Here is a 50369-nt window from a genome sequence, read left to right on the forward strand (position 1 = left end):
CCATGTCAGAGCAGATGGCTTCTGCAATCAGCAAATTACACCAACAAGCCTGTCGCCAAAATAAAAAAATTGCCGTCAGTTTTGCTGATCCAGCGGTGGTCAGCGTTGCTAAAGCAGGGCTAACGCATATGATTGGTAACGGTGTGGATGTGATTTTTTGTAACCTTGAAGAAGCCCAATTGTTTACCAAACAGCAATCAGTTGATGCTTGTGTTCAAGAATTACTGCACCATTGTCATCTTGCCGTGGTTACCCAAGGCGGTGATGGCAGTGTCATTGGGAAAAAAGATGCTGATGATAAGACCCATCTGACACACATCAACACACCAGTCGTGGATAAAGTACAAGACACCAATGGCGCAGGGGATAATTTTGCAGGGGCATTTTTATACGCCTTATCTCAAGGGCACACGCTTGCCCAGTGTGGCAAATTTGCCAGCCATGTTGCCAATCAAGTGGTACAACAGTTTGGCGCTCGGTTAGAGCCATTACAATATCAAGCAATTGCCAAGCAAGTGTTGTCTTAACAACCCACTAAAATCAATAAAAAATCATAAACATCAATAAAAAACCGACTGGCAAATAAGATTTACCAGTCGGTGTGGAGAGACGCAAATAAGTGGTTAGTGATTCATGTGGTTCAGTGGTTAGTAAGTGAAATTCACGCCAACACGGAAATCACGACCTGCCCCAGGTAGGGTATCTATGGAAGCACGCTGAGTGTGTGGGCGATAGTTTTTATTAAAGACGTTGTTCACTGAGAAATTCACATTCACCTTATCATTGCCATAAGGCTTCCAGTTGGCATAGATGTCGCTGACATTATAGCCTTTACGGTTAAGAATAGCACCATCTCTTGATTTATCAACTTCACCATTAAGGATAGAGGTCTCTTTGTCTTTTAACCCTTCAACCAACGTGTGTCTCACACCAAGCTCCACGCTTGGATTTGGCAAACGGTAGGCGACATCTGCTGTCCAAGTGCGACCTGTACGCACGGCATATTCAGGGTTGGCTTTAAATTTGACATTGTGCATGGTTGGTTTGCTGTGAGCAACGCCAGCACGCGCACGCCACGCCCCATCAGCATAACCTACGCCCAGCTCATAACCGTGGTTGGTCTGATGACCTTGGTTGCCAAGATAGGTAATCTGAGCTGTATCATCTTTGGGGTGTTGTATAGGATCAGCAGCAGCTCTGGCATCATTAACACGCTGCCAAAAATAGCTGCCAAAGGCGGTATATGGTCCATCATTATAGTTAAAACCGATCTCGGTATTGCGTGCTTTTTCTGCTTTTGCGTTATCAGTAATACTTACAACACCATCACGGAAGCCACGGCTTAAAATGGCATCAGCAAAGCGTGGGCTGCGAGTGGCATAGGTCAGGCTACCGCTGACGCTAAGGTTGGGATTGACATCATAAATCACCCCAAAACTTGGGTTGATGTCGGTTTTTCCAACCTTTTTACCGTCCATGGCTTTAAAGTCAAAACGGTCAACACGCACGCCTGTATTGATGGTAAAGTCATTGATTTGGTTAACCGCTTCCAGATAAATGCCAGTATCGGTTTTTTCTTGGTGTTGAAAACCAGGTCTAATACTTCTGGGCGGTACGGCTTCTTGATGGCGATAGTTGATACCATATTTTAATAAAGTATGGTCAACACCAAAGCCTTTTAAGAGACTGTGGTTAAACTCGGTGTCAAAGTTTAGATTTGCCCCTTTGGCACTAACATGCATATTTGATGGGCTATCACCGTTATCATTGATGGCGTCAGGTACTTTACGAAGAATATAGCTGTTACCTTTATCGCTGGAAGAGTTGCGTCCATGTTCTAACTTATAGACATTGGCAGTAACTTCATTTGCAAAGCCAAGATTTTTACCTGTCCATTCAAGGTTGGTTAACTTCTGGTAGGTTTCACGCTGAGTTGGGTTGTTCCCAACTAAATTATCCACCAACTTACCATTGGTATCAACCACATTATACTTTTTACCATCTGGTGTTTTACTGCCAAGTTGGTAACCTTTGTCTGCATAATTTTTATCCAACTCTGCCTGAAGCTCTGCTTCGGTACGTTTTTTCTTATTTTTATCTTCTATGTCTATTGTCAAGGCACGATTGGCGAAGTCAAACTCTTCACGCACACCACGAATGCCTTTATGCGCTTCATTTAAATGGCTGACCACAAATCGATGATCGCCAGCGGTTAGCCCTGCTTTGACAAGGTAACTGGATTTATCTAGGGCACTTCTTGTAACCACATCATTGCCCAACAGATTGGTGTACCCTTTACCGCCTTTATAATCACCGTCATTTACTTGATTATAAGAGACAAGGGCATCTACCTGACCAAATCCTGTCTGTGCTTTACCAAAGGCACTGCCATGATAAGAATGACCTTTGTTGGTTGACAAGCCTGCACCAACTTTAAAGCCATAATCTTTGTCGCTGTTTCTTAAAAGCTCATCAGCATCTAAGGTTTTGGTAACAATCGCACCATTGGTTGCCCCAATGCCTGCACTGGCAAAGCCTGCCCCTTTTTGTACCGAAACGACTTTGACCATCTGGGGGTCTAGCATAAAGCGACCTTGGTGATAGTGTAATTGACCATCTTGGTAAGCGTTGTCAATTTTTAGGTCAATGGCATTATGACCCATGCCACGAATGCTGACGAATTGAGAAGTACCATTACCACCACCAAAACCGATGGCGGGTTCATCTTGCAACAGACCACGCAAATCTGTGGCGGTGCTTTCGTCTTTTTCTCGCAAGGTAACAACGTCAGTGCTGTTCTTAGCCCCCATGCGATCTGCTTTAAATGTTAACGCTTCAAGCTGGGTGGTTGGCTGTTGTGGTGCAGCAACACTCATTTGAGTTGTCAAAGCCATTGCAACTGCTAAGCTTAATGTGGTTTTAGAAACATTAACCATAAGCATTTACTCCTATTGAATGTCAGTCATGTATCAGAATGGTTAGCAATGTTTGTGATTATAAACTTTAATAATAACAATGTAAATAATAATAATTACTATTTCTAAATTTTTACAAAAAACACTCACTTAACTGCTGTTAGGTGAGTGTTGATTGCTGGGTTAATTTTGATGGGTCAATATTTTTGGTGGGGCAATGTGCTGATTTGCCAAACAGCCACTGATAACAAACAGCTACTGATAATAGGCATTTTCACGATGGGTGTGGTCGGTCTCGTCCACCACTTGTGTCAGCTCTGGAATTTGTTGTTTAAGTTGCACTTCCACCCCTTGACGTAAGGTAACGTCCACAGCGGCACAGCCTTGGCAACCACCACCAAACTTCAGCACCGCAGTCAATCCCACGCCTTCTTCTTCTATCAGTTCTAATAGCTCTACCATGCCCCCATGAGCTGCCAGTCCTGGGTTAATCTCTGATTGCAACACATAATTGATGCGTTCTTCAACACTGGCATCTTCACCCACTTTCGGAACTTTAGAGTTAGGGGCTCGAAAGGTGAGCTGACCACCAAAGCGGTCTTTGTTGTAGTCAATCACCGCATCTTGTAGATAAGGAATGGAATGGGCATCAATAAATGCTGAAAAGGTTGGATAATCCAAGCGCAAATCTGTGTCATCATGTTCATCAGGCTGACGATATGCCATGCAACATTCTGCCCGTGGTGTGCCGGGATACTCCACAAAAATACGCACACCGATGCCATCGGTTTCCTGCTTGGCAAGCAGCTCGGTCAGATAACCTTGGGCAGATTCGGTGATTTGGATATTACTGCTTAGGGGGGTGTCTGTGGTGTTGGTGTTGGTGTCGGTGTCGGTGTCGGTCATGATGGGTTTCCTAGATTGATAGGATTTAGGGTTGATAAGATTTAGGGTGGCAGGATTAAAAAGCGTTGTTTTTTGTCAACGTTGTTTTTTGTCTCTGATTAGCCATTAATAGATTGCTGATTAATAATGGTGCCATTATAACATTTATCAAGCAAATCATCTAAGTCATTATCTAAGCAAAACCATCTAAGCAAAACTGCTTTTATTGCTGATTAATTTTTGTTAAGGTGAGTTGGTTGGGTTTGATGACTGGTTTAATAACTGGCTTGATAACTGGTTTGACAAAACCCACTGAATAAAACTGGCTTGATAAAACGTCAATAAAAAGGCTTGCACTGATGACCAATCGTTACCAAAAACATACCAACTTCCCCACACTTATAACGTCTGTCCCTTACGCCCCACAATTACTTGATAAATTACAACAATACGACCACATTGCCCTGCTGTTACAAGGTGGTGGGGCGTTGGGGGCTTATCAGGCTGGTATCTACGAAGGGTTATATAACCAAGGCATTTCGATTAACAGCATCTCTGGCATTTCCATTGGGGCATTAAATACCGCCATCATCGCTGGCAATCACCCAGAAGATTGTGTGGACGCACTAAAAAGCTTTTGGAATACCATCACACAAAGTAATTATTTTGGTTTGGGATTTAATCCATTTGATATGTCATTAAAATGGCTCAACACTGTTGGTCAGTTTGACATGATGGCACAATCGATGCCATGGTTGGTTGATAATGGTCTGCTAAAACATCAGCTAAGAATGCTTGAGTCCAGTGCTGAAGCGTTTGAAACTGCCCTTTACGGTCAACAGGGATTTTTTCGCCCACGCCATCAGCTTTCGTTTGCAACCACGCCCAATCATTTAAGCTACTATACCATTGATAAGCTAAAAGACACGCTGGCATCACATTGTTGCTTGGATTTAATCAATCGCCCTGAACGTTTGCAAGTAACGGTTTCTGCGGTCAATGTCCGTACAGGTAACTTTGAAATTTTTTGCAACGCTGACCAACCACTACGTTTTGAGCATTTTATGGCATCAGGGGCATTGCCTCCTGGGTTTCCTGCGGTGGAGATACAGGGTGAATATTATTGGGACGGGGGCATGGTCTCCAACACCCCATTAAATGAAATCCTAAATCATGAAGAGCATCTTAACCAGTTAATTTTTCAAGTGGATTTGTGGGACGCTAAAGGCATTGTGCCAGAGAACATGTTGGAGATTGATGAACGTATCAAAGACATTCAATATTCCAGTAAAACTCGCATGATTACCGATTTAATGAAACAAAAGCTTGAATACAATCGCATGATAAACCAACTGGTTGATGTCATTCAAAACACGCCTGATTGCATCAAAACCCCAGCTCATAAAGAGCTGCTTAAACATGCTTGCCAATTCACCCAGGTGGGGGTAAAAAACGTCATTCAGCTGATTTATCACAGCAAATCTTACCAAAAAGGCTATAAAGACTACGAATTTAGCCGAAAAACCATGCTCGACCATTGGCAAAGTGGGCTAGAAGATATCCAGTCTACCTTTGCTTATCCACAATGGTTTGACATGCCAGAAGATGATGAAATTTTTATCACTCACGACATTCACCGAAAACGCCGTGAGTTATCACAAGCAGGACGCTAGCGTTAACTCATCGCCTTTTTTAGCCAGTTACCTATTTTTAGCCAGTTATTTTGTTGACAGCAAATCCCAATGCCTGTAAATCTTGTGCTTTATCATAAGGAGCTAGGCTGGCTTTGGTATGTGGTTGGTTTTTAAGATAGGTTTTCGCCACTCGGCGTAAATCATCTAAAGTTACCGCTAAAATTTTAGCTCGCATGGCGTTTTGCCAAGCTTCGCCACGCTCATGTAAATCTGCAAAGCAAGATTTGACGGCTTCCCCTGCAGGTGAGCCTGGTTTGTCCATGCCTGCCACCACGCCTAAAATGGCTTCTTCTAGCTGTTCTGGCTTTTGCTCAGTGGTTAACAGCCAGTCAATGCTGTTGGTAAAGTGTTCAAATGTTGCTTGACATTGTGGATCACGATAACTAAAGAATTTAAAAGCACAGGCATCGGCATCATAGCTTGCTCCGCCACCATATGCCCCACCTTGCTCACGAATGGCACTGTGTAGATAACCATGACGCAAATAGGGAGCAAGCACCATCAAGGCAGGGGTATCAGCATGATTGGCAGGGGGTACAGGATAACTGCTGGCATTGTGATAGACGTTGGTGGCAACCAACCAAGCCAAATCTTCCACCACCCTTTGTTTTTCATTGACTTGCTTCTCACTGACTTCTCCAACCAGTTGCCCATTTGCCAGCTCTGGTATTGTCTGCACAAAAGCAGGTGGCAAGTTACTTATGGCATCGCTGTTCAATGGCTTTTCAGCTTGACATGCGTCTGTCTGATGCGTGTCTGACCAAGCATTGATTAAGTGTTCGGTCAGCATTGGCAAATCATCAGCTTCTGCCACTAAGATGGCTTGCATGGGTAAGTTGATGATGCTTTGATGCAATGCCATTAAACCATTTGATAATTGATTAAACGCCACATCAAAGGCAGTCTTATCGGTGCTGGCTTGAGTCAAAAAGGCTTTAAGGGCATTTAACGCAGGCAAGCCACCACGCACATATTCTATCTGGGCTTGTCGGCTCATGCCACGACTGGCGGTCTGCATGGCATAGGCATGACCTGACCGAGAAAGGCTTGACTGCCAAGCATTCTGCTTTTGTTTTAGCAACTCCTTGATGCGGTCATGTTCGCTAAACACCCCCTCTAACATCACCTCTTTTAACAAATTGATGGCTTGTGGTTTGCTTACCAAGGCTCTGGTTGCCATGACAAAATAACTTTGTAACCGCCAAGGGTCATTGATGCTGGTGCGTTGACTGATGCGAGCAGTTATCCCAGAAGATAATGATGCTTGCTTGGCTTGCATCTGTCTTGCAGATAAGCTGTCTGTCCCCAGTTCTGTCAATAAGGCAAGGTAGATGGGCAACAGCGAATGATTGATGATGTCATCACGCCCTGCCAATGGCACAATGATTTGATGATAATATAAGCCATTCGTGCCTGTTTCATATTGATACAAGGTGGTGTCTTGCCCTGCCAAACGAATGGACTTAGTACTGCCCTTTGCCAAGCTGATGGACTTTGGCACGTCTTCTAAGCCCACTTTGGGTAATAAACTTAAGTCATCTGGCGTGGTTTGTCGCTTAGCCAATGCTACCGCTTGCTCACGCAGATGGGCTTTATCCGCTTCACTCAAAGTCTTATCGATGGCATCTAGACGCTGTTGTTCTTCTTTTGCCAAGCGTTCGGCTTGTTTGTCATCAGGCACAAGACTGACACGCACTCGATGGGGATTATCCACCAGATGCTTTTGTAACAGACTGGGCAACCATGTGGGGTCTTTGACTTGCTCACGTAGCCATGCTAAATGCTCATCAATCTGCCACACATCAATGGGATTGCCATCATGAATGGCGGTGCTAAATGCCTCTAGCATCAAATTTAACCCATAAGGCATGCTGTCGCCACCGATATGACGCTGATTAAGCTCAATTTGGTGCAAAATGGTTTCTATTTCTTCATCATCAATGGGTTTGGCAGCCATGTCTGTCAATAACTGCATGATGCCTTGTTCTATCGCTTTGGCATGCTGTGGTTCAGAACCTCGCACCCCTGCATAAAACACCATCTGATAATGACTGTCATCTAACCCCAATAACGGACTGGGGGCAGTTGCCAACGAATGGCTTTCTAAATAAGCTCGCAAAGGCGACCCTGAATGCTCTGTCAGCACCCCTTCAAGCAACCGCAATGCCAAACGCTCTTTGGGATTAACAATGGGCGGTAACAACCACGCCAACACATGATGCGTCTGCTCTTTAGTCAACTCATTCACACCATAATGCTCTGTTGCCACCACAGGAGCGGTGAATGATTGCTCCAGTACTGAGCGGTGTTTTTGCCCTTTATCAAACCTAACCAACGCATCATGATGCAATTTGTCTTGAATGTCTGCAACCGCAATATTACCAAAACTCATGATGACCGCATTGGTCGGCTGGTAATGGCTTTGATGAAAATGAACAAGCTCTTCGTGGGTCAAGTCTGGAATTTTGGCAGGATCACCACCTGAATTGTAATGATACGTGGTTGTAGGGAACAGATGGTGAGCAATGGCATGATACAACTGGTCAATCTCACCACTCATCGCCCCTTTCATCTCGTTAAACACAATGCCCTTAAATTGGGGCTTGTCTGCCTCGTCCAGTTCAATGCGAATGCCTTCTTGAGCAAAATCCAATGGGTCAATATTGGGGAAAAATGTCGCATCTAAATACACCGACAGCAAGTTAAAATAATCCTTACGGTTCTGTGTGGCAAAGGGGTATACTGTCCAATCAGCCGCTGTCATGGCATTCATAAACGTATTGAGTGACCGTTTAATCATCGAAAAAAACGGATCACGCACAGGATATTTGGCTGAGCCACACAAAGCGGTATGCTCAAGAATATGAGCCTCGCCTTTTGAGTCCATGGGCTGAGTACGAAAACCAATCAAAAACGCATTCTCATCACTGGGGTGAGCAAGGTGATAATGTATCGCCCCTGTCTGCTTGTGCTGGCAAACCAACACGTCCAATGATAAAGCGTCAATGCTATGGTGTGAGAGTAACTCAAAGGCTGGGTGGATACTAAACTTGTTTTTTTGATTGGTATTCATGTCATGGCGTACCTAAAAGTATGTGGTTTGTTATCTATGGTTTGTTATCTATAGATTGGCAAATGAATATGGGGGAAATTGCCACAATTTCAAGACAATAAAAAATTGATAAAAACCATTTAAGCCCTATCACTGCCAAAAGCAATCACCTCATCAATGTGGTTTGAGTTTGTCAGCACCATTAATAACCTATCCACCCCTAAAGCAATGCCACTACAGGCAGGCATCTGCTCCACCGCTTGCAACAAGGCATTATCTATTGGCATCACTGGCAATCCTTGGGCTTGACGCATTTGATTATCCAACTCAAAGCGTTGTTGCAATGCCTTAGCATCTGCCAACTCATCATAAGCATTGGCAATCTCGATGCCATTGATATACAACTCAAAACGTTTAGCCACTTCATGACCATCTTTGTCTTTTTCTATCCGAGCCAACGCTGCCGTTGCTTTAGGATAATCAACGATTAACGTTGGCAACTCACGCCCCAAATTTGGCTCAACCAAATGACTAAACAACAAATCCAGCCACATCTGATGCTCGTCCACGCCCGATTCAGGCAGGTGATGGGTAATTCCTTTGTCTTCTGCCACCGCCTTTAATACGGTGGTACTACTGGTTAACGGATGCACGCCAACATGATCCATAAACGCATCGACATAACGATAGTGGCTAAGTATTTGCTGTTGCCCTGACACCAACTCTAACAGCTGCGTCAGCTCTTGTGCCAACTGACTTAAGTCAAAATTAGGGCGATACCATTCTAGCATGGTAAACTCAAGATTATGGCGACTGCCTCGCTCATTGTCTCTAAACACAGGACAAATCTGATATATCGGCACTTGCCAACTGGCAAGCAAACGTTTCATCGCAAATTCAGGAGATGTGTGCAAATAAAAACGGGTTAATCTGTCTAAATAAGTGGCATCAGCAGGGATAGACTGTAGATACACATCGGTATTGCCTGCTTGCGACAGCAAAGGGGTTTGAACCTCCAGCACGTTACGCTGGGCAAAAAATTGACGCATCTTAGCGAGTAAATTCGCTCGTTTTTTTGCCATACCAAGAGTCATCATAGGGGCAAAATTGATGGAGATGGTGGAATCAAAAGTATCCGTCGCTAAGCCATAAAACTTATCATGACCATGATGATTAAGCATACAAACATGTCCCCTATTAATAATGAATAAAAGTTAACAATGAATAAAAGTTAATAATGAATGAAAGTACAGTGAATGAAAGTTAACAATGAAAAGTAACCATTTAAAAGTAACCATTCATTATGATAGCAAAACCACAAAAAACAAATCCTTAAAACGCCATTTTGCCAAATATGGGCATTTTTAGCCCATAAAAACATTTTTAACCCATAAAAAACTGTCATGCCGAATTTGTACCAAATGAGTAACACACCCCAATATTAGCAAATAATTACAAGAATTACATAAAACAGACACAAATAGCAAATACAATGTAGATGCGATATGTACTGGGATTAAGATTGACTTAAACCTGAACCTAAACTGAATTAACTTGGAGCATTACCATGAAAACTTTGAACAAATCCGCTTTATTGGCAGCTTCTGCGGTACTATTATCCACCACCGTGGCACATGCCAACCCTTTCACGGCAAAAAATACCCAAGCCACAGAGTGTAAAAAAGATGACAGAGCCTGTCTACAGGCTAAGGCAAAAGCTGCCAAAGTCAAAGCTAAAAACACTGAAGCAAAATGTGGTGAAGCCAAATGTGGTGCAAGCACCAAAACCAGTAAAGCCCCAAGTAAAAATACCGAAGCCAAGTGCGGCGAAGCAAAATGTGGTGCAAGCCATTAACCCATAGAATAGAATAATAGAACAGCCATTAACCCATAGAACAGGATTATTATGAAACTTTCTTCCAAAAAAACCCTTGCCAAAACCCTTGCCACCGCATCACTGGCAACACTTGGTGTTACTGCCTGTACTCAAAATCCCTTTGGCAGTACTCAAACAGCCAATACCCCACAAAGCACACAAGATGTACAAACGCAACAAAACATAGGCACATCAACCAAAACTGCTGAAGCTGCTTGCAGTGAAGGCGTGTGTGGTGAGGCAAAATGTGGTGCAAGCACCAACAAAGTTGCTGAAGCTGCCTGTAGTGAAGGCATGTGCGGTGAAGCCAAATGTGGTGCAAGCCACTAACATTCATCGTTAACATTAACCACAGTGTTAATAATCATCATTATTGTTAACAACCATAAAACACTGAAAGCCTGTATTTATCCATACAGGTTTTTAAAAATCCCAACACACCACAAAAAAATACGACCAGATTTAAAATACGACAAGGTTTTTTGTCATGCACAAAGTTAACCAACACAAAGTTACTCAGCACAAAGTTAACCAACACAAAGTTACTCAGCACAAACGACACACCGCCACCAACCATCAAAGCACAACAAGCAACAAAAGTAAAAAACGCAATGAAAAACAAAAACTTGGTGGCACAGGGCTTGGCTTTCGTCGTAGCCTTGTGGGGCAATTACGCACACACGACCTATCTGTATTGGATTTTTTTGAGCTATCGCCTGAGAACTGGCTAACCAAAGATGGTCAGATGGGTGGTGCTTATGACAGCATATTACGTGAATTTACCGAACGTTTTCCTTTTGTCTGCCATGGCTTATCGTTATCTATTGGTAGTAGCCGTCAATTAGACAGCAACTTATTAAAAAACATCAAAGCATTTATGACAACCCATGACATCAAGCTCTACACTGAACATCTGTCTTGGTGTAGCGATGATTCTGGGCATCTGTATGATTTATTACCCATTCCTTGCACCCAAGAGGCGGTTAAACTGGTATCAACCCGAATCAAACAAGCACAAGACATCATGGGACAACAGATTGGTTTTGAAAACGCATCTTATTATTTTCGCCCAACAATGAGCGACATGAGCGATGGCGAATTCATCACCGCCATATGTGAAGAAGCCAACTGCTTGCTACACTTAGATGTGAATAACATCTATGTCAATAGTCATAATTTTGGCTTTGATGCTCATCAGTATTTACATGAATTACCACTTGAACGCACGTGTTATCTGCATGTGGCAGGACATTATGTTGAGCCTGATGGGTTCTTAATTGACACACATGGCAATAAAGTCATTGACCCTGTTTGGAGCTTATTAGATGATGCTTATGGCTTGATTGAAGCCACAGGTAAAAAAGCAAAAGATATCCCAACTTGCCTTGAGCGTGATTTTAACTTTCCGCCTTTAGCAGAATTGTTAGACGAAGCTTCAATGATTAAAGCGTATCAAACAAAAACTTACTCTCGCCAAGCGGTCTGAAATTATGCCTATGTCCACCATCACCCACAATCAACCTAAACAATCTGATTTGGCAGATTTTCAACAAACATTTGGGGCATATATACGCCGTGGCACACACACCACAAAAGATGAAGCACTTGTGCCAAAACGTGTTGGTACTTTATATCAAGAACTGGTCAAAAACAGCATATTAAGTTTTCCCAAACAATGTTTTCCCTTATGCCAACAAGTGGTTGGTGAGCAAACTTTTGACAAACTGTGTCAAAAGTTTGTCGCTCATCATCTGATGGATAGCCCTTATTTCACTGATATTAATGATGAATTTACTCAATTCATTGCTCAAATCACCACAGATTCCCAACACATGACTGATGACTTACCAGCATTTGACTTGCCAGCATTTTTGCCAGAGCTTGCTCATTTTGAATGGGCAGAACTGCAAACTGACATTGCTCCAAACCGCATGTTTGCACCGATAATGCCTTACTGGCCAGACACATCAATCAAAAATTCAACAGCCCACCCATCAAAACAGCCACAACTCAGACTAAATGGCAGTCTGCTGCTTTTGCAATATCAATACCCTGTACAACAATTTAATCAACCAGCTTTTTTTCAATCAGCATCTTCAAGCAATGAATGGCAGAACATGATGCCAGAGCCAACTTTTTTAGCCATGTATCGACATCAAGATGGCGATGGTATTAAAACACGCATTAAAACACGCATTGAAACACTCAACTTAACCCCTGTTACCTTTGTGTTATTAGATTTTGTACAAGAAAAATTGCAAAAGCAACCATCACAAAAGCAAACTCAAATACCACAGATAACATCAAGACCCATTTTTTCCAATGACAGTGAGTTATTAAAAGAATTTCTGCCTTTACTTGGTGGTGAGTTTAATGATGATATGCTGATATTTTTTAAAGAATTGGTGGCAGATTTAGTCGCAAAACAGCTACTTTATGTTCAATAAATCTCACCATAATAAATCATATGAATGAATTGTGTGAATGAATCATGTCAAAAACTTCAGTTAACATACCAACCTGCAAACAAGACAACTGTCTTATCCGAAAAACTTCGATAACATATAATCGTGTCATACAACAACTGACATTACTTGATTTTATCCCTTTGTTATTGGCACGGATTTATCTTGCTCCTATTTTTATCATCGCAGGTTTAAACAAATGGCAGAATTTTGCCAGCACCGCTGAGTGGTATGGCAATGCCGATTGGGGATTAGGATTACCCATGCCTGCTGTGCTGGTAGGCTTAACTGTTTTGGCAGAGTTTGTGGGGGGATTTGCTTTATTATTTGGGGTCATGACTCGTGTGTTTAGCCTGATGTTGGCAATCACCATGGTGGTGGCAGCATGGACGGTACATCTTAAGAATGGTTGGTTTGCAATCGCTCCATCTGATGCTTCAACCAGTACCGCACGATTTTTTGATTGGTTTGGGTTATCATCGGCACAAGTCAGCATCACTGCCAGTGAGCAGGTAAATGAACGGCTTACCATGGCACGCCATATCTTACAAGAACATGGTAATTATGAATGGCTAACTGAAATGGGCAACTTCATCATTTTGCAAAATGGCATTGAATTTGCTTCAACATATTTTTTAATTCTACTATTTTTGCTGATGTATGGTGGTGGTCGTTTTTTGAGTGTTGATTATTGGATAAAATATCGACAAAAACGATAAAAACAAAGATAAAACCCCTTATCTAAATCTCTCATCAAATAAAACCCTCCTTTGCCATCTTAACAAAGGAGGGTTTTATAATTTCTATTGAGTTAGTTAACTACTTTCAAGTTCACCATGACATTAACACATTAACACATTAACACATTAACGGCAATTTTTCTGTTGATATATTTTGGTTAAGGTATTTTGACGGTCTTTGGCAGCATTGATGGCTTCTTCTGTATTACTGTAAGTACCAAGTAAAGCTGGCCAAAATAAAACAGCGGCAGCAACATTCTTACCTGTTACTTTACGCTCATCACGTGCTCTTTTCTCAAACATTTTAGCTTCCTCAATTTCTGCTTTTAGTTGAGTACACGATAAGTTTGCATCACTAAGCTTATTGACTTCCACAACATGTGGGGTGGCACATGCTTGTAGCAATAAAGTGGTTACAATGACCGCAACAGTTGAAAGTTTTGAGACAGTTTTCATAAAATTCTCCAAGCAATTAAGACATCAATACTAAAAACGCAAACAATTAAAATACAAAAAATTAAAACACAGACAAAGAGTACACAAAAAATAACGATAAGGCAATAACTTATGGCAAAAAATTTATCCCCATATTCACAATATGAATGGTTTTTTCATATCTCAGATATGGTTGAACACCACTCACGGCGTAGTGGGTAATTTTTTCTTAAAGCATCAAAGTCTGCTCCGATGACATGGTTAATATGTTTTGTTATTTTGGCGTGTAAGGCTTGATTATCTGCCATGATGTCATAGTATGCTGGTAATTGGTTTGGGTGCTGTTTTAGGTGTTGCCAGTGGTATGGATTATTGGGTAATAAATTTACCATGTCTTGACGGCGGTTTAATCCAAAATGCTCAACCAAACCATCATAAATCATCTGCGTACCACGCAATTTGCCCTCCAGTGTGTAGCCTGCGATGTGTGGTGTGGCAATGTGTAACCGTTTTAGCAAATCAACACTCACCACAGGTTCATGTTCGAACACATCTAGCACCACTTGGCGTTTGGTCTTTATCATGTCTGCTAACAAGTCCGCTTCATTCACCACTTGCCCACGAGCCGTATTTATCAGCAAGGTATCAACAGGGGTGATGGCCAAAGCATTGGCATCTATCAGACAACGGGTGGGGTATGGGCTTTGACTGTCATTGGTCAATGGCACATGCAAGCTGATGGCATCACAACTTGTCAGCAACTTTGGCAAATCCACTTGTTTTATCCTTGCCATTTTTATCCGCGCTGCCTGTTTATCAACAACAGAAACAAAAGGGTCGTACGCCAAAACTTGCCAACCCAAATCAGTGGCATACTGTGCTAACGTCCAGCCAATGTTACCCATGCCAATGATGCCAAGGGTCATGGGCTGATGCCAATGCTGTGGGCGTAAAGTCAAAATGGCGGTCAACACATATTGAGCCACCGAATGCTTGCTACAACCTATGGCATTAACAAAACCAATGCCACGCTCTGCCAAATATCTGGTTGCCACATGGTCAGTGCCAATGGTTGCTGACCCAACAAACTGTACGCTGTCATTGTTTGCCAACAACTTGGCATCCACCTTGGTTACTGAGCGAATGAGTAACGCATCGGGCTGATGTTTGGCAAGCACATCAGCGGTTATCTCTCGCCCTGCCATGCCAGTTATTTTAACAGGCACACCTAATATTGGTAAATTAAAATAGTCTTGTAAATAAGCAATGTTCTGGTCAGCCACAATGTGAAGAGTATTGAGGTGAGGGGTATTGAGGCGAGGGGTATTGAGCGTATTTTTCATAAAAACCACCTTAACTGTGGTCAAAGGCAAGCACTGATAAGTGTGTGATTTGTTCACTTATGATGCTACTTTGGTGTTGGTCTTGTACTCTAACGTTGGTCTTGCTCATTGGCTTTGCTAAACAGCTCATTTTTGTGTTGACTTATCCACTCACGCCATACAGCAAGCCCAATCGCCAGCACCACAGGACCAATAAACAACCCCACAAAACCAAATGCCGTCAAACCACCAAGCACACCAATAAAAATAATGATAAATGGAATGCGTGTTGCCCCACTGATGACAATCGGACGAATGAGATTATCCACCCAGCTGATGGCAAATATCCCCCACAACGCCAAACCAATCCCTTCAGTGGTGTGTCCCTGACTCATCAACCACAACGCCACCCCACCCCACGCAAACGGCGTACCAAAAGGTATCAATGCCACCACAAACGTCAATAACGTCAATAAAATGGGGCTGGGTGCTCCTGCCAGTGCATATCCCATTCCTGCCAACAATGCTTGAGCCAATGCTGTCAAACCAATGCCATACACCACCGCTTGCGTGGTTACCCCCACCGAATCAATATAGCCATCAATCCGATTGCCAATGATGTTGCGTAACGCCTGACGAATTTGCTTAATTAGGCTTGTGCCATCTCGATAAAAGAAAAACAGCGTCATCAACGCCATGCCTAATTTAGCAAGGCTACTAAACAGCACATCTAACGCCACTTTGCCATAATACAGGTGCGACTGTATCCACTGCTTTAAAGCAAGCATGGAACTTTCAGGATTTTTGTTAATTTCCCATAAGGTATCTTTAATTTGTTGCCCAACCACAGGCAAATCCTTGATGGCATCTGGCAAATCCACATAACCTGCTTTAAGACGGCGGATAAGTGTGCCATACAGACTTAACGCTTCTTGTTGTAGCACAAACAGCCCAATCACCAAAGGAATGCCAATTAACAAAGAAATGCTAATCGTCATAATGCCTGAGCTCATGCCCGAGCTTAATTTTACCTTTTGATGAAAAAAGTTATACAAAGGGTAAGTAACATAAGCAATGATTGCCGCCCAAAGAGCAGGCACAATAAAAAATTGCACCACCATAAAACATAATATAATCAACACCACCAACAGGCTGATGGCAAGTAGTCGTTGAATAATCAGCTCTTTAGAAAAGTTTTCAATCATGGTATGAGCTTATTTGTCATCTTCTTTTGGCAACCACTTCTCCAACGCTTCTGCCTTATGGGCATCATCTGCCAAAGGAAAGCCCAATTTGGCACGAGCTTGCACATAGCTGATTGCCACTTTGCGGGCCAGTGTGCGTACACGCAAGATAAAGCGTTGGCGTTCGGTAACGCTAATCGCCCCACGAGCGTCAAGCAGGTTAAAGGCATGACTGGCTTTTAACACCATCTCATAAGCAGGCAACGGTAAATTGACCGCAACCAACTTATCTGCTTGCTCTTCATAAAAATCAAATAATTCAAACAATTTAGCCACATCGGCATGTTCAAAATTATAGGTAGATTGCTCCACTTCGTTTTGGTGAAACACATCACCATAGGTTACACGCCCAAACTCACCGTCCGTCCACACAAGGTCATACACACTGTCCACGCCTTGGATATACATGGCAAGACGCTCAAGCCCATAGGTAATCTCACCTGTCACAGGAAAACACTCAATGCCGCCAACCTGCTGAAAATAGGTAAACTGGGTAACCTCCATGCCATTTAGCCATACTTCCCAACCCAAACCCCAAGCCCCAAGCGTTGGACTCTCCCAATTGTCTTCAACAAAGCGAACATCATGGGTCAGCGTATCAATGCCAATGGCTTTTAAAGAGCCTAAATACAGCTCTTGAATGTTGGCAGGATTGGGCTTTAACACCACTTGAAATTGGTAATAGTGTTGTAAGCGATTGGGATTATCACCATAACGCCCATCGGTTGGACGGCGAGATGGCTGAACATAAGCTGCATTCCATTTTTCAGGCGTTAAAGCACGCAAAAAAGTGGCGGTGTGAAATGTCCCAGCCCCCACTTCCATATCATAAGGCTGCAGCACCACACAGCCACGAGATGCCCAATAATTTTGCAGGGTTAAAATCAGTGCTTGAAAAGTCAAGATGCCTGCCGTGTCGTTGATACGGTCAGTTAAATTGTCGGATTGGTTGGTCATATTAAAATCACTTATCAGTTTGTTTAAAGTCGGTTTCAATCAGTTTAAATAAAAAAATGGCTGTCAATTTAGAAAAGTCATCAATTTTTTATTTTACCCTATAATTAAGGGTGTGTCCTGATTCAGCACAATCTTATTTAGCTTGCAACCGCTCAAGCAGTTTTAACAAAAACGCATCGCACTGCTCTAGCTGAGCCAGCTCAACATATTCATTGGGCTTATGTGCTTGTTCAATACTGCCCGGACCACAAATCACCGTGGGTATGCCTGCTTGGGTGAACTGCCCGCCTTCGGTGGCGTAAGCAACCTTTTGTTTTTTGTGTGGCATCTTGGTTTTAGGATTGGTTTGAATGGCATCAGTATCATCAAGCAAGTCATCATCAAGCAATCCATTTACCAATTGTTGCAATGCGTCACTGTCAGCATCGGTCATGGCAGGAACGTCTTCTTGTTGGATTAGCTCAATGTGAGCATGATGGTCAATTTGTTGCATCTGCCAAGTCAGTTCGGCAATTTTGGCTTTGATGGGGGTTAAGATGGCAGTGTTGTCCATCATTGGTAAATTGCGGTAGTCAAAGGTAAATTCACACAGATTTGGCACAATGTTGCTGGCAGTACCACCTGTGATGACATTAACAGATAAAGTAGAAAATGGCACATCAAACAAAGAATCACTGGTAAAACGTTTATCAACGTCAGGGGTTTGCATCTGATTTGCCAGCTCATCGATGTGAGTTATCAAACGACTGGCATAGCTGATGGCATTCACCCCTTTGGGAGTGAGCGATGAATGCACTGACTTACCATGCACACGGCAACAAAACACATGGATACCTTTGTGTGCCACCACCAACTGCATGTTGCTTGGTTCACCCACAACACACCCATCTGGTTGTATACCACGTTCTGCCAAGTCTGCTAACATGACAGGCACTCCCAAACAGCCAACTTCTTCATCATAAGACAATGCCACATGCAATGGCTTGGCTAACTTGCCTGCTTGCGATTGAGTGACTGCCTTTGGCAATAGATGTAACACACAGGCGATAAAACCTTTCATATCACACGCCCCACGCCCATACAATCTGCCATCTTCAATACGGGCGGTGAATGGGTCGCTGTGCCACGCCTGCCCATCAACAGGCACCACATCAGTATGTCCAGACAGCACCATGCCACCGTTGATAATCTCTTGTTGTGTGCCAGCAGGAACGGTAACAAACAAATTGGCTTTGGTTTTGCTGTCATTAAAGGTTAATACAGGCAACAAACCCAAACTGTCACAAAACATCTTCACATCATCAATCAATGCCAAATTAGAACTTCGAGACGTGGTATTAAAGCCAATCAATCGCTCAAGCCATGCCACACTGTCTGTTGGATACAAATGGTCTGTTGGATAAACACTGTTTGCATCAGTGGTCTTATGCTGAGAGAACAAAACCTTAGGCAGAATATGGTGCATGGTATTTCCTTAATGGCAATGTGGCGAATGTGGCGATGACAATCACAATCACGGTAACGATAACAACGGCAAAGACATTCATGAACATGTGATGCCATTCCCTGTTATTAACGTTTAATGACAGGCATTAACGTCTGATGACAAACTTATGATAACGAGCTTATGACGGACGTTTATTCATGGCATCAATCACAGGGGGCATGATGTGATTTACCTTATCATCAGTATTGTCATCAATATTGTTATGAACATGCTCATCAAGATGATTTTTTTGTGCTTGTTGCTCTTTAACGGTCATTGCCCCAAGTGGCAAGCCTGCAATGATTGGCAGCGATAACAACGGCTTACGGCGACGAGTGGCTAAACTAACTGGCACCATACGGGCAAATTCATACAGATGCAGATACGACTCTTCGCCCCCTTCAAATTCATCATCAGGCTCAATACGGATACCACCGATTTTTGCCAAATCGCTCAAAGTTTCTGTCTCTTTATCACTTAGGCTCATGTCCGCCACGCCAATGCCTGTTAAATAGCCATTTGCCCAATCTTTGAGTGCTTGCACACGCTCATACAGGTCATGCTCATCATCAGGAACAAGTGGGGCGTATTGATAGGCATCTTCTTTATCTTTCAGCTGAAAAACGAGATCTTCGGCTTCTTCGGTAAGCAGTTCAAGGGCATCATCATCAAGCTGACTAAAGCTCAGCTCTTCAAGCATCTTAGCCCAAGCATCAGCAGTTGGAGCATCACAAACGGTCATCAAACCTGTCATCAAACCATGCAATTCACTGATGCTGATGTCTGTCCAATCGGTAAACGCCTCTTGCCAATCTGTCCAACCTGATAGATGGTCATTCATAGTCATTCCTTAAAAAAAATGTGGGTGTATATGGGTGTAGATATTATGTGGGCAAATGTGGCATTATTAAAGCCACAATGTTAATGGCGTTAATGGCATCATGTTAACGCCATCATGTTAACACCATATTTTTTCCTTGTTTGTCTATGACAACCACATTCATCAGAGCAACCGACATGACCATGATTGAGCAACTTAAACACCTTGAAACCATCATTCTTGAAGTGCGTAAGCAGTACCATATCACTGCCACCGAACTTGTGAATCTAAAAAACAAAACCAAAAGCGACATACAATCCGCCACCCATGCACTTCAAGCCCAGCTAGACAACGCCAAACATGAAAATAATCAGCTAAAACATCAGTTACAAAATAAAAGTAATGTCTATGAGAAGCTGGAGCAAGCCTTATCTGAACTCAAGCAAGAACACATCAGCATGAGTGAAAGATTTGCCGAATTAAAAGAGCAAGTCAAATATCTGCAAACTCACAATCAAGAGCTTCAGCAAAAAAACCTCATCGCAACCGAACATAGCAAAAATATCTTGGCACAGCTGCAACAGATTGAACAAAGCAACTGATTGGGCAATATCTGCATGACCAAAGAACATGCCCATCAAATCAAGTCAAATCAACCAAAGCCAAGGTCAACAAACAACACATTCATGCCCAATTATTTGTTTACTGAGTTAATCAATTAATCACTTAATGAATGACTTAACCAAAAAATTTAGCCCAAAACTTCTGGGATATCCTATGAGTCAACAAAAAACCAACATCACCAATGCTGCCATCAAAACTTTCTCTAGCCTATTTAGCAGTCTTGGCAATACAGTCAACAATAAGGCACAAAGCCCCATCAACCATCAGCCCAATGACACTGATACTGACATTGCCAATAAAACACAGCAAATGAACCAACATTCACCCAAACCACAGACAAAGGGGTCGCTCACCATGCAAAACTTATCCACACAAAAACCAACCAACAGCAAGCAAACCCAACACATCACAAAAAAATCCGAAACCAAACTGGTAGATGTGGTCATATCAGGGGTTACCTACCCCATTCAATGCCCTGCCAACGAAGTACACGCATTACAAAAGGCCAGCGATTTTATCAACCAGTTTATTGGCGACATTCGCAAACAAGCACCCACTTTAAGCCACGAAAATTTGTTGGTATTGTGCTGTCTTAATTTATACGAGCAAATCGACAGCCAAAAATCGCAACACAAGCATCATCAATTAGAAAATGAACGAATGCAGGTATTAATCAAGAAAATCAGTCAAGATGCCCAATCCATTTTGCCAGACTGATTGCCAACTGGGGCTTAAGGCATCATTGATAATCTTAATGTTGACCATCTTAATGATGTTCTTAATGATGTTGATGCCGTTGATGAAATTGTGCTTGATGCTCATAATTACAAAAGAACCATTGTTGTTCCCATTGAGAAATTAAGGCATCAAGCTCAATCACATCTTTATCCTTACCTTTTTTAACAGCCATCTGTCGCTGTTGACGTAAATTTTTGGCATTGGCAGTATCGGCTGTCAGTTTTTGTGCTGATGGTTGTTCAATTATCGGCTCAATCACCCCACGATATTGGGCCAAGGGGTAACCACATTCATCACACAACCGTGGACTTATCACATCGCCCTCTTGTGGATATGAGTATTTTGGGGGTTTGGGGTACATGAATTTAAAAAATCCCCACATGATGATGCTGGTGATGAACAAAATGGTGATGAATGCAAACACAATGACTCCTAATATTAGGACGTGATGTTTAAGGGGTGTCCCTAATTTGGCACAACAGCTTTTAATCAGCCACACATGCCAAAATCAGCAGAACTGCGTTAAATGACAATGACAATGACAATGACAATGACAATCAATAATAACTCATCAGTTTAAAATTGCCATCAATTATCGTGTTAGGATAGCACGTTTGCCAAATCATCATGTTTAGCCATGCTTAAATGGCTTAAGTGGCTTAAATGATTTATAAAGCCAATCATAAAGCCGTTATGCCTGATGCGTTGCGTCTTAATGGTTATGTCTTATGGTTGGCAAAATGCTATAATAAAAAATAAATACGCTCAATACGCAACCCTTAAAATATTTGTTTTTATTCCATGTGAAATAAACCAACGCCATACCAAGGCTAACAATAAGTTGAAGTTGATTACAACACATAAAAGGATTACCCATATGTCAAAACAACCCAATACCAATGCAACTGTTCATCAACATCACCATTTGACTTTTGCTGTGGCTCAAAGTAGTTTTTTGGTGGGTGATATCGAACATAACATCAAAAAAATGCGACAACAAGCCCTAAAAGCCAAAGCTCAAGAATGTGATGTCATCATCTTTCCCGAGCTTGCGGTGTTGGGCTATCCACCAGAAGATTTGCTGTTGCGTCCAAGCCTTGCCAATCGAGTTAAGGCAGGTTTAAGCAAACTGGCTGATATTGAAGGCATTGTGATGATTGTTGGCTACCCACATGTTGATCATTATGGCACGTTCAACTCGGCTGCAATACTGCATAACGGTCAACAAAAAGGCTTTTATCATAAACAAATCTTGCCAAACTATGGCGTATTTGATGAGCGTCGTTATTTTGATAAAGGACGTAACCAAGTGCTGTTTGACTATAAAGGTGTGAGCATTGGTTTATTGATATGTGAAGATTTATGGCAACCAGCCCCCATCAACACCTTGAAAGAGCAAGGTGCTGATGTGCTGGTGGTCATCAATGCATCACCCTTTGAGATGGGCAAACAAACCGAGCGAATTGCTTGTGTGCAGACACGTGCCAAAGACAATGAGTTGCCCATTATTTATGTTAACTGTGTGGGTGGACAAGACGACTTGGTGTTTGACGGTGGTTCGATGGCAGTACAAGCCAATGGTGAGATTGCCCATGAAGCCAGTCGTTTTTTAGAACAGATGCTCAAAATCACTTATGACCAACAACAAAAGCAATTTGATAAACAAAGTAAAGCTCCTTTAAAACTTAGCCAAGAGTCAGAGATGTATCAAGCCTTAGTGGTGGGTTTGCGTGACTATGTCAATTATTCTGGTTTTAAAGGTGTGATTGTGGGCTTATCAGGTGGCATCGACTCGGCATTAACTCTGTGCATTGCTGTCGATGCGTTGGGAGCGGATAAAGTCTATGCGGTCATGATGCCTTATGAATATACCTCACAGACTAGCCTTGAAGATGCTCAAGCTCAAGCTCGCCGTCTCAACGTGTCTTATACCGTCTGCCCCATTCATGATGCGGTTGAAGGCATTCGTCATACGTTAGCTCCCTTATTTAGTAAATCTCGTGCTGATACCACCGAAGAAAACATTCAAGCACGCGCCCGTGGCATGGTCTTGATGGCATTGTCTAATAAGTTTGGCCATTTGGTGTTAAGCACGGGCAATAAGTCTGAGCTGGCGATTGGCTTTACAACTTTATATGGTGATATGGTTGGTGGTTTTGACGTACTAAAAGACATTTATAAAACCCAAGTATATGAATTGGCAAACTACCGTAACCGCTTAGAAGACGTGCTTGTGATTCCTGAGCGTGTCATTACAAAAGCCCCATCAGCAGAGCTACGCCCTGAGCAAAAAGATGAAGATAATTTGCCTGACTATCCGACACTTGACAGCATTTTGTCTTTGTATGTTGATAAAGATACCAGCTTTGAAGAGATTGTGGCAAAAGGATTTGATGCAGATATGGTAGCAACCATCATTCGCATGGTAGATAACAGCGAATATAAACGCCGTCAAGCCACCATCGGCACAAAAGTGAGCAAAAAAGCCTTTGGGCGTGAACGTCGTTATCCATTGGTTAATAGCTGGTCAATAGAAGACCCATCACTGTCCTAGTAACAGGTCCTGACAACATGTCTGGCAATATTTGCCCATGACCAAAACACCCTTTGCCTTTGCCAGCACATGCCTTTGCCAGCACATTTGTGGGTCATCTTTGTGAATCATCTTCCCAAGCACCCACTTCAGATGCCTTGTTATGGCATGTCATCATCACCGACTATTTTTTGGTTCGGAAATTGATTGGGGTCAAAAGGCTTCGGCTTAGGGACATTGACATTGCCTGCCACATTGGCAGATTTGCCTTGATTTGCCTTAGGATTATCCACATTGGCATGATTCTTTGTTGCCCTGTTAACTGGGCTAAGATCATCAGCAACCATTCTTGTTTCGTTAATGGACAAGGTATCCGATTTATCATCAGAAGAACGAATGCTTGACGTTCGATGACGATTCGACACACCGTTTTGAGTTAGGTTGCTACTTTGAGCAGTGTCATTGGCAGTCACTTCATCACCCCCATCTTGTTGTGATGGTGTCTCTTGTGTGCTTTGTGGGTTAGCAGGCACTTCCTTACTGGTCGCTTGTAGATTGACTTCTCTGTGATGACGACGATCCAAATCCACTAACGGCTGCATTTTTTCATAATCATCAATAATGCCAATATAGCGACTGATTTGTTCAGGAATGACCCGTACATTTCTAGGCAAGCCAAAATTCACCAATTTGGTCGCTCCCATTGCCTCTTGAACACTGTTCATAAGTCCATAGGTAAGCATATAGCGAGGCTGATTATTGGTATCTAAAAAACGAAAATAAGCAAACTTTTGTCTATCTTCTCTCCCCTTTAAATAGTCAGTGATGATTTCATTCTCAGCCACATTCATCACTTGTACCGTCCATTTATTTTTGTGCTTGTTTAGATAAGCTTTATCTTGAAATTCAGAGGGATAATCCCTTAAATCATAGATGACATTATGATGATTAATTGGTTGAACATCGTTACTCAGTTCATTGAGTTCATCAAGTTTATCAAACATGGTCAGTTGCTGTATGGTTGTGCCTGATTTGCCTAACTTATCATTATCTTCAATTGGCTCATTACTGATGGCATGTGACATGTTGGGAGCAGCCGAGAACATCCATAACAACACGGTTAATACCAACATCATCAAAGTAAAAAACAACCATACTAACGCCAAGCCACGACGATGGGTTGAAAAATGATGGGGTTTGGCTTGTGACATAACTAACTTACCTAGATAAAATCTTATGACAACCACAATAAAAGATACATTGTATCACGATAGCACTTCACACAAATCCATTTGGTTAAACTCTGTGGTAACCACCGCTTCGCCTAAAGCTTTTAACAAAATCAGTCGAATTTGCCCTGCTTGCACTTTTTTATCATGTTGCATCAAGTCTAATGCCACATCTACTGCAATATTAGGTGGCTTAATGGGCAATTTGGCACTGGCAATCAACTTTTTTACTCGTGCATAGTCTGTCTGACTTATCCAGCCCATCTTCTGCGACAGTTGTGCTGCTTGCACCATACCCACCGCCACCGCTTCACCATGCAACCAATGACCATAACCTTCATGCGTCTCAATCACATGGCCAAAGGTATGCCCAAAATTCAATAAAGCTCGGCACCCAGCTTCTCTTTCATCTTGAGCAACTATCTGTGCTTTCATTTCACAACATCGCTTAACCACATATTGCAATGCCATCTCATCTAACGCCAACAGTCTCGACATATTATTTTCTAACCACATTAAAAAATCCATGTCCATGATTAAAGCATATTTGATGACTTCAGCCAGCCCTGCTGACAGTTCTCGCTTAGGCAGAGTACCAAACACACTCATATCTGCCACCACCACATGTGGCTGCCAAAATGCCCCAATCATATTTTTGCCCAGTGGGTGGTTAATGCCTGTTTTACCGCCCACACTGGAGTCCACTTGTGCCAGCAATGTGGTTGGAATTTGAATAAAACGCACCCCACGCATAAAGCTGGCTGCTGCAAATCCTGTCATGTCTCCAATCACACCACCACCCAAAGCCACCAAGGTCACGTCTCGCTGACAGTGGGCGTGCATCAACGCATCATAAATTTGATTGATGCTTTGTTGATTTTTGTGTTGTTCACCATCTGGTAACGTACACACATGCACATCAAAACCATCAAGAGCATGACAAATACGCTCCATATATAAAGGAGCGACCACATCATTAGTCACAATCATCACCTGCTTGGCAGCAATATGTGGCACAATCAGCAATCGCCAGTCTGTCACACAAGTATGAATATGAATGCCATAGCGGTGACTGGCACTGTCTACCATCACAATCTCTGATGCCATTTTTGATTTGCCCCTTATGTTGGTCATATTGGTTGTCTTGATGATGGTTATTGTCTTAATTTACACTCGATTAAAATACCGTTCCAAAAAACCCACCCAAACCCACCCATAGGGCAAACTTGGCGTTTTCTTCCTACTTCATCGCTCGTTGCCCTTGTCGTTTGACTTGGGTCTTACATAAGCTCCATAGGCTGACACGGTGGAACTCACCGCCTTTTTAACGATTAGGTCATCGTTAAAACCTTTGTTGCATGATTTAGAATATTAACACTGGCGTTAATGTCTCTATCGTGGCTTACGTTGCAGTTAGGACATATCCAGTTTCTGATGTTTAAAGGCAGTTCATCTACTTTATGATTACAACAATGGCAGGTCTTTGAACTTGGATAAAACCTATCCACTTCTTTGACTGTCTTGCCCCATTGATTTGCTTTGTATATGAGTTGCCGTTTAAATTCATAAAATCCCAAATCAGAGATGGCACGGCTTAATTTGCGGTTTTGTACCATACCTTTTACGTTTAAGTTTTCAAGGCAAATCACATCAAATCGTTTTACCAAATCAGTTGTGAGTTTGTGTAAAAAGTCAGCTCTGATATTTCTGATGTTAAGGTGCAATCGTGATGGCTTGGTTTTCGCCTTTTCACGGTTGTTACTGCCTTTTTGTTTTCGGCTTAGTTGTTTGGATAATCTTTGCAGTTTTTTAAGTTTGTTTTTAAGTGGTTTTGGGGCTTGGATTTTTGTACTATCTGAAAGCGTGGCTAAATCGGTAATGCCTAAGTCTAAACCGACTGATTTACCTGTTTTGGGTAAAGGTTTTTGAATTTTATCTAATTCAACCGCAACAGATACAAACCATTTACCGCCCTTTGTAAAGACTTTGGCGGATAGGATTTTACCGTCAAAGCGTAAGTTTTCACGCATTTTAACCCAACCTAAGTTAGGAATTTTAATGCGTTTGCCATCAATTCTAAATTGGTCGTTGGAAAGAGAAAAGCGGTCATTGACGCCTTTCTTTCTATATTGGGGGTATTTGCTTTCACCTTTAAAAAAGCGTTTAAAGGCATCTCCAAGTTGCATGATGGCAAGTTGTGGACTACATTTAGTAACTTCTAGCATAAAGGGAAATTGTTGTCTTTTTATGCTGTTAAGTTGTTTTCTTAGTTTGCCTTGAGATGGTTTGTGAAGTTTGGTTTCATCAATCTGTATGCCTTTGGCTAGGCAGTCATCACGGTATTGTTTGTCTTTTTCGTATTGCTTTTTCCACTCGCTCAATGCCCAATTATAGGAAAATCTTGCAACGCCACAAGCCTTTTTAAAATAAGTGGCTTGGGTGTTGTTGGGGTCTAAGGCAATGATGTGTCCACGAATGGTTGTCATTGTAATTAATTTACTCATAATCACATATTATAGAGTAGATTTAGGTAGATTTAAAGTGGCTGTTTTTAGCCCTTAGCAATCATAACCTTTTAGCCCTTAGCAATCATAACCCAACTCCCGTATCTTTTCTAATACCAACATTGCCATCTTTTTGGTGGACATTTTTTTGGACATCACCTCGATGTGTGCCACTTCACGATACAGTGGCAGGCGTAAATCATAAAGCTCTTGCAAGACTTGTTTGGGATTCTTTTGATTGATTAGCGGACGGTTGTGATCTCTTTTGGTGCGTTGCCATTGAGTTTCAACATCAGCATGCAAAAAAATCACTAATCCTGCTTGTTTAAGCATGTGGCGGTTTTCTTCTCTCATCACCACACCGCCACCTGTTGCCAATATCTGTTTAGGATGCTTAATTAATTTTTTCAGTGCTTTGGTTTCACGCTGACGAAAGCCAGCCTCACCTTCTATCGCAAAAATCCATGGAATATCAGCACCTGTATTTTCTTCTATATGATGGTCAGTATCCACAAAATTTCTATGCAATTGTTTGGCAAGCAATCGTCCAATGGTTGATTTCCCCGCCCCCATAGGCCCCACAAGTATCAATGATGGCAGTACTTTAGCCATTAATTTCCCCGAATAATAAAGATTCATCATACAGACTATCGGCTTTTGATGCCAGTTTTATATCAAAAAAAGACGAGCTGATGCTCGTCTTTTCTATTTTACTTATCTTTATCAAACAATTATTGAATTAACTCACCACTATTAATCAGTTTGGGTGTCACAAAAATTAGCAACTCTTCTTTATTATTCGAACGAGCTTTACGTTTGAATAAATTGCCAACATAAGGCAAATCACCCAAAAAAGGCACTTTATCTTCTGCATTAGATAACGTGTTACGGAACACCCCACCCAATACCATGGTCTGACCATCATCAACCACCACGTTGGTATTAATGCTATTTTTATCAATGGCATATTCACCTGTGGCAAGCTGTCTTGGTGCATCATTATTAATGACCAACTGCAAACCAATTTTACCTTCAGGGGTAATATTTGGGGTCACCTCCATACTCAATGCTGCTTCTTTAAAGCTGGTTGAAGTTGCACCACTGGCAGACGCTTCTTGATAAGGAATCTGTGTACCAGAGACAATACTGGCTTTTTGTTTATCAGAAGTCAACACTTTTGGAGTAGAGATGACTTCACCACGACCATCAGCTTGCATGGCAGAAAGTTCCAAATCAAGCAACAAATCTGACATGCTCAGTAAACCAAAAGCAATACGACCAGCAGCACTTCCCACACCCAAATCAACATTTAAGTTATCAGAGATACTCACATCATATTTAGGGTAATTGATGGTTTTGCCACCAACTGTGGTGCTTTCTACCGTAAAATTTTTCAAAGAATTGACTGTACCCAAATTACTGCCCACAAGTAAATTACGATTGGTGGCAGCACCATTAGATAAAATACCCCATTTCACACCCATTTCTCTACCGAAGCTCTCAGTTGCAGAGACAATCCGTGCTTCAATCATCACCTGTTTAACAGGAATATCAATTTTCTCTATCAACGCACGAATATTGCGGATACTTTCAGACACATCTTTAACAATCAAAGTATTGGTACGCTCATCCACCGTCACAGTACCACGGGGAGATAGCAGTGATCCATTATCTAAGTTATTGTTGTGATTGGGATTGTTACTACTGGTTGCACCACGTCCTTCAGAGATGAGTTTAAATATATTTTGAGCGGTGGCATAGCTTAAGCGAATATACTCTGTGCGTAAGGGAGCAAAAGTCTGTACTGCTTGCTGAGCTTCCAGCTCTTTTCGCTCTTGTTCTGCCAATTCTGTTGCTGGAGCAACCAATATCACATTACCATTGGTACGTTTATCAAGTCCCTTACTTTTTAAGATAATATCCAACGCCTGGTCCCAAGGCACATTAATCAACCTTATGGTGATGTTGCCACTTACCGAGTCGCTGGCAATCACGTTCATTTCGGTAAACTGAGCCAAGATGTCAAGCACACTGCGAACTTCCACATCTTGGAATTCCATGGATAAAGTCTCGCCACTATAAACCTTTTCTTCTAAAGTGGGCTGAGACACACTTTGTGCTGGTGTGAGAGAAATATTTAGTTGGCTACCAGATTGATATGCTTGATACTCAAAATCACCAGTGGTATTAATGGTAATGACACCATTTTGCCCACGATTCGCCGCATCAATATTGGTAATAATTGAACTGCCAATATTCAAACGTTTAAGTAAGTTTCTAGGTACGGTTGAACCTGTCATTCGCACCACCAATTTATCGCCTTGACGCTGTATATCCACAGGAATGGCAGGATTGGTTAAGTCAATGGTGATATTGCCGCCCTGCTCTGATGCTGTATAGTTAACAGCAGTCAAACCATCGTAACTATACTGCCCTGATATCATACCTGCTCCATCTTTCGAAGGTGGCACAAGCAAAGGATTGATTTTAACCAACATCGTCTCTTGCTTTGGCTCAGAAGTGGTTTTAATGACTGTGGCAGGAGTGGTGGTTTGTGTTTCTAAAATAGGCGTTGGGGTTTGTGGAGACAATAAGATGGGAGATGACATCTCCATCGTATCGGTTGTATTCATTCCGTTAATGGTCAAAATTAATTTATTACCGTCAACAACTGAGCTGTAATTACTGGCTTTAATTGTGTCAAGAAATAAATGAGTATTTTGTTCAGTACTCGCCAATGTGGTTGAAGAAACAAGACCCGTCCCAGTAACAGGCTGATTACCAGCCAACGGAGATTGAGAGTCTGAAAAATTTAAGACAATACGATTATCAACATTTGATTTATAAGCTTCGGGTACCACCGCTGCTCCATCAAAAGTTACTGTTACCACTGAGACTAAATCCGAGATAGATTTGGTATCCACATCCACAATGTTAGAAGCTGATGCCCATAAGGGTAATGACATTAATGATGTAAACAACATGCTCTTAGGCAACAGTTTATGAGATTTTCTTTGAGCTTGAGACATAAAAGATGTGCCTTGTACTGATGAATCTATGGAAACCCACTTAAGTTTACTGCAATAAGATGGTTGTGATTTGTTATCCCATTTCATAAAAATATCCTCAAAAAAAATGCCATTTAACTGATAGGTGATACCAGTGACTGTGGTTGTTCAATAAACCCAGCTCGACTGTCTGGCACAATTTCAATTAAGTTAATCTGTGTCGGGGTTATCTCAACAACTCTTCCATCATTTAGCCCCATATGGTTACCCACTTTCACACTGGTAATGGAGCCATCTGGACGTTGTACTAAGCCATGTTGCTCACCCTCTGGTGATACCACCATGCCTCTAAATACCAATTGTGATAACTCAAACGCTTCTAGAGATTCTTTTTCTCGATTTAAATCAGGACGAACTCCTGTATCAGTTAAAGGCACACTTTGCATATTCATCAAACCAGGTGGTATAAATGGGCTTCTTAATGAATTGGCACTATAAATAAAGTCCTCAATGATTTGTGGCTGTGGTGGTGGTTCGACGGGCTGGGCTGGCTGATTGCGAATGTCTGCCATTGCTTGATCTGCTATTGCCACACGATCACCACAACCATTTAAGACCATCACTGATGCCAACAACATCAGCTTGAATGCAGAATGATTAGATGTGTTCATCATTGGGCTGCCTCCATTGTTGTGCCATCATCAGTATCTACCACTTCTTTTGATCGATAAGTCTTTGTTTGTAATAACAGATTAAGCTCTGGTATTTTCTCCATGATATTTTGACCTATGGGCGTTTCACTACGAGGTGTTACTGTAAAATCATGCACAGTAATGATACGAGGCAGAGCTGCCAAACCACTAACAAAGTTGCCAAACTCATGATATCCACCCAAAGCATTGATACTGATGGGTTGTTCGATAAAAAATTCTTGTTCGATTTCTGGCTCAACTTTAATGTCAGTAAAACGAATATTACTGCCAACACCTGTCATGTTGATGCCCTCAACCAACTCTGACACACGAGTGTCTTTTGGCAGTTGATCCAATAAGGCGGTAAACTCTGTTTCCATCTGAGCGATTTGATCTTTATACTCTTGTAGATGACGAGCTTTTGATTCTTTTTCACGATAGGTGTCTAATAACGTTGCTCGCTCGCTTTCTGCTGCTTTGATGGCATCTATTTTGCTACTGACAGGCAACGCCCATGTCAATGCACCAATTAATAGTACAATAAAAACAAACACCGTTAGCTTAACAGGTAATGGCCATGTGCCATAATTTTGCGTATCTAATGATTCAAAACTATGTCTAAATTCATTAAAGTCGAACGATTCTTTATCAGGTTTTGGTGTGTTGTTAGATGTTTTTTTTGGCTTACGTAAATTCATCATGGTGTCACCTCTGCTGGTGAATCCTCTGTTACTTGTTCTTCATCTGGTTTAGCAGCTTGTATGACTACAGTTGTTGTCACTTCAAAGGTAACATATTGTTGCTCTGGTGTGATGATTTCAGCGGAGTTATTTGGAATGTCTTTGGTAATCGATCTTACCGCCGATGCAGTCATCCAGTCACTGTTGTCTAAATTGCGAATAAGATTTGAGACCACATTAGGGTTGTCTGCTCGACCATTTAAGGTAATCAGATTACCTTCTCGTTTTAAGCTGGTGAGATACAAAGCTTCTGGCATGGCACGAGCCAAATCATCCCAAACTCGCACTGGAATAGGTCGAGTACCTTGCAAATCTTGAATGACTTTCATGCGAGAGATGATATCTTCTCGACGTTGTTCTAACGTCTCAATTTCAGTCAACACCCCATCAAGACGCTGATTTTCTTGTGAAACCAAATCATTGGCTCGCTGTTGTTCGGTCAGCTGATTATCAAAATAGTACCAGACAGCCAAGGCAACAGCAGCAGATAATAAAAATATTAACACTACCTGAGTAATGAACTCTTTATTTTTTCTTTCTCGGGCCTCTTCACGCCAAGGTAATAAGTTAATGCGTGCCATCAGTCAAAGCTCCTTAATGCCAAGCCGCAGGCCGCCATCAGCCCCGGAGCGTCTGTCGTTAATTGGCCACCGTCTATACGGCTACCAAGGGTCATATTGATGAAAGGATTTGCCAAAGTCACCTTGATGCCTAGGCGTTGCTCTATCAGACCTGCCAGCCCTGGAATCACCGAACTGCCTCCACAAAGGACAATATGGTCAACATTGTTGTATTGGCTAGAAGAATAATAAAACTGCAATGAACGGGTAACTTGTTGTACGATATTATCCATAAACGGTGATAACACCTCACTGTAATAATCATCAGGTAAGGTCTGTTCACGCTTATAAATACTCGCCTCTTCAAAACTTAGGCCATAGCGATTTTGAATGGTTTCTGTCAGCTGTCCTCCACCAAATAATTGCTCACGACTATAGACAAATTGACCTTTATCAGCAATATAAAGTGTGGTCTGAGTGTGACCTATGTCCACTAATGCCACCAATTCAGACTGTGCTGGTAAACTGTCTACCATCAGACCATAGGCACGCTCAATGGCATAAGACTCAATGTCCATTACCTTAGTGCTAAGTCCACCAATCGCCAACGTATCTACTCGTTGCTCAACATTCTCAGAACGAGACGCTGCTAACAGCACCTGAACTTGGCTTGGGTCTATGGGCGATGGTCCTAAGACCTCAAAGTCTAAGTTGACTTCTGATAACGCATAAGGAATGTACTGGTCAGCATCTAAACGAATTTGGGCTTCTCTTTCGATGTCATTAAGACCTGCTGGCATGTCAATGATTTTTGTGATTACTGCCGAACCTGAGACAGCCGTTGCCGCCATATTACTGGTCGCACCTGACCGCAATCGTGCTTTTTCGACAATTTCACCCACCGCTTCGACATCAACAATATTTTTATCAACGACCAAGCCTGGGGGTAATGTCTCAATTGCGTACGCCACTAACTTAAACATGCGTTGCTGACGTTCAAGTTGCACAACTTTTACAGAAGTGGCACTTATGTCAACACCCACTAACTGTCGACTTTTCTTTTGAAGTAGTCCCACAATATGTTCCTTTATCTGTCATTTTGATACATGTGGTAATTTGATACATGTGGTAATAAAGCATAACAATACGTTACTTAAAGGTGATATTCAAGTTTATTCATCATTTTTTTTGACAAGTTTTACACATTTATAGGACAAAAGGAAAAATAACCGTTTTCATCAGTAAAATTGTCTGTATGTTCATGTCCATACAAAAAACGCCTTTATCCTTATGTTTATTAACGTGTCAGTCGCCTTGAATGGTTGAATCATTTTTTTGCCCATGCAAGGGGGCTAATTTATGGTATAGTATCGCAACTTATGACCATTTTTACTAGCCCAACCCCTAACTTTTTTTCATTATTTGTCATTTGTACACGTCATGTATGATGGCAGTGCTAACAAATCGTCATTTAACTGTCATAATTGATATCTATGTCCAATTCTTCTGCCATAGCCTTTGTTTCCAAGTTGTTGATTGTTCTAATAAAACTGTTTTTGGCAGTACTTGCACTTATTTTGGTATTGGTGCTTGCCATACCCATTGGTTTTTATGGCATGGCGATGTACATTGAGCCAAGTTTGCCCAGTGTCACAGAGATTCAAACTGCCCAGCTATCCATGCCTTTAGAAATTTATAGCCACGATGGTAAGCTGATTGGTAAATTTGGCAATGACATGTCATTACCCATTGCCTTTGAAGACATGCCCAAACAGATGATACAAGCCTTTATGGCAGCAGAAGATGATTCCTTCATGCAACATTCTGGCATCAGTGTTAAGGGGCTTGGGCGGGCGGTTACCGAAATATTTACAGATGATGACTCACAAACAGGGGGTTCAACCATCACCATGCAGGTGGCTAAGAACTATTTTTTAAGTTCTGAGCGTACCTTTACTCGTAAATTAACTGAGTTATTTTTATCCAGAAAGCTAGAGCAAGAGCTTAGCAAAAAAGAGATTTTGACTTTATATGTCAATAAAATTTATCTTGGTGAAGGTGCCTATGGCATTCAAGCAGCGGCTCGCCGTTATTATGACAAATCTCTTGATGAACTGAGCATTGCTCAAACAGCGATGATTGCAGGTTTGCCCAAAGCACCATCAAGATACAATCCTGTTGCCAACCCTGAACGTGCCTTGATACGGCGTAATTGGATTATTGGGCGCATGTTGACACTTGGCTACATCAATAAAGCCCAGCACGATGCCGCCATTCAAGAACCAATTGCTCTTAATATGTATGAATTACCACTTGATGGTGACATGCCATACTTGGCAGAAATGGCCCGCTTTGCTTTGGTTAGTAAATATGGCAATCAGGTGATGAACAGTGGGTGGAAGGTTCGACTGACCGTTGATAGCAACATACAAAAAGATGCCGATAATGCCATACGTAAAAGCTTACTTGCTTATGATAAAGCTCATGGGTATCGTGGTTCTGAAGGCAATGTGGCTGACAAACCACTGTCTAAATACAATGTGGTTGGTGGCATGTATCCTGCTGAAGTGGTCAAAATCAATTATCGTAACTTTGATGCCAAACTCATCAATGGTGAGATAATCAATGTACCTTGGTCTGGCATGAGTTGGGCTCAAAAATATTTAAATGCCAATCAAAAAGGGCGTTATCCCAATCGAGCAACTGATTTGGTAAAAATGGGGGATATTGTCCGAGTAATTCCTTCATTTAAAAACAACAATAAACAAAACACACCAGCCAATGATGTTAAAGACCATGGTGTTAAAGACAATGATGATGCTGAACGGACAGAAACAGACTTAATGAATGGCGATAACACCCTGACTGACATGAAGTCTGATTTAACCCATGCCACTTGGCGATTAGCACAAGTTCCTAAAGTACAAGGCAGTTTGGTGTCTATCAATCCAGACAATGGGGCTTTAATCGCCTTGGTGGGTGGTTTTGACTATTATGGCAGTAAGTTTAACCGTGCCACCAGTGCATGGCGACAACCTGGTTCAACCATCAAACCCTTAGTATATTCAGCCGCACTCGAAAAAGGTTATCACCCTGACAGCATGATAGCCGACAGCCCTTTACGAGTGGGAGATTGGCAACCAAAAAATTCAGATGGTCGTTATTATGGCATAATGCCTTTAAGAAAAGCCTTATATCTTTCACGCAATCTGGTGTCCATTCGCCTGTTACAATCAGTTGGCACTCCCACTGCCCTAAACCTACTTGACCAATTTGGTCTTGATAAAGAAAAACTACCCGCTACCTTATCTTTGGCACTGGGGGCAGGAGAAACCAGCCCTTTACAGATGACCACTGCTTATGCGACTTTTGCCAACGGTGGTCATCGCATTCAGCCATATTTTATTGAACAAATTTATTCATTTGATAATCAATTAATTTATCAAGCCAATCCCAAACAAGCCTGTGCCATTTGCTATAATAAAAATTTAGAAAAAATTAATCAACAACGTGCCAAAGTATTACAATCGACTGTGACCGAAAATCATGATAAAAATAAAAATAACCAAGCCGATGCCAAACGCATCACAAAGATTGATGCCTTTAACAAAGTTCACTTCATTGAACCTTTATTAAATCGAGCCGAACAAGCACCTCGCATTTTATCTCCCAGAGCGTCTTATGAAATGGCAGATATTTTGCGTGATGTGGTGCAACGTGGCACAGCCACCAAAGCAAAATCACTTGGGCGTTCAGACATTGCTGGCAAAACAGGCACAACCAATAACTTTAAAGATGCGTGGTTTGCAGGTTTTCACCCTACCATGACTACCGTGGTTTGGATTGGTTTTGACCAACCCACCACGCTTGGTAACCGTGCTTATGGGGGGGTACTTGCTTTACCTGTGTGGATAGAATTTATGGGCAAACAGCTCAAAGACACACCCAATGAATGGGTCTCATTAAACAATCAAGCCAAATCCAGAGAACATAAGCAAGAAAGTATGGAGCTGACGGACAAACCGCTTAATAGCGTGGCAGAAGAGACGATGAATGATACGGACGAATCCAAGTTACCAATGACAAAAGAAGAGTTGCGCTCATCACCACCACCTGACGTTAAGGGCATTGATAATTTTGCTGGCCTTAACCTTGATGGCGTTGATAATTTTGATAACCCCAATAACCTTAATGAACCACCGCCAGACAAAAAATCAGACAAAACACCAAATAAAGAGCCAGACAAACAGACCATAACCAGTAAAATCCATCATACCGCCATTAACCCAACCCAAATTAATCCAACACAACCAACACAGTAAGTTAAATCAAGTAAACGGTTGATTTATTAATCGCCCATTTAAGCCACTGACTCTTTTTTTCACATCAATGACATCTTTTTCACATCAATGACCATGATAAAAAAAATAAAGCTCAAATCTTCTGATTTGAGCTTTATATCAATTAATAACATACAATCAATAACATAATAAGTTAAACAGTAAAAACCAAACAGCAAAAACAACAACACACGTCATGATAATGATGAATTATTGTCTTCGTTTAACTCTTTAACAAACGCCTTATCAAACTCGCTGAAGTTTTGATTATTAGACACAGAGTTCATCGCTGCATTTAAAGCGGCATCCATGTCAGTGGCTGTTGGAACAGAAAAAGTTGCGTTACTGGTGGACTTATTCTCTTTACGAGACTGATGGTAAGCAAGACCTGTCCCAGCAGGGATTAAGCGTCCCACCACCACGTTTTCTTTCAAACCACGTAAGTCATCAACTTTGCCTGTAACGGCAGCAGCGGTTAACACTCGAGTCGTTTCTTGGAAAGATGCTGCTGAAATAAAGCTTTCTGTTGCCAAGCTGGCTTTCGTGATGCCAAGCAGTTGACGCTCAAATTGTATAGGGAATTTGTCTTGAGCAATCAGTTTTTGATTGGTTGCCTTGATGTCATTATATTCCGCCTGGTCGCCTTTAAAGTAGTTAGAGTCGCCACCATCAGTGATTTCTACTTTTCTGAGCATTTGACGGATAATAACCTCTATGTGTTTGTCATTAATCTTCACACCTTGTAAGCGATAAACTTCTTGTACCTCATCAACAATGTAATTAGCAAGGGCAGTCTCACCTTTGAGACGTAAAATATCGTGTGGGTTCATCGGTCCATCAGCAATGATTTCACCACGCTCTACCGTCTGTCCTTCGAATACGTTTATTTGTCGCCATTTTGGTATCAACTCTTCGTGTTCTTCACCATTTTCATTGGTAATGACAAAGCGGTTTTTACCTTTGGTTTCTTTACCAAAGCTAACCACCCCTGTCATTTCTGCCATGATGGCATGTTCTTTTGGCTTACGAGCTTCAAACAAGTCAGCAACCCTTGGCAAACCGCCTGTGATGTCCTTAGTACCTGAAGTGGCTTGTGGCACACGACCAAGCACAGAACCTGCGGTTACTTGAGTGCCTTCTGACACACGAATGACCGTTTCAGCAGGTAGGAAATACACCACCTCTTTGCCGTCATTGGTTTCAAGCACAATGGATGGACGCATGTCCTTACTGGTGCTTGGACGGTCTTTGGTGGCAAAAATTTCAAATGAACTCATGCCTGTGGCATCATCAATCTTAACGGTGGCGGTCATGCCATCGATGATGTCACTAAAGCGAGCCTTACCTGTCACCTCTGTGATGATTGGGTGGGTGTGCGGATCCCATTTGGCAATGGTTTGACCTGCTTCAACTTTTTGTTCGTCTTTGACCGTAACATTCGCCCCATAAGGCAAACGATAACGTTCACGCTCACGTCCCAACTCATCTGCCACCCCAATCTCAGCAGAACGTGATACCACCACCAAATGCCCATCAGCATGCTCTACCGAACGCATGTTATGGAAACGAACAGTGCCACCATTTCTAACCACCACGCTGTTATCCACAGAAGCTGAGCTTGCCGCCCCACCAACGTGGAAGGTACGCATGGTCAACTGAGTGCCTGGCTCACCGATGGATTGAGCCGCCATGACACCCACAGACTCACCAATATTAACCAAGTGACCACGAGCCAAATCACGTCCATAGCACATGGCACAGACACCATGATTGGCATCACACGTAATCACCGAACGAACATGAACTTCATCGATGCCATTTTTATCAAGCACATCAACCCAATGTTCATCAATGAGTGTGTCAGCGGCAATTAATGTCTCACCTTCTGCGGTCAACACCTCTTTGGCAGTAACACGACCCAATACTCGGTCACCCAATTTTTCGATAACTTCACCACCTTCGATGTGTGGAGTCATCAACACACCTTTGTCTGTGCCACAATTGTTTTCGGTAATCACCAAATCTTGTGCCACGTCCACCAAACGGCGAGTCAAATACCCAGAGTTGGCAGTTTTCAATGCGGTGTCTGCCAACCCCTTACGCGCACCGTGAGTAGAAATAAAGTACTGTAAAACGGTCAAACCTTCACGGAAGTTTGCTTTAATCGGAGTTTCAATGATAGAACCATCAGGTTTTGCCATCAGACCACGCATACCAGCTAATTGACGAATTTGGGCAGCACTACCACGAGCGCCAGAATCAGACATGATGTAGATTGAGTTAAAAGATTTTTGCTCAACTTTTTCACCGTCAGCATTCACCACACTATCAGTTGCTAAGTTTTCCATCATGGCATTGGCCACTTTGTCATTGGTGCGAGACCAGATATCCACCACTTTGTTATAACGTTCACCTGCGGTCACAAACCCTTCTGCAAACTGCTGTTCAATGGCACGCACTTCAGCATCAGCAGCATCGATGATGTCTTTTTTACTCGGCGGAATGACCATGTCTTCCATACCAATCGATACCCCAGATAAAGTTGCCTGAGCAAAACCTAAATACATCAGCTGGTCAGCAAACAAAACAGTGTCTTTTACTTCCATCTTACGATAGCAAGAGTTAAGCAGTTTTGAGATGTTCTTTTTGGTCATCTCTTTATCACATTCTTCAAACGCCATGCCTTCTGGCATGATGTTCCAAATCAACAAACGTCCTGCAACCGTATCTTTTAAGGAGGTGATTTTAGACTGATTGCCTTCATCATCAATTAAAGTCTCAGTAATACGCACCTTAATTTGAGCATTGACGCTCAACACACCACTGCCTAATGCTCTTAATGCTTCTGACATATCAGCAAACACCATACCTTCGCCTTTGGCATTGATAGAGCGACGGCTGATGTAGTACAAGCCCAATACCACGTCTTGTGATGGCACGATGATGGGTTCACCATTGGCAGGTGATAAAATGTTATTGGTTGACATCATCAATGCTCGTGACTCAAGCTGTGCTTCTAGAGTCAATGGCACATGCACCGCCATTTGGTCACCATCAAAATCAGCATTAAAGGCAGTACAAACCAATGGGTGCAACTGAATGGCTTTACCTTCAATCAATACAGGCTCAAACGCTTGCAAACCAAGACGGTGCAAGGTTGGGGCACGGTTAAGCAGTACAGGGTGTTCACGAATGACCATCGCTAACATATCCCATACTTGTGGCTCTTCTCGCTCGACCATTTTTTTGGCAGCTTTAATGGTATGAGCAATGCCGTGTGACAATAATTTGGCATAAGTGAACGGCTTAAACAACTCCAATGCCATCTTTTTAGGCAGACCACATTGATGTAACCGCAGAGTCGGACCAACCACGATGACTGAACGACCAGAATAATCAACACGTTTGCCCAATAGGTTTTGGCGGAAACGACCTTGCTTACCTTTAATCATATCAGCCAATGATTTGAGTGGACGGCGATTGCTACCAGTAATGGCACGACCACGACGACCATTATCAAGCAAGGCATCTACTGACTCTTGTAACATGCGTTTTTCATTACGAACAATGATGTCAGGAGCATTTAGTTCAAGTAAGCGTTTTAGACGATTATTACGATTAATGACACGACGATACAAGTCATTCAAATCTGATGTTGCAAAACGCCCACCTTCAAGAGGCACCAATGGACGCAAATCTGGTGGCAATACAGGCAAAACATCCATCACCATCCATTCAGGCTTGTTATTAGAATCACGCAATGACTCCAATAATTTTAAGCGTTTGGACATTTTTTTTAGTTTGGTTTCAGACCCTGTATTGGGAATCTCTTCACGAAGTAAGTCAATTTCAGCGTCTAAGTCAATGTCTTTTAATAAATCTTGAATCGCTTCTGCACCCATCTTAGCAGTAAACTCATCGCCGAACTGCTCTAATGCTGAATAATAATCTTCATCATCAAGCAGTTGATACTTTTCAAGGCTGGTTAAACCTGGATCAGTAACAATATAGCTTTCAAAATACAACACACGCTCAATATCACGCAAGGTAATATCAAGCAATAAACCAATACGGCTAGGCAAAGATTTTAAAAACCAAATATGTGCCACAGGACTTGCCAATTCGATATGACCCATGCGATCACGGCGTACTTTGGCAGTGGTCACTTCAACGCCACATTTTTCACAAATCACCCCTTGGAATTTGCGACGCTTATACTTGCCACATAAGCATTCGTAATCTTTGACAGGACCAAAAATTTTGGCACAAAACAAACCATCTCTTTCTGGCTTAAAAGTACGATAGTTAATGGTTTCAGGCTTTTTGACTTCTCCATGCGACCATGATCTGATGGTGTCTGGTGATGCCAAAGAAATTTGAATGCTGTCAAATTCACGGCTGCCAAAATCGGCAGGGCTTTTCATAATATCGAGTAAATCTTTCAAACTGCTTCTCCGTTATTTTTTAAGGTTGCATCAGATGTTTTTTGGGTAGACGATATTTTTGGATAAACAATGCTTTTCAATAAACAGTGTTTTTTAAACAGTATTTTTTAAACAATGTTTTTTAGATAAATAATGCTGATATCACAACAAAAATCTCATCATAAAAAATCAAGGCAACACAAGATAAAATGAACAATCTGGACGAGTGATGACAGCGTGCAACATGAATTTATCTTCAATAAAGGAAGAAACATGCCACACGCTCAGCCATTATTTTTTATCAATCAACTCAATATTAATACCCAAAGACTTAATCTCTTTGGTTAATACGTTAAATGATTCTGGCATACCAGGATCCATGTACTGCTCACCATCAACGATGTTTTTGTACATGCGAGTACGCCCATCGACGTCATCTGATTTGACTGTCAGCATCTCTTGCAAAGTATAAGTTGCACCATATGCTTCCAATGCCCAAACTTCCATTTCACCAAAACGCTGACCACCAAATTGTGCTTTACCACCCAATGGTTGTTGCGTCACCAATGAATATGACCCTGTTGAACGTGCGTGCATCTTATCGTCCACCAAGTGATTGAGCTTAAGCATGTACATATAACCGACGGTTACAGGGCGGTCAAATTGCTGTCCTGTACGCCCATCATAAAGCACCTGCTGACCTGTGGTTGATAAATCCGCCAACTCAAGTAGGGCTTTGATTTGCGTCTCTTTAGCACCATCAAACACCGCCGTACCCATCGGCACACCTTCACGCAAATTATGGCACATCGCCACAATTTCTTCATCATTCAAACTGGACAAATCAACAGGCTCACCACCAACTTGGTTGTAAATTTTATCTAAAAACTCTCGCAACTCTTTGACCGCCACCTGTGATTTCATCATGCGGTCAATCTTCTCACCCAAGCCATGTGCTGCCATACCCAGATGGGTCTCAAGTACCTGACCGATGTTCATTCGTGAAGGCACGCCCAATGGATTTAGCACAATGTCAACAGGATTACCATGTTCATCATAAGGCATGTCTTCAATGGGCATGATGCGGGAGATGACCCCTTTGTTACCATGACGACCTGCCATTTTATCACCAGGCTGAATGCGACGCTTGACTGCCAAATAGACTTTGACAATCTTTTGCACACCATGGGCCAAATCATCACCAGCGGTTAGTTTGCGTTTCTTTTCTGCAAAGCGGTCATCGATTTGCTTTTGCTTATCGCTAAGAAATTCAGCCGTTTGTGTCAGCCGTTCTGCCACTTCTTCATCAACAGGTTGAATGTCAAGTAAGGTGTCTAATGTCATTTCACTCATGGCATCAGCAGTCAATACTGTACCAGCTTTTAAGCCAGCACCACCGCTGACTTTTTGCTTGTCAAGCAGGCTGATGATACGACCACGAGTGGCTTGCTCAAAGATTTTTAGTTCTTCTTTTAAATCTTTACGATAACCATCAAGTTGTGCCTTTTCAATGGCTTGAGCTCGGCTGTCTTTTTCAACACCATCACGGGTAAAGACTTGCACATCAATGACCGTACCCTTTGATGAAGATGGCACACGCAATGACGTGTCTTTCACGTCAGCAGCTTTTTCACCAAAAATGGCACGCAACAATTTTTCTTCAGGCGTCAATTGGGTTTCACCTTTTGGTGTGACTTTACCCACCAAAATATCCCCTGCATCAACTTCTGCACCAATATAGACGATGCCTGCTTCATCTAAGTTTGACAACGCAGCTTCACCCACATTCGGAATATCGGCAGTGATTTCTTCTGTACCCAGCTTGGTATCACGTGCAACACAGGTCAACTCTTGAATGTGAATGGTGGTAAAGCGGTCTTCTTTCACCACACGCTCAGAAACCAAAATCGAGTCTTCAAAGTTATAGCCATTCCACGGCATGAAAGCAACACGCATGTTTTGCCCCAATGCCAACTCACCCAAATCTGTTGATGGACCATCTGCCAATATATCACCACGAGCAATTTCATCGCCTTGGTTAACAATGATGCGTTGGTTGATGCAGGTATTTTGGTTAGAACGAGTGTACTTAATCAGGTTATAAATATCGATACCTGCTTCACCTGCTTTCATTTCATTTTCATTGACACGCACCACAATGCGAGACGCATCCACATCTTCAATGACACCACCACGCTTAGCAATGACACACACCCCCGAATCACGAGCAACATGACGCTCCATGCCTGTACCAACCAATGGCTTATCAGCACGTAAAGTAGGCACAGCTTGGCGTTGCATGTTTGAACCCATCAACGCACGGTTGGCATCATCATGCTCCAAAAATGGAATAAGACTTGCTGCAACCGAAACCACTTGGCTTGGAGATACGTCCATGTGCGTGACTTTTTCTGGAGGCATACGCACCGTCTCACCATGACTACGTACAGTAACCATCTCATCAGTCAGCTCACCTTTTTCATTCATTGGTGAATCGGCTTGTGCAATCACCGTACCCACTTCTTCAATGGCAGACATATAAATAATGTCATCAGTAACCTTACCGTTTTCAACACGACGATAAGGCGTTTCTAAAAAACCAAACGAATTGGTCTTCGCAAAAACAGCCAATGAATTAATCAAACCAATATTAGGGCCTTCTGGCGTTTCAATAGGACAAACACGTCCATAATGCGTTTGATGCACATCACGCACTTCAAATCCTGCACGCTCACGAGTCAAACCACCGGGACCCAAAGCTGACACACGACGTTTGTGCGTGATTTCAGACAATGGATTATTTTGATCCATGAACTGTGACAACTGGCTAGAGCCAAAAAACTCTTTAACCGCTGCTGCCACAGGTTTGGAATTAATCAAATCTTGTGGTGATAAATTATCTGACTCAGCTGAACTCAAACGCTCTTTAACCGCACGTTCAACACGCACCAAGCCAATACGGAACTGGTTTTCTGCCATTTCACCAACGGAGCGAATACGGCGGTTACCCAAATGGTCAATGTCATCAACCACACCACGCCCATTACGAATTTCAATCAACTCTTTTAGCACATCAATGATGTCTTCTTTGCTCAACACACTGCGTTCACGCTGCACATCAACATCATCTGTATCTTCGAACGTGCGACCCAAACGACGATTGAACTTCATACGCCCAACATTAGACAAATCATAACGATCAGGATTAAAGAACATGCTTTCAAACAGCTTTTCTGCCGTATCTAAAGTTGGTGGCTCACCCGGACGCATGACCTTATAAATCTCAATCAACGCTTCTTCACGGCTACCAGTGCTGTCTGCACGCAACGTATCAGCAATATAAGTACCATGGTCAATATCATTGGTAAATAAAATACCAAACTCTTTGACATCATAATTAGACAACTTAACCAACAACTCATGGTTGATTAACGTATTGGCACGAGCAATGACTTCATCATTCACAACAATATCGTGTGCCAAAATACGCTCATACAAATACTCATCAGGCACAGCAAGCTTAGTCAAACCTGACTCTTCAATTTGACGAATACGGCGCGCATTGATGCGTTTGCCTTGCTCAACCAACACCTCACCATCAGCAGAGACAATGTCAAACTGTGCCATCTCACCACGCAAGCGATCTGCCACCAAATCAATCTCAAACTGTTCAGCACCTTTATAAACACGAATGCTGTCAAAGAAAATATCTAAAATCTCAGCAGTATCCAAGCCAATAGCACGCAAAATAATCGATGCCAACAACTTACGACGGCGGTCAATACGAGCAAACACCAAATCTTTAGCATCAAACTCAAAATCCAACCAAGAACCACGATAAGGAATGATGCGAGCGTTATACAGCACTTTACCACTAGAATGTGATTTGCCTTTATCGTGATCAAAGAACACACCCGGCGAGCGGTGTAATTGTGACACAATAACACGCTCAGTACCGTTAATAATGAACGTACCATTTTGTGTCATTAAAGGAATTTCACCCATAAATACAGTTTGCTCACGCACATCTTTAATGGCAGCTTTACTGTTTTTATCTTTGCTGTCTTTATCCTTAATGACCAAACGAATTTTAACACGCAAAGGAGCAGCAAACGTAGAACCACGCAAAATACACTCACGCTCATCAAACTCAGGCTCACCTAAATAATACTCAACAAACTGCAGTTCAGCATTACCAGTATGGCTTTCGATAGGAAAAATAGATGAAAAAGCCGCTTGCAGACCTGTATTAGAGCGACCTTTAGGCTTTTTATGCTCTTGCAAAAACTGCTCATAAGAATCCACTTGGATGGCGAGCAAGTACGGCACATCCATGACATTGGGCAATTGGGCAAAGCTTTTGCGGATACGCTTTTTTTCAGTATAAGAATATGCCATTCATAGTCCTTAAAGTAGATAAATGAACAACCAAACCAATCAGCTTGGTATCGAAGATTAAAACCTAGTATCGAAGATTAAAACAGAACGTCATTTGACCATCAACCATTGACCCATACCATCATGGCATCAATATGGCAAAACCAATCCAATAATGGCAAAAAACACGCACAACAAAACGCCAAACACCGATGGGTGTCTAGCAAATAATAATCAATGGTTCTGCCGATATGCGTATGCACATATGTTATGGGAAATCCTTATGTGAAATCTTACCAAATCAGCAAAGAGATGAACAAGAACAATGACATTGAATTCACATCAAAAAACACATTGCTCAAAACACATTGTTCAACTGCTGTGATACACACATCAAATATCATACAAGCAAACAAACTAAAAAGCCTAAAAACACTTTATTGTCGACTTTACATAATTAGCATGGTTAGCATAATAAATCAGATGATGAATACAGACAGCTTGGCTTAATACATGCGACGCACACAAGTTATTAAGACAAGAAATACCCTTAAGGCGTGCCAGTGGTCAAAGTTAAGTCGTTAATTATAATAAAAAAAAACCAGCAATGCAATGCACCACTGGCCTTTTTTGCCCAGAAAAATGTCGATTATTTAAGTTCGACAGTAGCACCTGCTTCTTCAAGCTTTTTCTTAAGCTCTTCAGCTTCAGCTTTAGAAACACCTTCTTTGATGGGTGCAGGAGCACCTTCAACCAACTCTTTGGCTTCTTTAAGACCAAGACCAGTGGCTTCACGAACTGCTTTAATAACACCAACTTTCTTATCACCAAAGCCAGCAAGAACAACGTCAAATTCATCTTTTTCTTCAGCAGCAGCGGCACCAGCATCAGCGGCAACAGCAGGACCTGCGGCAACAGCAGCAGCAGCAGCGGTAACACCAAACTTATCTTCCATGTCTTTGATAAGCTCAACGATGTCCATAACAGACATTTCAGCAATGGCGTTTAATATATCTTCTCTAGATAGTGACATGAGTGTAACTCCGATTAAAAAGGTTAAATGATTGAATTACGTTAAACAAAAATACATAATTCAAAAAAATTAAGCAGCGTCTTTTGCGTCTTTGACTGCGGCAACGGTACGAACAAACTTGCCAGGAACTTCTTTCATGGTCTGAGCAAGCTTGGTTACTGGTGCTTTCATAGTGGCCATCAAAATTGCCAAAGCTTCGTCTCTGGTTGGTAGTTTAGAGATTCTCTCAAGCTCTGATGGTCCATATGCTTCACCGCCAACCGATACAATTTTGGTTTTTAGGGCATCTTTGTTTTCTTTGTTAAAGTCAAACACGACTCTAGCAGCAGAACCCAAATCTTCCATAGAAAAAGCCAAAATGACAGGACCGGTTAGACCGTCTGACATGCACTCAAATGCGGTGCCTTCAAAAGCACGTTTTGCCAGTGAATTTTTCACCACTTTTAAAACGACACCCTTTTCACGAGCTTTATTGCGTAATTCGGTCATTTTCGCAACTTCAATCCCATGATATTCAGCAGCAACCGCTGAGTAGGCATTAGCAGCCACTTCAGACACTTCAGCCACAACTTGTTTTTTCTGTTCTAGCGTTAATGCCATAAGTTGACTCCTTAATCTTACCTTGCCATTAAAAACAAGGCTTGATATCAAATCACAGACAAACATAAAAACACGATTTGTCTGTGACACCCAATACGGTCCTTTTAGCCATACTTAATTCATTCAACCATTGTCATAACGACAAGTCATAAAGTCATAACTGTCATAACGACAACATCAGGATAAATAAAAATAACTAATAAGGTCACCGTCTGCGTAGGCCAAACCACACATTGATCTGATTAAGGGTACTGGAAATATTGGCAATTAAACTTAGCCACATCATGGCAACACCCACCTACGGTCTTAGACAGCATGATATTTCATGCTGACCTAAATTCAATAATTAATTATTAAAGCCAATTGGCTTTTTAAAATCAATTGGCTTTTTTAAACACCAATCAACATCATGAGTATAATTTATTTTGCAACACGATAAGGCACAGGGTCGATGGTGATGCCTGGACCCATGGTGCTAGATAGCGTGATTTTTTTGATATAAATGCCTTTTGACGTGGCTGGTTTGGCACGCTTTAAATCTGATAGCAACGCTTTGGCATTGTCTTCGATTTGTTGAGCTGTAAAGCCAATTTGACCAATGGTGGCATGAATAATACCCGCTTTATCAACACGATACTGAGCTTGACCTGATTTGGTATTTTTCACGGCCTCAGCCACATCTGGTGTTACCGTGCCAACTTTTGGGTTTGGCATTAAGCCACGTGGACCTAAAATGGTGCCTAACTGACCAACCACACGCATGGCATCTGGAGCAGCAATGACAACATCAAAATCTAAGTTACCTGCTTTAATGCTTTCAGCAAGATCTTCAAAACCAACCACATCTGCACCTGCCTCTTTGGCAGCATCGGCAGCAGCACCTTGAGCGAACACAGCAACACGCTTAGTTTTGCCTGTGCCTGCTGGCAAGTTAGTCGCACCACGCACCACTTGGTCAGACTTACGTGGGTCAACCCCCAAATTAATGGCGATATCGATAGACTCTTTAAATTTAGCAGGTGGCAAATCGTTAAGAATTTGGACAGCTTCTTCAATGCTATATAACTTATCGTTATCCACACGCTCTTTAATAAGCTTTTGACGTTTGGTTAATTTAGCCATTTACACACCCTCCACAGTGATGCCCATAGAGCGTGCTGTACCAGCAATGGTACGTACCGCCGCTTCCAAACCAGCAGCAGTTAAATCAGCTTCTTTGGTTTTAACAATATCTTCAAGCTGTGCACGAGTGACACTACCCACTTTAGTTGCGTTAGGCACACCAGAACCTTTTTGAATGCCAGCTGCTTTTAATAACAGATAAGCCGCTGGTGGTGATTTCATGATAAATGTGAATGATTTATCATTAAACACAGTAATTTCAGTTGGAATTGGCAAACCTGGTTCCATGTTAGCAGTTGCCGCATTGAACTCTTTACAAAATGCCATGATATTCACCCCTTTTTGACCCAATGCAGGACCAATTGGTGGTGATGGGTTTGCTTTACCAGCAGGCACTTGTAGTTTGATGTAGCCATCAATCTTTTTTGCCATGAGTTGTCTCCTTATGGGTAATAACGCCAATTAGGCTCCCCAGTGAGTTTGATTTATTTAGTTTAGTTTTTCAACCTTACTAAATTCCAATTCGACCTGAGTTGGTCGATTAAAAACATTAACAGTCAAATGCAATTTGGATTTTTCGTAATCAACTTTTTCCACCATGCCTTTAAAGTCAGTGAATGGACCATCGATAACCAGCACCTCTTCACCTGGCTCAAATATGGTTTTAGGACGTGGTGCTTGTTCACCTTGCTTCAGACGGTTTAATATTCTATCTGCTTCTACTTGAGTAATGGGTGCAGGGTTTTCTGGTGTACCCCCAATAAAGCCCATGGTATTTGGACATTCATTGACAATATGCCATGTATCATCGTTCATTTCCATTTCGATGAGTACATAACCAGGAAAAAACTTACGCTCACTTTTGCGTTTTTTGCCATCTTTCATTTCGATGACTTCTTCGGTTGGCACTAAAATATCGCCAAACATCTCAGAGAAATCACTACGTTGTACTCGTTCTTTCAACGCACGTTGGACTTGTTTTTCATAACCTGAAAATGCTTGAATAATATACCAACGCATGTCATGCCTCTTGTGTCAGAAGTCTTTAAAATCATCATGTGTTGACAAATGACCAATGCACTTAGCCAACCACACATTTTAGCCAATAAAATAACCAATCAGTTGGTTAAATATGGTGTCTAATAACCACACAATAAAACCAAAAACAACAATCGCCACCATCACAACCCAAGTCCAATGAAAAGTTTCATTTTTACTAGGCCAAGTAACTCGTCTAAGCTCAACACCTGCATCCACTAATAAAGTCTTAAACGCCTTACCTTGGTGAGTCATGGCTAAACACACTAAAGCAACCACAATCAAACCAACGATAATTGCTATTTGTACCCACAAATCATTAGCAGCAGCCAAATAACCTGGTAAACGTTCCCTTACAAATGTTGTTGCTATTAAACAGATGGCTGCAACTATCCAAAGCACATAATCAATGGGTGATCTGGTCTTAGCCACTTCAACTGCAGTATTGGGTTTTACCCTCCGATTAAGAAGCTGTTTGGCATGAGCAAGCTTTTCATCAAGTGTGTCTTGTTGATTGCTCATAGATACGCCTTTTTAAGGAATCAAAATCAATCGAAGAGAATATAATGGCAGGCGATGAGGGACTCGAACCCCCAACCCTCGGTTTTGGAGACCGATGCTCTACCAATTGAGCCAATCGCCTGTGGTTTGAATTGCATTATTATACGCAAATAATTGTTTTTTGCAAGCATTTCACAAAATTTTATTGTTCGCTGTTACTCCCCTAATAACCGCCATCCTTATAACCATTATAGCCACTGTCAATCACTGTCTTAATAACAAACCACAAAAAAGAGCCACCGAAGTGACTCTTTTTTTGTTTTGTGGATTTTTGTTTTGTGAATTGTCTGTTCTTAAAATAAGTCTATCAGAATCAGTCTTTTACAGATGATACTACACCAGCACCTACTGTACG

39 protein-coding genes and 1 tRNA gene (1 of these 40 only partly in view) are annotated in these 50369 nt (G+C 42.0%); 11 read left to right on the forward strand and 29 right to left on the reverse strand.

The genetic code is table 11. The features are described 5' to 3' along the window. Positions 1–527, forward strand: the 3' portion of a protein-coding gene (locus tag B0682_RS07970) for an adenosine kinase (protein WP_078308050.1). It extends 487 nt beyond the left edge of the window; only the last 527 of its 1014 coding nucleotides appear in the window; its start codon lies beyond the left edge, outside the window; it ends in the stop codon at positions 525–527. 120 nt (positions 528–647) lie between these two features. On the opposite strand, the gene B0682_RS07975 is transcribed toward B0682_RS07970, so the two are convergent. Both B0682_RS07975 and nfuA read right to left on the reverse strand, forming a co-directional pair. Beyond that, the gene (locus B0682_RS07975; protein ID WP_078308052.1) at positions 648–2936 is read right to left on the reverse strand and encodes a TonB-dependent receptor domain-containing protein; all 2289 of its coding nucleotides are present in this window, start codon (positions 2934–2936) and stop codon (positions 648–650) included. 234 nt (positions 2937–3170) lie between these two features. After that, positions 3171–3821: a Fe-S biogenesis protein NfuA gene (gene nfuA, locus B0682_RS07980; protein ID WP_078308054.1), complete on the reverse strand. Its 651-nt coding sequence runs from the start codon at positions 3819–3821 to the stop codon at positions 3171–3173. Between the two features lie 338 nt (positions 3822–4159). Between nfuA and B0682_RS07985 the strand changes: the two genes are divergently transcribed. Next, positions 4160–5473: a DUF3734 domain-containing protein gene (locus B0682_RS07985; RefSeq protein WP_078308055.1), complete on the forward strand. Its 1314-nt coding sequence runs from the start codon at positions 4160–4162 to the stop codon at positions 5471–5473. Positions 5474–5510: 37 nt separating this feature from the next. Here B0682_RS07985 and B0682_RS07990 read toward each other — a convergent pair whose 3' ends face one another. Both B0682_RS07990 and epmA read right to left on the reverse strand, forming a co-directional pair. After that, positions 5511–8567 (reverse strand): insulinase family protein, encoded by a 3057-nt coding sequence (locus B0682_RS07990; protein WP_078308057.1) that lies wholly within the window; start codon positions 8565–8567, stop codon positions 5511–5513. Between the two features lie 119 nt (positions 8568–8686). After that, positions 8687–9643 (reverse strand): EF-P lysine aminoacylase EpmA, encoded by a 957-nt coding sequence (epmA, locus tag B0682_RS07995; protein ID WP_240494941.1) that lies wholly within the window; start codon positions 9641–9643, stop codon positions 8687–8689. 470 nt (positions 9644–10113) lie between these two features. On the opposite strand from epmA, the gene B0682_RS08000 reads away from it, so the two are divergent. From B0682_RS08000 to B0682_RS08020, 5 genes are all read left to right on the forward strand, one after another. Then, entirely contained in the window at positions 10114–10401 is a 288-nt protein-coding gene (locus tag B0682_RS08000) for an HvfA family oxazolone/thioamide-modified RiPP metallophore (protein ID WP_205760125.1), read from the forward strand. A 51-nt stretch (positions 10402–10452) separates the two neighbouring features. Beyond that, positions 10453–10752, forward strand: a complete 300-nt coding sequence (locus B0682_RS08005) for an HvfA family oxazolone/thioamide-modified RiPP metallophore (RefSeq protein ID WP_078308061.1) — start codon at positions 10453–10455, stop codon at positions 10750–10752. A gap of 157 nt (positions 10753–10909) precedes the next feature. After that, positions 10910–11908: an HvfB family MNIO-type RiPP peptide maturase gene (locus B0682_RS08010; RefSeq protein WP_078308063.1), complete on the forward strand. Its 999-nt coding sequence runs from the start codon at positions 10910–10912 to the stop codon at positions 11906–11908. A 4-nt stretch (positions 11909–11912) separates the two neighbouring features. Beyond that, positions 11913–12869, forward strand: coding sequence for an HvfC/BufC N-terminal domain-containing protein (locus B0682_RS08015; RefSeq protein WP_078308065.1), 957 nt, complete (start codon positions 11913–11915; stop codon positions 12867–12869). A gap of 44 nt (positions 12870–12913) precedes the next feature. Next, positions 12914–13606 (forward strand): HvfX family Cu-binding RiPP maturation protein, encoded by a 693-nt coding sequence (locus tag B0682_RS08020; RefSeq protein ID WP_078308067.1) that lies wholly within the window; start codon positions 12914–12916, stop codon positions 13604–13606. A gap of 147 nt (positions 13607–13753) precedes the next feature. Here B0682_RS08020 and B0682_RS08025 read toward each other — a convergent pair whose 3' ends face one another. The 6 genes from B0682_RS08025 to B0682_RS08050 all read right to left on the reverse strand — a co-directional run bounded on the left by B0682_RS08025 (position 13754) and on the right by B0682_RS08050 (position 19912). Further along, positions 13754–14083, reverse strand: coding sequence for a hypothetical protein (locus B0682_RS08025; protein ID WP_078308069.1), 330 nt, complete (start codon positions 14081–14083; stop codon positions 13754–13756). 155 nt (positions 14084–14238) lie between these two features. Next, the gene (locus B0682_RS08030; protein WP_078308071.1) at positions 14239–15405 is read right to left on the reverse strand and encodes a 4-phosphoerythronate dehydrogenase; all 1167 of its coding nucleotides are present in this window, start codon (positions 15403–15405) and stop codon (positions 14239–14241) included. Between the two features lie 89 nt (positions 15406–15494). Beyond that, positions 15495–16589 carry an AI-2E family transporter gene (locus B0682_RS08035; protein WP_078308073.1) on the reverse strand — a complete coding sequence of 365 codons (1095 nt, stop codon included), beginning with the start codon at positions 16587–16589 and terminating at the stop codon, positions 15495–15497. Between the two features lie 9 nt (positions 16590–16598). Next, the gene (glyQ, locus tag B0682_RS08040; RefSeq protein ID WP_078308075.1) at positions 16599–17585 is read right to left on the reverse strand and encodes a glycine--tRNA ligase subunit alpha; all 987 of its coding nucleotides are present in this window, start codon (positions 17583–17585) and stop codon (positions 16599–16601) included. Between the two features lie 133 nt (positions 17586–17718). Further along, the gene (gene argE, locus B0682_RS08045) at positions 17719–19050 is read right to left on the reverse strand and encodes an acetylornithine deacetylase (RefSeq protein ID WP_078308077.1); all 1332 of its coding nucleotides are present in this window, start codon (positions 19048–19050) and stop codon (positions 17719–17721) included. A gap of 160 nt (positions 19051–19210) precedes the next feature. Continuing rightward, a complete protein-coding gene (locus B0682_RS08050) occupies positions 19211–19912 on the reverse strand; it encodes a UPF0149 family protein (RefSeq protein ID WP_078308079.1) in 702 nt (233 codons plus the stop codon). A 146-nt stretch (positions 19913–20058) separates the two neighbouring features. Between B0682_RS08050 and B0682_RS08055 the strand changes: the two genes are divergently transcribed. Next, entirely contained in the window at positions 20059–20493 is a 435-nt protein-coding gene (locus tag B0682_RS08055) for a hypothetical protein (RefSeq protein WP_078308081.1), read from the forward strand. Positions 20494–20668: 175 nt separating this feature from the next. Further along, on the forward strand, positions 20669–21232 hold the full coding sequence (locus B0682_RS08060) for a cell division protein ZapA (protein ID WP_158077886.1): 564 nt from the start codon (positions 20669–20671) through the stop codon (positions 21230–21232). 61 nt (positions 21233–21293) lie between these two features. On the opposite strand, the gene B0682_RS08065 is transcribed toward B0682_RS08060, so the two are convergent. Continuing rightward, a complete protein-coding gene (locus B0682_RS08065; protein WP_078308085.1) occupies positions 21294–21677 on the reverse strand; it encodes a hypothetical protein in 384 nt (127 codons plus the stop codon). A gap of 453 nt (positions 21678–22130) precedes the next feature. On the opposite strand from B0682_RS08065, the gene B0682_RS08070 reads away from it, so the two are divergent. After that, positions 22131–23807, forward strand: a complete 1677-nt coding sequence (locus B0682_RS08070; RefSeq protein ID WP_078308087.1) for an NAD+ synthase — start codon at positions 22131–22133, stop codon at positions 23805–23807. 140 nt (positions 23808–23947) lie between these two features. On the opposite strand, the gene B0682_RS08075 is transcribed toward B0682_RS08070, so the two are convergent. The 9 genes from B0682_RS08075 to B0682_RS08115 form a co-directional block, all read right to left on the reverse strand. After that, complete coding sequence (locus tag B0682_RS08075; RefSeq protein WP_078308089.1) at positions 23948–24997, reverse strand: hypothetical protein; 1050 nt, start codon at positions 24995–24997, stop codon at positions 23948–23950. Positions 24998–25051: 54 nt separating this feature from the next. Then, the gene (gene aroB, locus B0682_RS08080; protein ID WP_078308141.1) at positions 25052–26122 is read right to left on the reverse strand and encodes a 3-dehydroquinate synthase; all 1071 of its coding nucleotides are present in this window, start codon (positions 26120–26122) and stop codon (positions 25052–25054) included. Positions 26123–26346: 224 nt separating this feature from the next. Then, positions 26347–27519 (reverse strand): RNA-guided endonuclease InsQ/TnpB family protein, encoded by a 1173-nt coding sequence (locus B0682_RS08085; protein WP_078308091.1) that lies wholly within the window; start codon positions 27517–27519, stop codon positions 26347–26349. A 78-nt stretch (positions 27520–27597) separates the two neighbouring features. Next, complete coding sequence (locus B0682_RS08090; RefSeq protein ID WP_078308093.1) at positions 27598–28131, reverse strand: shikimate kinase; 534 nt, start codon at positions 28129–28131, stop codon at positions 27598–27600. Between the two features lie 119 nt (positions 28132–28250). Next, the gene (locus B0682_RS08095; RefSeq protein WP_078308144.1) at positions 28251–30548 is read right to left on the reverse strand and encodes a type IV pilus secretin PilQ; all 2298 of its coding nucleotides are present in this window, start codon (positions 30546–30548) and stop codon (positions 28251–28253) included. Between the two features lie 113 nt (positions 30549–30661). Continuing rightward, a complete protein-coding gene (locus tag B0682_RS08100; protein WP_240494938.1) occupies positions 30662–31201 on the reverse strand; it encodes a pilus assembly protein PilP in 540 nt (179 codons plus the stop codon). Next, positions 31198–31920 carry a type IV pilus inner membrane component PilO gene (locus B0682_RS08105; protein ID WP_143823329.1) on the reverse strand — a complete coding sequence of 241 codons (723 nt, stop codon included), beginning with the start codon at positions 31918–31920 and terminating at the stop codon, positions 31198–31200. Before B0682_RS08105 ends, B0682_RS08100 begins: the two co-directional genes overlap by 4 nt. Beyond that, positions 31917–32540 (reverse strand): PilN domain-containing protein, encoded by a 624-nt coding sequence (locus tag B0682_RS08110; protein WP_078308096.1) that lies wholly within the window; start codon positions 32538–32540, stop codon positions 31917–31919. The genes B0682_RS08105 and B0682_RS08110 overlap by 4 nt, the downstream gene beginning before the upstream one ends. Then, positions 32540–33598, reverse strand: coding sequence for a pilus assembly protein PilM (locus B0682_RS08115; RefSeq protein WP_205760127.1), 1059 nt, complete (start codon positions 33596–33598; stop codon positions 32540–32542). Before B0682_RS08115 ends, B0682_RS08110 begins: the two co-directional genes overlap by 1 nt. A gap of 414 nt (positions 33599–34012) precedes the next feature. Between B0682_RS08115 and B0682_RS08120 the strand changes: the two genes are divergently transcribed. Beyond that, positions 34013–36841, forward strand: a complete 2829-nt coding sequence (locus B0682_RS08120) for a penicillin-binding protein 1A (RefSeq protein WP_078308099.1) — start codon at positions 34013–34015, stop codon at positions 36839–36841. A 212-nt stretch (positions 36842–37053) separates the two neighbouring features. Here the strand turns inward: B0682_RS08120 and rpoC are convergent, their stop codons facing one another. From rpoC to B0682_RS08170, 9 genes are all read right to left on the reverse strand, one after another. Continuing rightward, positions 37054–41304 (reverse strand): DNA-directed RNA polymerase subunit beta', encoded by a 4251-nt coding sequence (rpoC, locus tag B0682_RS08125; RefSeq protein ID WP_078308101.1) that lies wholly within the window; start codon positions 41302–41304, stop codon positions 37054–37056. A gap of 270 nt (positions 41305–41574) precedes the next feature. Next, a complete protein-coding gene (rpoB, locus tag B0682_RS08130; RefSeq protein WP_078308103.1) occupies positions 41575–45681 on the reverse strand; it encodes a DNA-directed RNA polymerase subunit beta in 4107 nt (1368 codons plus the stop codon). Positions 45682–46309: 628 nt separating this feature from the next. Then, positions 46310–46693, reverse strand: a complete 384-nt coding sequence (gene rplL, locus B0682_RS08140; RefSeq protein WP_078308106.1) for a 50S ribosomal protein L7/L12 — start codon at positions 46691–46693, stop codon at positions 46310–46312. 69 nt (positions 46694–46762) lie between these two features. Beyond that, on the reverse strand, positions 46763–47293 hold the full coding sequence (gene rplJ, locus B0682_RS08145; RefSeq protein WP_078308107.1) for a 50S ribosomal protein L10: 531 nt from the start codon (positions 47291–47293) through the stop codon (positions 46763–46765). A gap of 420 nt (positions 47294–47713) precedes the next feature. Then, the gene (gene rplA, locus B0682_RS08150; RefSeq protein ID WP_078308109.1) at positions 47714–48415 is read right to left on the reverse strand and encodes a 50S ribosomal protein L1; all 702 of its coding nucleotides are present in this window, start codon (positions 48413–48415) and stop codon (positions 47714–47716) included. Then, entirely contained in the window at positions 48416–48847 is a 432-nt protein-coding gene (gene rplK, locus B0682_RS08155) for a 50S ribosomal protein L11 (RefSeq protein ID WP_078308111.1), read from the reverse strand. It lies immediately after the preceding gene. Positions 48848–48904: 57 nt separating this feature from the next. Continuing rightward, complete coding sequence (nusG, locus tag B0682_RS08160; RefSeq protein WP_078308112.1) at positions 48905–49435, reverse strand: transcription termination/antitermination protein NusG; 531 nt, start codon at positions 49433–49435, stop codon at positions 48905–48907. Between the two features lie 78 nt (positions 49436–49513). Then, complete coding sequence (gene secE / locus B0682_RS08165; protein WP_078308115.1) at positions 49514–49975, reverse strand: preprotein translocase subunit SecE; 462 nt, start codon at positions 49973–49975, stop codon at positions 49514–49516. A gap of 45 nt (positions 49976–50020) precedes the next feature. Further along, positions 50021–50096 (reverse strand) — tRNA-Trp (locus B0682_RS08170). Positions 50097–50369: the final 273 nt, after the last annotated feature.

This window comes from Lwoffella lincolnii, assembly GCF_002014765.1.
Taxonomy (GTDB): domain Bacteria; phylum Pseudomonadota; class Gammaproteobacteria; order Pseudomonadales; family Moraxellaceae; genus Psychrobacter; species Psychrobacter lincolnii.

What these genes read in the sequence shown, in the direction of transcription:
- B0682_RS07975 (WP_078308052.1), bottom strand. Translation starts at nt 2,936, where the DNA reads ATGGTTAATGTTTCTAAAACCACATTAAGCTTAGCAGTTGCAATGGCT.
- nfuA (WP_078308054.1), bottom strand. Translation starts at nt 3,821, where the DNA reads ATGACCGACACCGACACCGACACCAACACCAACACCACAGACACCCCC.
- B0682_RS07985 (WP_078308055.1), top strand. Translation starts at nt 4,160, where the DNA reads ATGACCAATCGTTACCAAAAACATACCAACTTCCCCACACTTATAACG.
- B0682_RS07990 (WP_078308057.1), bottom strand. Translation starts at nt 8,567, where the DNA reads ATGAATACCAATCAAAAAAACAAGTTTAGTATCCACCCAGCCTTTGAG.
- epmA (WP_240494941.1), bottom strand. Translation starts at nt 9,643, where the DNA reads ATGATGACTCTTGGTATGGCAAAAAAACGAGCGAATTTACTCGCTAAG.
- B0682_RS08000 (WP_205760125.1), top strand. Translation starts at nt 10,114, where the DNA reads ATGAAAACTTTGAACAAATCCGCTTTATTGGCAGCTTCTGCGGTACTA.
- B0682_RS08005 (WP_078308061.1), top strand. Translation starts at nt 10,453, where the DNA reads ATGAAACTTTCTTCCAAAAAAACCCTTGCCAAAACCCTTGCCACCGCA.
- B0682_RS08010 (WP_078308063.1), top strand. Translation starts at nt 10,910, where the DNA reads ATGCACAAAGTTAACCAACACAAAGTTACTCAGCACAAAGTTAACCAA.
- B0682_RS08015 (WP_078308065.1), top strand. Translation starts at nt 11,913, where the DNA reads ATGCCTATGTCCACCATCACCCACAATCAACCTAAACAATCTGATTTG.
- B0682_RS08020 (WP_078308067.1), top strand. Translation starts at nt 12,914, where the DNA reads ATGTCAAAAACTTCAGTTAACATACCAACCTGCAAACAAGACAACTGT.
- B0682_RS08025 (WP_078308069.1), bottom strand. Translation starts at nt 14,083, where the DNA reads ATGAAAACTGTCTCAAAACTTTCAACTGTTGCGGTCATTGTAACCACT.
- B0682_RS08030 (WP_078308071.1), bottom strand. Translation starts at nt 15,405, where the DNA reads ATGAAAAATACGCTCAATACCCCTCGCCTCAATACCCCTCACCTCAAT.
- B0682_RS08035 (WP_078308073.1), bottom strand. Translation starts at nt 16,589, where the DNA reads ATGATTGAAAACTTTTCTAAAGAGCTGATTATTCAACGACTACTTGCC.
- glyQ (WP_078308075.1), bottom strand. Translation starts at nt 17,585, where the DNA reads ATGACCAACCAATCCGACAATTTAACTGACCGTATCAACGACACGGCA.
- argE (WP_078308077.1), bottom strand. Translation starts at nt 19,050, where the DNA reads ATGCACCATATTCTGCCTAAGGTTTTGTTCTCTCAGCATAAGACCACT.
- B0682_RS08050 (WP_078308079.1), bottom strand. Translation starts at nt 19,912, where the DNA reads ATGAATGACCATCTATCAGGTTGGACAGATTGGCAAGAGGCGTTTACC.
- B0682_RS08055 (WP_078308081.1), top strand. Translation starts at nt 20,059, where the DNA reads ATGACAACCACATTCATCAGAGCAACCGACATGACCATGATTGAGCAA.
- B0682_RS08060 (WP_158077886.1), top strand. Translation starts at nt 20,669, where the DNA reads ATGAGTCAACAAAAAACCAACATCACCAATGCTGCCATCAAAACTTTC.
- B0682_RS08070 (WP_078308087.1), top strand. Translation starts at nt 22,131, where the DNA reads ATGTCAAAACAACCCAATACCAATGCAACTGTTCATCAACATCACCAT.
- B0682_RS08075 (WP_078308089.1), bottom strand. Translation starts at nt 24,997, where the DNA reads ATGTCACAAGCCAAACCCCATCATTTTTCAACCCATCGTCGTGGCTTG.
- aroB (WP_078308141.1), bottom strand. Translation starts at nt 26,122, where the DNA reads ATGGCATCAGAGATTGTGATGGTAGACAGTGCCAGTCACCGCTATGGC.
- B0682_RS08085 (WP_078308091.1), bottom strand. Translation starts at nt 27,519, where the DNA reads ATGAGTAAATTAATTACAATGACAACCATTCGTGGACACATCATTGCC.
- B0682_RS08090 (WP_078308093.1), bottom strand. Translation starts at nt 28,131, where the DNA reads ATGGCTAAAGTACTGCCATCATTGATACTTGTGGGGCCTATGGGGGCG.
- B0682_RS08095 (WP_078308144.1), bottom strand. Translation starts at nt 30,548, where the DNA reads ATGTCTCAAGCTCAAAGAAAATCTCATAAACTGTTGCCTAAGAGCATG.
- B0682_RS08100 (WP_240494938.1), bottom strand. Translation starts at nt 31,201, where the DNA reads ATGATGAACACATCTAATCATTCTGCATTCAAGCTGATGTTGTTGGCA.
- B0682_RS08105 (WP_143823329.1), bottom strand. Translation starts at nt 31,920, where the DNA reads ATGATGAATTTACGTAAGCCAAAAAAAACATCTAACAACACACCAAAA.
- B0682_RS08110 (WP_078308096.1), bottom strand. Translation starts at nt 32,540, where the DNA reads ATGGCACGCATTAACTTATTACCTTGGCGTGAAGAGGCCCGAGAAAGA.
- B0682_RS08120 (WP_078308099.1), top strand. Translation starts at nt 34,013, where the DNA reads ATGTCCAATTCTTCTGCCATAGCCTTTGTTTCCAAGTTGTTGATTGTT.
- rpoB (WP_078308103.1), bottom strand. Translation starts at nt 45,681, where the DNA reads ATGGCATATTCTTATACTGAAAAAAAGCGTATCCGCAAAAGCTTTGCC.
- rplL (WP_078308106.1), bottom strand. Translation starts at nt 46,693, where the DNA reads ATGTCACTATCTAGAGAAGATATATTAAACGCCATTGCTGAAATGTCT.
- rplJ (WP_078308107.1), bottom strand. Translation starts at nt 47,293, where the DNA reads ATGGCATTAACGCTAGAACAGAAAAAACAAGTTGTGGCTGAAGTGTCT.
- rplA (WP_078308109.1), bottom strand. Translation starts at nt 48,415, where the DNA reads ATGGCTAAATTAACCAAACGTCAAAAGCTTATTAAAGAGCGTGTGGAT.
- rplK (WP_078308111.1), bottom strand. Translation starts at nt 48,847, where the DNA reads ATGGCAAAAAAGATTGATGGCTACATCAAACTACAAGTGCCTGCTGGT.
- nusG (WP_078308112.1), bottom strand. Translation starts at nt 49,435, where the DNA reads ATGCGTTGGTATATTATTCAAGCATTTTCAGGTTATGAAAAACAAGTC.
- secE (WP_078308115.1), bottom strand. Translation starts at nt 49,975, where the DNA reads ATGAGCAATCAACAAGACACACTTGATGAAAAGCTTGCTCATGCCAAA.